The 57,671-nt window shown below is 49.1% G+C and carries 42 protein-coding genes (2 of these 42 only partly in view); 23 read left to right on the top strand and 19 right to left on the bottom strand.

The window, feature by feature from the left end:
- Positions 1 to 798, bottom strand: the 5' portion of a protein-coding gene (locus FIU82_RS18400; protein ID WP_152441894.1) for an anhydro-N-acetylmuramic acid kinase. 405 nt of this gene lie to the left of the window's left edge; the window shows 798 of its 1,203 coding nt (coding positions 1-798); its start codon is at positions 796 to 798; its stop codon lies beyond the left edge, outside the window.
- A gap of 213 nt (positions 799 to 1,011) precedes the next feature.
- Between FIU82_RS18400 and FIU82_RS18395 the strand changes: the two genes are divergently transcribed.
- A complete protein-coding gene (locus tag FIU82_RS18395; protein WP_138509237.1) occupies positions 1,012 to 2,313 on the top strand; it encodes an NAD(P)/FAD-dependent oxidoreductase in 1,302 nt (433 codons plus the stop codon).
- Positions 2,314 to 2,323: 10 nt separating this feature from the next.
- Here FIU82_RS18395 and FIU82_RS18390 read toward each other — a convergent pair whose 3' ends face one another.
- From FIU82_RS18390 to FIU82_RS18370, 5 genes are all read right to left on the bottom strand, one after another.
- Positions 2,324 to 3,082 (bottom strand): ABC transporter substrate-binding protein, encoded by a 759-nt coding sequence (locus FIU82_RS18390; protein ID WP_172972761.1) that lies wholly within the window; start codon positions 3,080 to 3,082, stop codon positions 2,324 to 2,326.
- 101 nt (positions 3,083 to 3,183) lie between these two features.
- Positions 3,184 to 5,799 (bottom strand): glycosyl hydrolase family 18 protein, encoded by a 2,616-nt coding sequence (locus FIU82_RS18385; RefSeq protein ID WP_053909608.1) that lies wholly within the window; start codon positions 5,797 to 5,799, stop codon positions 3,184 to 3,186.
- 112 nt (positions 5,800 to 5,911) lie between these two features.
- Complete coding sequence (locus tag FIU82_RS18380) at positions 5,912 to 7,510, bottom strand: lytic polysaccharide monooxygenase (RefSeq protein ID WP_152441938.1); 1,599 nt, start codon at positions 7,508 to 7,510, stop codon at positions 5,912 to 5,914.
- Positions 7,511 to 7,592: 82 nt separating this feature from the next.
- Positions 7,593 to 10,766: a glycosyl hydrolase family 18 protein gene (locus tag FIU82_RS18375; protein WP_152441892.1), complete on the bottom strand. Its 3,174-nt coding sequence runs from the start codon at positions 10,764 to 10,766 to the stop codon at positions 7,593 to 7,595.
- Positions 10,767 to 11,333: 567 nt separating this feature from the next.
- Positions 11,334 to 12,893 carry a PAS domain-containing methyl-accepting chemotaxis protein gene (locus FIU82_RS18370; protein WP_152441891.1) on the bottom strand — a complete coding sequence of 520 codons (1,560 nt, stop codon included), beginning with the start codon at positions 12,891 to 12,893 and terminating at the stop codon, positions 11,334 to 11,336.
- A gap of 433 nt (positions 12,894 to 13,326) precedes the next feature.
- On the opposite strand from FIU82_RS18370, the gene FIU82_RS18365 reads away from it, so the two are divergent.
- From FIU82_RS18365 to pelG, 7 genes are read left to right on the top strand one after another with little or no spacing between them, the layout of a single operon-like run.
- Complete coding sequence (locus FIU82_RS18365) at positions 13,327 to 16,080, top strand: endo alpha-1,4 polygalactosaminidase (protein WP_172972760.1); 2,754 nt, start codon at positions 13,327 to 13,329, stop codon at positions 16,078 to 16,080.
- Positions 16,081 to 16,082: 2 nt separating this feature from the next.
- A complete protein-coding gene (locus FIU82_RS18360; RefSeq protein WP_152441889.1) occupies positions 16,083 to 19,577 on the top strand; it encodes a tetratricopeptide repeat protein in 3,495 nt (1,164 codons plus the stop codon).
- A 12-nt stretch (positions 19,578 to 19,589) separates the two neighbouring features.
- On the top strand, positions 19,590 to 20,102 hold the full coding sequence (locus FIU82_RS18355) for a hypothetical protein (RefSeq protein ID WP_152441888.1): 513 nt from the start codon (positions 19,590 to 19,592) through the stop codon (positions 20,100 to 20,102).
- A gap of 7 nt (positions 20,103 to 20,109) precedes the next feature.
- Positions 20,110 to 21,477, top strand: coding sequence for a PelD GGDEF domain-containing protein (locus FIU82_RS18350; protein ID WP_022946961.1), 1,368 nt, complete (start codon positions 20,110 to 20,112; stop codon positions 21,475 to 21,477).
- Complete coding sequence (locus tag FIU82_RS18345) at positions 21,440 to 22,420, top strand: hypothetical protein (protein ID WP_138548389.1); 981 nt, start codon at positions 21,440 to 21,442, stop codon at positions 22,418 to 22,420. Before FIU82_RS18350 ends, FIU82_RS18345 begins: the two co-directional genes overlap by 38 nt.
- Positions 22,407 to 23,912: a GT4 family glycosyltransferase PelF gene (pelF, locus tag FIU82_RS18340; protein WP_152441887.1), complete on the top strand. Its 1,506-nt coding sequence runs from the start codon at positions 22,407 to 22,409 to the stop codon at positions 23,910 to 23,912. Before FIU82_RS18345 ends, pelF begins: the two co-directional genes overlap by 14 nt.
- Positions 23,900 to 25,267, top strand: a complete 1,368-nt coding sequence (pelG, locus tag FIU82_RS18335; protein WP_045980605.1) for an exopolysaccharide Pel transporter PelG — start codon at positions 23,900 to 23,902, stop codon at positions 25,265 to 25,267. Before pelF ends, pelG begins: the two co-directional genes overlap by 13 nt.
- 12 nt (positions 25,268 to 25,279) lie before the next feature.
- Here pelG and FIU82_RS18330 read toward each other — a convergent pair whose 3' ends face one another.
- A complete protein-coding gene (locus FIU82_RS18330; protein WP_152441886.1) occupies positions 25,280 to 26,104 on the bottom strand; it encodes an endo alpha-1,4 polygalactosaminidase in 825 nt (274 codons plus the stop codon).
- A gap of 191 nt (positions 26,105 to 26,295) precedes the next feature.
- Between FIU82_RS18330 and glsB the strand changes: the two genes are divergently transcribed.
- A complete protein-coding gene (gene glsB, locus FIU82_RS18325) occupies positions 26,296 to 27,216 on the top strand; it encodes a glutaminase B (protein ID WP_022946966.1) in 921 nt (306 codons plus the stop codon).
- On the opposite strand, the gene FIU82_RS18320 is transcribed toward glsB, so the two are convergent.
- Both FIU82_RS18320 and FIU82_RS18315 read right to left on the bottom strand, forming a co-directional pair.
- Entirely contained in the window at positions 27,213 to 29,147 is a 1,935-nt protein-coding gene (locus FIU82_RS18320; protein WP_152441885.1) for a methyl-accepting chemotaxis protein, read from the bottom strand. The two genes, glsB and FIU82_RS18320, sit on opposite strands and share 4 nt — an antisense overlap.
- 114 nt (positions 29,148 to 29,261) lie before the next feature.
- Positions 29,262 to 31,436, bottom strand: a complete 2,175-nt coding sequence (locus FIU82_RS18315; protein WP_152441884.1) for a bifunctional diguanylate cyclase/phosphodiesterase — start codon at positions 31,434 to 31,436, stop codon at positions 29,262 to 29,264.
- Positions 31,437 to 31,732: 296 nt separating this feature from the next.
- Here FIU82_RS18315 and FIU82_RS18310 point away from each other — a divergent pair, with 296 nt between their 5' ends.
- Entirely contained in the window at positions 31,733 to 31,933 is a 201-nt protein-coding gene (locus FIU82_RS18310) for a hypothetical protein (RefSeq protein ID WP_045980600.1), read from the top strand.
- A gap of 2 nt (positions 31,934 to 31,935) precedes the next feature.
- Here the strand turns inward: FIU82_RS18310 and FIU82_RS18305 are convergent, their stop codons facing one another.
- A complete protein-coding gene (locus tag FIU82_RS18305; protein WP_152441883.1) occupies positions 31,936 to 33,480 on the bottom strand; it encodes a sensor domain-containing diguanylate cyclase in 1,545 nt (514 codons plus the stop codon).
- A 198-nt stretch (positions 33,481 to 33,678) separates the two neighbouring features.
- On the opposite strand from FIU82_RS18305, the gene FIU82_RS18300 reads away from it, so the two are divergent.
- From FIU82_RS18300 to dgt, 4 genes are all read left to right on the top strand, one after another.
- Positions 33,679 to 34,074, top strand: coding sequence for a hypothetical protein (locus tag FIU82_RS18300; RefSeq protein ID WP_026111298.1), 396 nt, complete (start codon positions 33,679 to 33,681; stop codon positions 34,072 to 34,074).
- Between the two features lie 130 nt (positions 34,075 to 34,204).
- On the top strand, positions 34,205 to 36,346 hold the full coding sequence (locus FIU82_RS18690) for a nuclease-related domain-containing protein (protein WP_172972759.1): 2,142 nt from the start codon (positions 34,205 to 34,207) through the stop codon (positions 36,344 to 36,346).
- 195 nt (positions 36,347 to 36,541) lie between these two features.
- Positions 36,542 to 37,054 (top strand): GAF domain-containing protein, encoded by a 513-nt coding sequence (locus tag FIU82_RS18285; RefSeq protein ID WP_022946437.1) that lies wholly within the window; start codon positions 36,542 to 36,544, stop codon positions 37,052 to 37,054.
- 100 nt (positions 37,055 to 37,154) lie between these two features.
- Entirely contained in the window at positions 37,155 to 38,618 is a 1,464-nt protein-coding gene (gene dgt / locus FIU82_RS18280; RefSeq protein ID WP_152441882.1) for a dGTPase, read from the top strand.
- A gap of 47 nt (positions 38,619 to 38,665) precedes the next feature.
- Here dgt and FIU82_RS18275 read toward each other — a convergent pair whose 3' ends face one another.
- A complete protein-coding gene (locus FIU82_RS18275; RefSeq protein WP_152441881.1) occupies positions 38,666 to 40,402 on the bottom strand; it encodes a methyltransferase domain-containing protein in 1,737 nt (578 codons plus the stop codon).
- A gap of 107 nt (positions 40,403 to 40,509) precedes the next feature.
- On the bottom strand, positions 40,510 to 40,872 hold the full coding sequence (locus tag FIU82_RS18270) for a hypothetical protein (protein ID WP_152441880.1): 363 nt from the start codon (positions 40,870 to 40,872) through the stop codon (positions 40,510 to 40,512).
- Positions 40,873 to 41,121: 249 nt separating this feature from the next.
- Here FIU82_RS18270 and FIU82_RS18265 point away from each other — a divergent pair, with 249 nt between their 5' ends.
- The 7 genes from FIU82_RS18265 to FIU82_RS18235 all read left to right on the top strand — a co-directional run bounded on the left by FIU82_RS18265 (position 41,122) and on the right by FIU82_RS18235 (position 48,789).
- Positions 41,122 to 43,071 (top strand): sensor domain-containing diguanylate cyclase, encoded by a 1,950-nt coding sequence (locus tag FIU82_RS18265; protein ID WP_152441879.1) that lies wholly within the window; start codon positions 41,122 to 41,124, stop codon positions 43,069 to 43,071.
- 81 nt (positions 43,072 to 43,152) lie between these two features.
- Positions 43,153 to 43,611: a dihydroneopterin triphosphate diphosphatase gene (gene nudB / locus FIU82_RS18260; protein ID WP_152441878.1), complete on the top strand. Its 459-nt coding sequence runs from the start codon at positions 43,153 to 43,155 to the stop codon at positions 43,609 to 43,611.
- A 69-nt stretch (positions 43,612 to 43,680) separates the two neighbouring features.
- Positions 43,681 to 44,238 carry a hypothetical protein gene (locus FIU82_RS18255; protein WP_022946431.1) on the top strand — a complete coding sequence of 186 codons (558 nt, stop codon included), beginning with the start codon at positions 43,681 to 43,683 and terminating at the stop codon, positions 44,236 to 44,238.
- A 1-nt stretch (position 44,239) separates the two neighbouring features.
- Complete coding sequence (locus FIU82_RS18250) at positions 44,240 to 45,340, top strand: beta-ketoacyl-ACP synthase III (protein ID WP_152441877.1); 1,101 nt, start codon at positions 44,240 to 44,242, stop codon at positions 45,338 to 45,340.
- A 2-nt stretch (positions 45,341 to 45,342) separates the two neighbouring features.
- A complete protein-coding gene (locus FIU82_RS18245; RefSeq protein ID WP_053909584.1) occupies positions 45,343 to 46,023 on the top strand; it encodes an iron-containing redox enzyme family protein in 681 nt (226 codons plus the stop codon).
- On the top strand, positions 46,016 to 46,858 hold the full coding sequence (locus FIU82_RS18240; RefSeq protein WP_152441876.1) for a hypothetical protein: 843 nt from the start codon (positions 46,016 to 46,018) through the stop codon (positions 46,856 to 46,858). The genes FIU82_RS18245 and FIU82_RS18240 overlap by 8 nt, the downstream gene beginning before the upstream one ends.
- 26 nt (positions 46,859 to 46,884) lie before the next feature.
- Complete coding sequence (locus tag FIU82_RS18235; protein ID WP_152441875.1) at positions 46,885 to 48,789, top strand: hypothetical protein; 1,905 nt, start codon at positions 46,885 to 46,887, stop codon at positions 48,787 to 48,789.
- Positions 48,790 to 48,828: 39 nt separating this feature from the next.
- Here the strand turns inward: FIU82_RS18235 and FIU82_RS18230 are convergent, their stop codons facing one another.
- Positions 48,829 to 49,857 carry an NADP-dependent oxidoreductase gene (locus tag FIU82_RS18230; RefSeq protein WP_152441874.1) on the bottom strand — a complete coding sequence of 343 codons (1,029 nt, stop codon included), beginning with the start codon at positions 49,855 to 49,857 and terminating at the stop codon, positions 48,829 to 48,831.
- 150 nt (positions 49,858 to 50,007) lie between these two features.
- On the opposite strand from FIU82_RS18230, the gene FIU82_RS18225 reads away from it, so the two are divergent.
- Complete coding sequence (locus FIU82_RS18225; RefSeq protein WP_152441873.1) at positions 50,008 to 50,367, top strand: MerC domain-containing protein; 360 nt, start codon at positions 50,008 to 50,010, stop codon at positions 50,365 to 50,367.
- A 50-nt stretch (positions 50,368 to 50,417) separates the two neighbouring features.
- Here FIU82_RS18225 and FIU82_RS18220 read toward each other — a convergent pair whose 3' ends face one another.
- Entirely contained in the window at positions 50,418 to 52,679 is a 2,262-nt protein-coding gene (locus tag FIU82_RS18220) for a TonB-dependent receptor (RefSeq protein ID WP_152441872.1), read from the bottom strand.
- 131 nt (positions 52,680 to 52,810) lie between these two features.
- On the opposite strand from FIU82_RS18220, the gene FIU82_RS18215 reads away from it, so the two are divergent.
- On the top strand, positions 52,811 to 53,719 hold the full coding sequence (locus tag FIU82_RS18215) for a histone deacetylase (protein ID WP_152441871.1): 909 nt from the start codon (positions 52,811 to 52,813) through the stop codon (positions 53,717 to 53,719).
- A 56-nt stretch (positions 53,720 to 53,775) separates the two neighbouring features.
- Here the strand turns inward: FIU82_RS18215 and cyoE are convergent, their stop codons facing one another.
- The 5 genes in view from cyoE to cyoA are tightly spaced (at most 16 nt apart) and all read right to left on the bottom strand, a layout consistent with a single transcriptional unit that may run on beyond the window.
- Positions 53,776 to 54,660, bottom strand: coding sequence for a heme o synthase (gene cyoE / locus FIU82_RS18210; RefSeq protein WP_152441870.1), 885 nt, complete (start codon positions 54,658 to 54,660; stop codon positions 53,776 to 53,778).
- A 16-nt stretch (positions 54,661 to 54,676) separates the two neighbouring features.
- Positions 54,677 to 55,033, bottom strand: a complete 357-nt coding sequence (gene cyoD / locus FIU82_RS18205; RefSeq protein ID WP_053909577.1) for a cytochrome o ubiquinol oxidase subunit IV — start codon at positions 55,031 to 55,033, stop codon at positions 54,677 to 54,679.
- Positions 55,030 to 55,659, bottom strand: a complete 630-nt coding sequence (gene cyoC, locus FIU82_RS18200) for a cytochrome o ubiquinol oxidase subunit III (RefSeq protein WP_152441869.1) — start codon at positions 55,657 to 55,659, stop codon at positions 55,030 to 55,032. Before cyoC ends, cyoD begins: the two co-directional genes overlap by 4 nt.
- Positions 55,656 to 57,644, bottom strand: coding sequence for a cytochrome o ubiquinol oxidase subunit I (cyoB, locus tag FIU82_RS18195; protein WP_152441868.1), 1,989 nt, complete (start codon positions 57,642 to 57,644; stop codon positions 55,656 to 55,658). Before cyoB ends, cyoC begins: the two co-directional genes overlap by 4 nt.
- A gap of 2 nt (positions 57,645 to 57,646) precedes the next feature.
- On the bottom strand, positions 57,647 to 57,671 hold the 3' end of the coding sequence (gene cyoA, locus FIU82_RS18190) for a ubiquinol oxidase subunit II (RefSeq protein ID WP_081604430.1). The gene runs 842 nt beyond the window's last position; the window shows 25 of its 867 coding nt (coding positions 843-867); the start codon falls outside the window, past its right edge — the gene reads right to left on this strand; its stop codon occupies positions 57,647 to 57,649.

The raw sequence follows: 57,671 nt of genomic DNA, 5'->3' as shown, positions 1-57,671 counted from the left end.
TTTGGGCATGGCGGCGTGCAAAAAAGGGTGCTTTGAAAGCTTCGCCAGAAGAGGCTCATGCACCTGCCCCTGCCGCGCCAGGGTGCTATTTTCATCGAATTGTCGTGGCGCAAAATAGCGCTGCACATAGGCATCGAGCATGGTATTGCCGGGGCCAAGATCAGCACATAGCGTATCGCTCAGCTCCCCGGCCTTGGGCAGCAAGGTAATATTGGCAATGCCCCCTAAATTTAACAACACCCGATGCTCATCGGTGCTAGCAAAGTATAGGTAATCGCCATACGCGGCCAAAGGCGCACCTTCACCGCCTGCGGCGATATGCTTTTGGCGAAAATCACTGATAGTCAAAATACCGCTGGTGCAGGCAACATGGCAGCCATCGCCAATTTGTAAGGTGGCATTAGGGTAACCATCCAAACCATGTTGAGCTTTAGGGCAGTGATACACGGTTTGCCCGTGACTGGCAATCGCATCGACCTCATCCGCACTGACCTGCCACTGTGCTAAACACTGCTTGACCAACTGGCCATGCAAGCGCCCCACCCACGCATTTAATAAGGTAAGGTGTTGTAAATCGATATCGCGCTTGGCGAACACTTGACGCAGTCGTTGCGAATACTCTTTCGGGTAAGCACAGGTGGTGAAGTGCTCAACCTCAATACGGGTATCACGTCCCGCACCGCTGACCCGGCACAAGGCCACATCCAACCCATCCATTGATGTGCCGCTCATCAGGCCGACAATCGTACGCTGCGGCTTGGCACTGAGCTCATATAGGGCATGAATGTGTGGGTGCATAAGGGTTCCATGGAATAATTTATGGCAACAAAATAGCCTGTTTATTATCATCATTCAATCTTTACGCTGCGGATGACATTGCCGCGCGATAGGCGTAAGCTAGGAGTTGGAAATCCTCAAAAACAAGCAGTTAGCCCCTGGGTTAATGATACCCAAGTGCATTTAAGTGGTACTGGGCGTGCATTTGGGTATGCAATTTTTGAGGAATAAACCATGAACCAAGACTCTGTGGAGCGTATAATTGTTATTGGCGGTGGTGCTGGCGGACTCGAGCTGGCAACCGGTCTAGGAAAGTCTCTAGGCAAAAAAGGCCGCGCTGAAATTGTACTCATTGATAGAAATCGCACCCATATATGGAAGCCGCTGCTGCACGAAGTCGCGACGGGCTCTCTTGACGCCAGTTTAGATGGCGTGGTGTACTCCGCCCATGCCGCCAAGCATCATTTTCAATTCCAGCTTGGCACCTTCTGCGGCCTAGACCGCGATAGTAAACACATTACCTTAGCCCCGCTTCGCGACGAACGCGGCAACGCTATTCTCCCCGAGCGTACTCTCAGCTACGACAAGCTGGTAATTGCCATTGGCAGTGTCAGTAACGATTTCAATACCCCTGGGGCGCAAGAGCATTGCTTCTTTTTAGACTCGGTCAAAGGAGCGGAGCACTTTCAACATACCTTATTGGACAGTTTTACCCGTTTGCAGCAAGGCGAAAGCGATAAAAGTGCGCTTAATGTGGCGATTATCGGCGCTGGCGCAACCGGTGTGGAACTCTCCGCCGAGCTTTACCATGTTACCAATTTGCTCAAAGCCTATGGTCTTAATAAAGTCTCCAAAGAACGTTTAAAAATTCATTTATTGGAAGCAAGCCCACGCATCTTACCGGCTCTGCCAGATAAAATCGCAATCAAAGCCAGCAAAGAGCTGCAAAAAATTGGCGTACAGTTGCACCTTGGACAAATGGTAAAAGGCATCGACGAACACGGTATTGATGTCGGCGATGAACGTTTGGATTGCGATATAAAGGTATGGGCCGCCGGTGTAAAAGCGCCCGACTTCTTACGCGACTTAAATACTTTTGAGCTTAATAAAAACAACCAAATTTTGGTTAATCAGTACTTACAGGTGCGCGGCGATGACACGCTTTTTGTGATTGGCGATAGTTGCGCCTTTGAGCAGCCAGATGGCAGTTTTGTGCCGCCGCGAGCACAGTCTGCGCACCAAATGGCCAGCAATGTACTTGCTAATATTAAACGTCAATATAAAGGTCAGGCGCTGCGTCCTTTTCACTATAAAGACCATGGTTCACTGGTCAATTTAGCGCGCTTTAGCGCGGTCGGGAACCTCATGGGTAATTTAAATAGCAATGTGTTTATCGAAGGTAAACTGGCGAGATGGATGTACATGAGCTTGTATCGCATGCATCAACAAGCAGTGCATGGCACATTAAAGATGATAGCCTTATGGATAAGTGAAAAAATAACGCGGGTGGTACGACCGAAGATGAAGTTGCACTGAAGCATCAAGTTTAGGGGTGCGCGGCACCAAGCTGGTTTTGCAATAACGCCGTGATAGCCTGTTGCTGCGCTTCAATGGCTTGGTTGAGCTCGCGCATAAAGCCTGTGTTACTCAGCTGATGGCTAATCAGAAAATGAATGGGTTGTGCCGAGACTACCTTGGGGTGCAGCACCAGTTGCGCGCCGCCATACTCGCTCAATAAATGCTTGGCGACCTGCTCATCCTCTATGGTGACATCAGCACGGCCCGCTTTAAGCATTAAGTAACGCTTCACCGGCTCACTCACGGTTTGAATTTGCTGTTGATAACGGCTTTGTTGCACCAGCGTTTCCACTTCTTCACCATAATAAGCGCCTGGCGTGTACACCAGCGTTAGGCCACTTTGTAGCATAGCCTGTAAATCGGCCAAAGCAGATGCTTGCACCCGCTCGCTCACAACCAAACGCACGATTTCTTGCCGATAAGGTGCGCTAAATTGGCCGATATCTTGGCGATAAGCGGCGAAACTCACTCCACTGAGCAAGTCAATTCGCCCAGCGCGCAGCTCGTTCATAGACCGCCCGGCACTGGGTAAACGCACGTAGTCAAAACAACGGCCCATACTTTCAAGTAATAAAGTAATGATGGCCATGTCTAAGCCGCTGATATGGTCATTCTCAATCGAAATATAAGGCGGCCACTCGCTGTTTACGCCAACTCGAATAGGGTTTGTGCACTGGCCAAACGCGGTGCTAGAGAAAAGTAAAATAATAAGCAGAAATTTGCCCACGCACATCTCTGTGGAAACAACCTTAAGTATCCTTGAGTATGGTGGCGAACATGAAAAAGGGCAACTTTCGTTGCCCTTGGTCTCTCAAGTAGGAATCTTATTTATAGCTGGTTCCACACAGCGGCAACACCAGGCTCTTCACCTTTTGTCCACCACTTAGCTTCAAAACGTGCGCCGTTATAAGACACAACATCACCGGTGTTGTAGATAGACGAGGCACTCCAAACTAGGTCGCCGTTACCGTCTGTGGGTGCTGATACTGGCTCCCAAGGACCACCCAAGTCAGGTTGGTCGCCTTGAGTCCACCATTTAGCACGGTACTCAACACCGCCATAGATCACGGTATCACCACCGGTATACACAGCTTGTGCATCCCAGGTGTCACCCGGTGTGGTGGCGCCTGAATCGGTCACCGTAACAACAAAGCTCTGGCTGCTGCTGGCTTGGCCATCACTGACTGTCACCGTGACGGTATAGCTAGTATCCGCATCCACAGGGTCCGCGCTCAGTGTCGCACTGGCACCGCTGCCAGAAAGCGTTAACCCGGCTGGTACGTCCCAGCTGTAGGTCAAAGCGTCATTGTCAGCATCGCTGGCAACCACGTTAACGGCTAGGCTTGCGCCCTCTTCCATACTGGCATCAGCGATAGCATCAACCACAGGTGCTGTGTTGCTGCCGCTGCCATCCGCTACAACATTAACACTAACCACTTTACTGACCGTGTCTTTGCCATCAGAAACCGAAACAGTCGCACTGTACTGCGTGTCTTGGCTTACTTGCGGCGCATTGATCACTAAGGTCGCTGAGTTTGCACCGCTCACGCTTAGCGCGCTATCAGCCTGCCAGCTAAAGCTGAGAGGGTCATTATCACCGTCAGTGGCTGAGGCAGTAACTGACACTGAGCCACCGCTTTGCACTGTGACACTGCTGTCTACACTGAGCACAGGGCGTTGGTTGGCCGGCGGTACATCACCTAAACCTTCATGCATAGCATTAAGAATATCGCCATTATCGGCATCAATTTCCCATGCGAACAAACCACCGAGGTTATGCTGTTGCACGTATTGACCTTTGGCCATTACTGTTTGCGGGGTGTCTAAAGTGATCAGCTTACCGCTGCTGCGGTTCCACACATAAGCCGCTTGAGCTTGCGCGTCATAACCCGCTTCAAAACCGTTAATACCTTGGAAGTTAGCACCGAGCATATTGGCTTTTACGCCTTTATAATCAATGACTCCATCTTCCCATACACCTTGTGCTGTGGTGCCTTTAAGCGGTCCATTACCAGATGCGGTCATCGGGTTGCCTGCAGTACTCGCGTTTTCAGGATACACGCCTTCCCAACCACGACCATACATAGCCACACCCGCCACTATTTTTTGCGAGGGCACGTTTTGCGCTAGCAACAGCTGAATGGCGTTATCCATGGTGTAAGCCGGGCCTTTATAAGGCTGGCCGTTTTCATCAGTGCCGGAGCCGTCACATTGACCCGGGCGGAAGTGTTCGCCACAATAAACGGCTGTTTGGTGTCCGGTCACATTGCTCCAAGCCCCATAGAAGTCATAGGTCATGGCAAAGATGTAATCCATGTACTGCGCTGCGGTAGCATAGTCAACATCTTCAATCTTGTCGTAACCAGCACCGATGGCTGAAGTCAGCTCATACTGGCGGCCTGTTTCCGCTTCCAGCTCATCGAGCATGACGCGTAACTCACGCATCAACGCAATGTAAGTAGCGCCATCGGTGGTTGGGTCGCCAAGGTTCGGGTTAGCACCATCGCCCCCTGGGAATTCCCAATCAATATCAACGCCGTCATAGAACTTCCACGTTTTAAGGAACTCTTTCATCGATGCCACAAAGGTATCGCGGTTGGCTTTATCGGTGAAATAGTAGAACGGATCAGAGAGTGTCCATCCCCCCACTGAAGGCACGATTTTCAGATCTGGATAACGCTGCTTCAGCGCCATTAACTGTGCATAAGTACCACGAATAGGGTCATCTGCACTGACACCCGGTAGGGCTTTTTGCACTGCCGCCCACGGATCGTGAATAACCACTTCAAAGTCTTGTGAACCCTGACAAGCGGTATCAAGCGCACGCTTTGGCCCGCCAGTCAGTGAGTCATTCGGGCCACAAATCGGAATAAAGCCGTATAAAATGTGGCTAAGGTTTTGTGCTGGCATGTTAGTGACATCATAGTCACGACCATAAATGCCCCACTCTACAAAGTAGGCCCCTGTAACCATGCCTTGCTTTAAGCCATAGTCTTTGTTGTTAGGATCATAATCCATCGGTAACGGTGCTAGATGCGCGCCATCGGTATCGGCAATGACGATGGGCTTGCCATCACTGCGCGCGCACACGGTGCCTTCACACAATTCAACATACAAGGTATGACGGCCAGCCTTGTCATACGGGAAAGTGATCACGCCACTTTTAGTGCCCGCAGGCAGTGCACCAGAGTTCACAACTTGGTCATCAAAATACACTTTATAGTTGTCACCGCCATCACCACTCCAGGCATTCCACTCGATGTTGATGTTAACTTGGTCTTGGCGACGTACCAAAGATTTATAGCCACCTGTGCCTTCTAAATCTACTTCAACAAAGGAGTACTCTTGTGGCTCCCAGTTTAAGCTCGGTGTCGAAGGCGCGGCAACGGCGACACCCGATGCCATGGCCAGCGTAATCGCTGCGGTTAATTGAGTTAATTTCATATCTTTCTCTTCTTGTTGTCTTATTAAAGGCTAAGCACGACGCATAGGTACTTGCCCGACTAGCGGCGATTTAGGCGCCTCCGTGTGTCCATCATCGCCATTTCTTTACTGCTTAAAGTGCTTGCCAAACGGAGGCCTGACCCGGGGTATCCCCTTGAGTCCACCACTTGGCTTGGTATTGTTGCCCTTGATAGAGCACCGTCGCGCCACTTTCATAAGCGCGCTGACTATCCCATTGTGCGCTGCCAGCATCTTTACTCAGCGTTTGCCATGCCGAGGATTGATCGGGTTGTTCACCTTGATTCCACCACTTCGCCTCATAGTCGCTGGCGTTGTAGCTCACCTTGTCGCCCGCTACATAAGTAGCACTGGCCTGCCACGCAGGGTAACTTGGGTCAGGGTTAGTGCTGGTATCGGTAACGGTGACAACAAAACTTTGGCTGGTACTGAGTTCACCATCTGAGACAGTGACAGTAATGGTGTACGGGGTATCGGTATCGACATTCGCAGCGGTGATCGTTAGGTTGGCACCCTCACTGCTCATAGTCAGTGGTGCTGGCACATCCCAGCTATAGTTCAGAGTACTTTGCTCATCGTCAAAAGCATGCACATGAACGACACTGGATTGTCCTTCAGCCAAGGTAATGTCATCAGGCTTGACCACAGTGGGCGCACTATTGCCTGGTGCCTGTTGCACACTTAAGCTATAGCTGTAGTTGGCATTGGTGGTGTATACCTGATTCACCAGCGGGTCGCCGCTTTGGTAGACCACTTGACCTTGCTGGTCTTGCAAACCAATTTGCATATATTGGCTGTAGTCGAGATTAAGCATAGCCGCGAGGTCTTGCCGCCACCTTGCTTGGTTATCGGCGCTGACGGCAAACATTTGGTTAACTAGCTCTTGACCGCTCTCGTCAAATAGCCGCACCCAAATAGAATCACCCACCGCCGGTGTTTGACCTTGTTGCAAGTAGTAACCAATGCTTTGCCACTGGCTGGGATCACTGGGTCCGCCATCACGCACTATGGTGATGTCACTACAGTTGTAAAACCCCTCTCCAGCTGCGTCATCACGCTGCCAGCGTGTGTACAAGATGGCATCACCTTGGCGCTCAGCGGGAATAGCGACATTCATTTCATAGTAGCGATGCCCCTCAGCGTCCTTTATAAAGTCGATATTGCCCACTTCTTGCACCAGCTCTAGATCGCTCCAGGCAAGTGTTTGCGTGGCGCCATCAAACCCGGGTTTGCTTAGGTAAAACTTCCAAAAGCTGGGGTTATGTGGAGTGGTCGCACGAAAGCGCACCTTAATCTCGCCATTAGCATTGGGGGTCACGTCACTGCGTTGCCAATGCGGTGAAGGTAAATTCATACCGCGCTTGTTGGTGTCTCCAGCGGCGCACAAGGTGCCATCGGGAACGCTGGCCTCAACCGCTGCTTGGTTGTAGTAATCAGCGGTGTTAACGGCAAATTCATGTTCTTGAATAAACTGAAAGTGCCCTGATTCCAAATAGGCTGCGCGACACGCCAAGTTAGGAATGTTGGAACCATCTTCTGGCCACCAATAACCGCCCTGAGCCTGACAAATAGCTTGGCGGGCCTTCGGGCTATCCATATAACCGTGGGCATAAGCTTGGCTGGCGCTGAGCGCAGCACCAACGGCTAGCGCTGACACAGCCAGTGATAATAATTTCGCTTGTGGTGTTCTCATATCAATGTCCTCGTTGACAAAAGAGACCCGAGGCAGCCCTTGCAGGGAGGGCATGGGGCCGCCTCAAGTCTAAGATGGCGAGTTACAGGCTACAGACCTGATCCCAATCGGCGCTGCTACCCGGCTCAGCAGAAGTCCACCACTTCGCCTTATAGACAGCATTACCGTTGACCATTAAGTCGCCACCCGCTGCATGGCTAGGGTTGCCGGCGTAGTCACTTTGTGGCCAGTTAGGATAAACGGGGATATCGGCAATCGCGGTGCCTTCACAAGTACCATCGCCGCTGCCATTGCCACCGCCAGTGTCGCCGCCGCCTGTTCCTGGCTGGGCATCAGGAAGGTGCGGGTATTGCGATTTAAAGGCATAGGTTTTGCCATTTTTCTCGATGGTAAAGTTTGCAGGACCGGTAATAGGCATGTAATACATTACCTGCGCATTCACCGTGTCACCTGGAGCAAAGGCTTTCTCTTGCCCGCCCCATTCGTTGGTCAACGTGATTGAGAAACGGTGGAACTCATTCTCAAAACCACCGATATTGTTACCTGCTGCATTCGAGCCATTGACGTCGACCGCCATGCCCAATTTCTCTTGTGCGTTCCAGTTAGACTTGAAAATGGCAGAGGTCGCCACTGGCACATCGAAAGAAATCTTGGCACCACTTAAATCAATGTTTGAGTTGTTAGTGAAAGCAAAGGTTGGAGCAATCGGGTAGTTGTCATCACCGACCGGGAAGTCCTTGGCTTCAAAGCTCACATCAACCGCTTCTGTTGGCACTACAAAATTAGTATTGCCTTGGTCAATGCTGTACGGCACGCCGCTTTGATTAAACTGATTATAAGCAAGGGTAGTGAGCGTTGAGCCCATGAAGTACTCGCCTTTGGCCTGGTCATAATCATAGTCACCCGCCAATTCCCAGAACATAATGCCACCAATGCCTTGGTCTATAACGTATTGCACTTTAGTGGCCATTGATTCCTCGTCTTCCATAGACAAGAACACATTCTTATCGGCATTCCATAACCATGGCGCAACGGCCACGTTGTCATAATGACGCGTGTAGGTGCCAATCAGCTGATCGTCTGGATCGGTTTGTGGCGTTAGGCCATAGGTTGCGCCATAGCTTGGGTAAATGCCGTTTTCTAAGTTCTTGGCATGCCAAAGAGGGTTAGAGCCTGCTGGCATTTCTTCGCCATTGGCATCTTTATCGTGCCAAAGGTTATCAATGCCAATGGCACCGTTACCGCATTTGTTTTGCTCGCCAACGCCCGTGCCTGCTGGACACTCGCTTTGGTTCGGCAGCGCCGCCTGGCCCCACAATCCATTGGTGCCACCTTGTACGTCTTTAAAACCACGGGTGTAATAAGGAATACCAATATTGATACGCCCTGCCGCTAGCGCGCCACGGAAATAGCGTACCGCCCAATCGGTGTTCAAATAGCCAATGCCTTCGAACTCCTTGGTGCTGTATACATTCCATTGCGCCAACTCCGAGTCTTCACCGGTGTCGTACAATGCCGCATTGTGCCCGACATGAGAGTTCCACGCGCCGTGCAAGTCGTAAGACATAATGTTGACGTAATCGAGGTATTTAGTGACCTGGAAGGTCTCCATACCCCGCAGTAGGTAACCCGATGACGGTGAAGCAATCGTAAGCATATAGTGCTGACCATCTTGTTCACCCGCTTTATCAAGCTCTTCACGTAACACCTTCATCAATTCTTTGTAAGATGCATTGAGACTAGCGCGCAAAGGGTTGGAGATAGCAAAGTCATCTGGGTGACCAGAGTCCTTCATTGACGATGGGTATTCGTAGTCAATATCCACACCATCGAAATCGTAGGTACGAATAAATTCAACCGCACTTTGTGCGAACGCGGCAATACCTGCGTGATTAATTGAGCCATCAGCATTGGTGGTCATAGTGTAGAAGCCACCGCTATTGACGCGATTGCCATTTTCGTCAAAATAACCGCCAGTTTCAGCCCAGCCACCAACAGAGATCAGCGTCTTCACGTCTGGGTATTGTTTCTTGTACTTGTTAAGTAGGTTGAAGTGACCTTTGTACGGCAGGCTTGGGTCCATTTCAGCGCCCGGTTCACCTGGCCATTCCATGTTGGTTGCTGGATTGCCTGGGGCACTGGGGTTACCAATGGACAACTTATTGTTGGCATCAACGTGTGCGAAGGCATAGTTAATATGGGTAATTTTATCCCATGGAATATCGTCAACTAAATAACTAGGTTGCTCATTGGCGCCATTACGCCAACTGGTAAAGTAACCAATGATACGACGTGGGTGATCTGGGCCCATGAGCTCACGGCCGTCTTGATCATAAATAGTACAATACGGCGTGTTCACTCCCGGCGTTTGGTATAAACCTGCTGGGCGACAAGCGTCAACGCCAGTTCCTGGCTCAGACACATCTACCACGTTGATCACTTGAGTGGCCGTCCCCGTGGCCCCTTGATCGTCAGTCACATTGAGTACGAATTCAAATTGCCCCGTTGCTGGAGCCTGCCAAGTGTAAGCTTCACTGGCGTTTGCTGAACTCAGCACTTGGGTGCCATTCTCACTGAATGTCAGCGCGGTGACTTGGCCATCGCTGTCTGTGCCGCTGAGGGTAAAGTTCAAGCTATCTCCCACCATCACTTGCGTGGGCAGATTAGCAATTTGAATGCTTGCGCTTGGCGCTTCATTCACGGGGGTGCCGCCGCTTACGCTAACAGCATTAGCAAGAGCTGTAGATAGCGCGCCCTGATCGTCTGTAGCCACAGCGCTTATGGTCGCGTCGCCGGCTACAGCTTGCCACGTAGTGCTAAAGGGCGCGGTGGCATCAACCGCGATAGATTGATTATTAACGAAGAATTCTACCTGGCTAACTTGACCATCACTATCACTGGCTGACGCCTCGATGATAACGCTGTCATTTTCAGCAAATTGACTGCCTGCAGCGGGGCTCAACGAGGTGACCTCTGGCGCCTGGTTGACAGCGCTGTCACAAACACCCAAAAGAGTCCAGTCTTGCCATTGTCCAGAATTCTCCACAGGATTCGTTTGCGTCCACCAGTTCGCCTCATAGGCACTGTTTTGGGCCTGGACTTGGCTTCCGCCAACGTAAGCGTCACCACTTTGCCACTGGGCTAAATTGCTGCAATCAACAGCAAAAGCACTGGCGCTGCTCATACCTAAGCTGGCAAAACACATCGCCAGGGCGCTGCGTTTAAAGCCGCTTTCGCGCATACTTTGTTTACTCATTTTGTTCTCCACGACGTAAGGTTTGTTGCGTTATTTTTATAACAATATATTTACAATGCTTTTAAAACTTATCACACCTATCCGGCTCTTCAAGCAATAGTCGACCACTTTTTAGACGTTTTAGTTCTAGAAGAACCGTTTGTTTATTCGAATAAATTGCTAAAAACTGGGGTAAGCATGCCACTTTATTCATTCAGTTTTTTGTAAGTTTGTACCTCAAAGCCGCGTGGAGTCTAACAATCACAAAATGAACAAAAGATTAACCTTTGGTAAACAATTAGAGTTATATTGGGTACATATTTATTTCGTCTAGTTTATAACCAAAACAGTTTTTTAATAGCTTTGATGATAGAAAACGCAAAGAGTTATGCTATTTAGAAATATGACATGAACGTCAACGTTAATGCTTCTGCACATGTTGGTGGTTTTTACTTGCCGTTCACAAGCACTGGGAAAAGGGTTGACGGGGGAGTTAAGTGAAGCATGTGCTAGCAGGTTCACCGCCATAAGCGTTACTCAGGCGGTGATAGGCCTAGTCAGCACGCTAACGCGCTGACAGTTTAGGTATTAATCATGTGAGCGAGAGAAGCGCACCACCAGCTCACAGAGTTCATCTGATACAGTTGTTAAGCGCGTAATAGCTTGTTGCGCTTGATCCGAGCTTTGCTGACTATCATCAGCCAGACCGGCAATACTGACCACTTGCTGGTTAATATCTTCAGCCACATGAGCCTGCTCTTCAACAGCCGCAGCCATTTGATTCGCCATGTCGTTAATGTTGGCCACCGCCTGAGCAATACCACTGAGTTTTTCGGTACTTAGTTGCACTTCATCAAGGCCTTGTTGCGACTCTTTACGCCCTTGCTCAGCAATAGTGACCGCCTGCTCACTGCGGCTATTGAGCTCGCTAATGATCCCCTGGATCTCCCCGGTCGACTTCTGTGTGCGTTGTGCAAGCTGTCTGACCTCATCAGCTACCACCGCAAAGCCTCGGCCTTGCTCACCAGCACGTGCCGCTTCAATCGCCGCATTGAGTGCCAATAGGTTGGTTTGCTCAGCAATTTGTTCAATCATTTGCGCCGCTTGCGCAATCAAGGCTGACTGCTCTGAGACCCCTTGTACCGAGTCACCGATTTGTTGCACCGTGTGCCCTAAGGTTTCAATAGATTGACGAGTCTTATCTGCCACTGCGGCACCTTCTGAGGCCAAATCATTGGCCTCGCTGGCTTGCTCAGAGGTCAGCTGTACATTTTGTGATACTTCGCCAATGGTGGCCGTCATTTCGTTCATTGCCGTGGCGACTTGCTCGGTTTGCTGATGCTGAGCGTCTATTTTCTCTCTCGCATCGACCGACATGGAATAGCTGCTGCTGGCATCTGCAGCAACACGGTTCGCGGCATTATCGATACGCGTTAGGATGGTATTTAAATGCGCCCTGTCTGATTTCACCGCTACGCTTAAACGCCCCAAAGGGCCACCATGATCGCAGTAGCTTTGCACCGCAAGTGGGTCGCAGAAGCGATCGCCTATGAGTGTGTCTAAGCGTTTTTTCAAACGCACCCGGGAAAAGGTATTAAATCCGGCAAACACTAATACACTCACTAGGGCCACCGCCTCGGCGGCAACAGTATTGCCACTTAGGAAGATAATAAAAGCGACTGCGAGGGCAAGGCCCAAGGCATAAAATTCAGTATTGTTAGGCAGCGTGAACGTGCTTTTATTGTCTCTGATGCGCGCGTAAAGTGCCTCTGCGCGGGCAACATCCTCACGTCGTGGGCTAGTGCGTACCGATTCATACCCTACCACTTTACCTTGTTCGGTAATGGGCGAAACATGGGCATCAACCCAGTAGTAGTCACCATTCTTACAGCGGTTTTTTACTAGCCCCATCCACGCTTTACCTTGCTTTAGGTAACCCCACATTGTTTTAAACGCCGCAGGTGGCATATCGGGATGGCGGACAATATTGTGAGGTTGGCCAACCAATTCGTCGCGGCTAAAGCCACTGATATCGACAAACGTTTGGTTACAATCGAGGATAGTGCCGTTTAAATCAGTGACGGAAATGAGCTTTTGCTCGGGAGGAAAACGCTTTTCACTAGCGGTGATGGGTTGGTTATTTCTCATTAATGATTCCCTGTTACGACGCCTGTGCCATGCCGCACGCATAAAACTCTATACTAACAAAAACTTATACTTTATAGATAGCATTTGCTTGGCAAAAAGATAACAGCTGCCATACTTACAATGTGAGTGTTGTAAGATGTTGTAATTTATTACATAGTTCAGTCTAGTTAAGCTTTGATCGAAATTGCAAGGAGTTCGCTGGTTACAGAGCCGTTGCCGGTCAATTTGCATTAACAATACATCTTATCGGTGAGTTGTTTACCTTTGTTCACCCTAGGTAAATTATTGCGTAGACGCATTACCCGGGGATGTGACATAATAGCGAAAAACTCACCCTAAAGAATTAGTTTTAGTAGCAGTCTGTAGCAAGCTATTAAAAGGCTAACCCAGCCGCACATCGTCACTTGGTTTAAGTTAATTGGCAGTATTACTATTGACTAAATGTAAATTTGTTTTCACTGTGGTTGTTGCTCTGGTTGTCACTGGTTTAATAGCACAGCCTACAAAAGCAGTTGCACCCACACACTTCGAGCAGTCAATCGCTTTTTATTACGGCGAAGTTGACTCCGTGCGCGAGCTTATCAGCTATCAGCGGGTTGTGGTGTCACCGCAGCAGCTGTCAAAACGCCAGTTACAGCAATTAAAAAATGCCAATACGCAAGTGTATGCTTATCTCAGTGTAGGGGAATACCTAGGCGTAGATACCCGGCTTTTAGACGCCGCAAGCATTGGCCGTAACAGCGCCTGGCAAGCCGAAATTATGGATGCGGCATCCCCTGTGTGGCGTCAACATCTGCAACAGCAAACTGAGCGCTATCAGCGCCAGGGATTCAGCGGTGTTTTTCTCGATACCTTAGATAGTTATCAACTTGCACTGCCTCGCGAACAACATGCCTCGCAACAACAAGCGCTGGTCTCGCTCATTGATAGTATCGCCACATCACTGCCGGTGATGCTCAATCGCGGCTTTGAATTGGTCGACAAGCTGGCCCAGCCGCCGCAAGCGGTGGTCGCCGAATCACTGATGTATGGCTTTGATATAACCAATAATGACTATACTCGCCAAAGCGATAGCGATATCCAGTGGCTTCGCACCAAGCTTGAGCACATTGAGGACTTGGGCATTGAGGCCATTGTGATTGACTACCTGCCAGCGGGTGTAGAAGCCAGAGTCGCGGCAGCAAAAGAAATCGCTGCCTTAGGCTTCACCCCCTATGTCAGCGACGGCTTATTACAGCAGTTTGGGGTTTCTTTGCACTACCCTGTTCGTCGGCGAGTACTGGGGGTCTATGACTCGAGCGTAGTGCTTAAAAAGCAATCTGCGTGTCATAAATATTTAGCCACCTTAATCGAGTATCAAGGCTATGTTCCCCAATGCGTTGATATTCGTGATGGTCGCCTTTCACAACTTGACTTGAATCGGTTTGCCGGCGTCGCGTTTTGGCTCCCCCAAGCCAGTTATCAGCATTTAGATGCTCAACAGCTGCTACTGCGCAGTATTTCTCAGCGGCCAACAGTTATTATCGGTGAGCTTCCCGATGATAAAGCCTTGTTAGCGCGTCTAGGGATACGTGAAAACGGCAGTTACATCGGCGCGCTTGAAAGTAGCGGAGCCAAGCTCACCTACCCCATGCCCCATGCTGCGCCCAAACAATTTCCTCGATATCAGTTAATGGACTCGCGCACACCGGCGCTAGTGAGCATTAATGATAGCCAAGGCAATACGGGCGTGGGCGTAGCGCGTATGCCCTGGGGTGGGCTGTTTCTTGAACCTCTGACGGTCCAAGAGTTAATAGGCGACCGCAACCGTTGGCCACTAGAGCCATTCGCGCACCTAATGCCACTGTTTTCCCTTGCTGCTATTCCGGTGCCCGATGTCACCACCGAATCCGGGCTGCGCATCGTTACCGCGCACATTGATGGCGATGGTTTCCCCTCAGTCGCTTGGCTTCCTGGGCGTCCCTATGCTGGCGCATCAATACTCAATAATGTGCTGAAAAAATCGCCCCTCCCCCATACGGTTTCAGTGGTTGAAGCGGAAGTTGCTCCTCATGGCTTATACCCTGACATTGCCAGTGAACTAGAGGAAATAGCGCGGCAAACCTTCGCGCTTGATAACGTTGAAATTGCTTCGCACACCTTTAGCCACCCTTTCTTTTGGGACGACCGTATTGATGCGAAAGAAAAGCTCTACGGCGATTCCTTACCGGTCCCCAATTACACCCTTGATTATGACCGTGAAGTGTTTGGCAGTGTGCGTTATATCAACGAGCATCTAGCCCCTAAGCATAAGCAAGTAGAGGTGTTCTTGTGGTCTGGCATGGCCGACCCAACCGCTGATGTCATTGCTAAAACCAGGCAACTCGATTTATACAACGTCAATGGCGGCAACACTTATGTACTCAACGACAACTACTCTATTGCCCAAGTATATCCACACCTAAACTGGTATAAAGACGGCATTCAAGTCTACGCTGCGGTGATGAACGAAAACCTCTACACAGAGCTGTGGACTGAAAACTACCGAGGCTTTGCCCGTGCCAGCGAAACCTTTGAATTACTCGGTGCGCCACGACGCTTAAAGCCTGTGAGCATTTATTACCATATGTATTCCGGGGTCTACCCTGCTTCTTTAGGCGCATTAGATCACCTCTATGATTGGGTAGAGAAGCACGAATTAACACCACTGTACTTAAGCGAATACGCCCACCGTGCACGCACGCTTTATGAAACTGGGGTGGCTCGCGCCATTGATGATGATAACTGGCATATTACCAGTACCGGCGTGAAATCGTTGCGTATCGCCAGCAATCAACTGCCAGATGGTGATAGTGAAGGCATCGCAGGGTTCACCCCAGGCCCGGATGGCAACTACATTACCTTAGTACAGCCACGCTCAACTTTATCGCTTAGCCAAGGCGATACGGCGGCGTTTTCTAACCGTGCCTATTTAGCTAAAGCCAACGCGGTGATTGAACACTGGCAGTGGCAAGGAGAGAGGTTACGCTTTACGGTGCTCGCTCATCGTGATTTGCAACTAACGTTAGATAATGTCGCTTCATGCCAAGTAAACAAGCTCAGCGACCCCGCGCTTACGCTTGATAAAGCAGCTAATCAATGGACAATTCGCAGCTCTAAGCGTGGACGCTACCATGTTGAGCTCCATTGCCCGGGGCAGGGTCAATAACGATGAACCCGCCAGCGCGTATTCACACCAAAGGCGACCCTCGCGGCGACAAGCGTATCGTGTTGATGAGTCGTCGTGCGCTGATCACCCTTGCAACGGTAACGTTGGCGCTGTTGTGGATACTGCAACCCAATCGCGCTCTGCTGATTGATATGCTTGAAGACGCGCAAGACCCCACTGTGGCCATCGCCTTCTTGAATGTGCTTAAAAGCAACCAAGTACCGAGTTTAAAACTGGATTTAACCCTCGCAAAGCAGCACTTCAAGCTCGATCAATATCATCAAAGCTTGGCCCAGCTAACACCGCTGACTAAATTTGCCGACTCCGCTTTACTTACGCAAGCGCAAACGCTCTACGCCGACAGCCTACTGCGACTGATACAGCGCCAAGACCCAACGGCGCGCAGACAATTAATCGATTATTTAAACGCCTTAGTGCCAGAGCTCAACTCATCACAACGCCAACACTTTGCCAGCTATGCCTTGCAAATAGGCGAGCCTCGCCTTGCTTATCAGTTGCTAAGTCAGCAACAAGGTGAACATCAGGCTTTATTGTCTTTAGCGTTGCAGGCGGGGCTTAAAGAGCGGGCTATTTTTCACAGCCAAGCCTTGTACGAGCAACAACCCTCAGATGCGCACTTTGAGCAGTTACTTGGGTTATATAGCGCCCAACAACACTGGCAACAAGGTGAGGCGCTTATTCGCCGCCATCAGCATCAGTGTGACAACACCTGTTTGCAGTTGAGTATTAACTTCTTGCGGGCCGCCAACAAGCCAACGTTAGCAGCCCAATTAAGTGCGAGTAAGGCCAAGCAAAGTAGTGATCCCGCTGATTGGCGCCAAGCCAGTGAACGCTTTGCTGAGGTGGGTGATATTGAACAAGCCGCAGTGTGGCTTGCTAAAGTTTTGAGTGTTGCACCTACTTTAGCCGATAAGCGCCAACTTCATGATTACTATCTTTGGCTGGGCGATACCGCCAGTGCGCTGGTACTTGCAAAGCAAATTATTGCCACGCAACCTGACAAAGCCCTTCTGTGGCAAGGCGTCAGTGAAGCTTTAGCGGAGAGTGACCTATTTGCTTTGAGCGACTTTTACTATCAGCTAGCACTCAAAGACGAGCTCGATGATAGCACCCTTAAACAATGGGTCGACTTCAGTGACAAAGCCCTAGGCGCACAAACGACCCTCACGCATTTGCAAACGCTGCATCAGCGCTTTCCAGCTCGAGAGTTTTATTGGTTCCAACTCGCGCGTTTTTATAATTTTGTCGGCGCACCAAAGCAAGCCACGGTCTTGTGGGCAACTTTGCCGCTTGAGCCGACATACGATTACATCAACTTGAATTACTTTGCGCAAAGCTTTGTCGCGATTGGCGAGGTAGATAAGGCGCTGATGCTACTTTATCGATACAGCGATGAAGAAGCCTTAGATGTAGAGCAGCTTACCAACTTACAAGAGCTGGCGACCTATATCGCAAACAGGCCATTGCAACAGCGCTTTCAGCGTGCTCGTGTGTATCGAGGCGATACCAGTTTGGACCCCTACTTACTGATTGCCACCCACAATAAGCTAGACCAACGAAGCTTGGATACCTTGTGGCTTTATTATGCGCAAACAAAAAGCATTGTGGTGCTCAATCATCTCCTAGAATACGGCCTCAGCGAGCAAAATGCAGCACTGATAAAACGTGCCAGCGACGCCTTAACAGCCGATCACAGTGGCGACAAACGCTTATCCGTGCAGCTATTGCGCGTGCGTTTAGCCATGTATAAAAAACACCATACTCGCGCCAAAGAGCTGCTAAGTACATTACTCACCCATTACCCGCGTAACCCGAACGTGCAACAAAGTGCATTGTGGCTGGCGATAGACAGTCAAGACACCCCATGGCTGCGTGAGCTGTACTGGTATTTAGCACCACACAACCAGCAGACTGCGTCTATGTATCAGGCTTTAGCTTATGCGGCGCAACAACTGGGCGAATATACTCATGCTGATAGCTGGTATCGCAAGTTAGATAACGCCGAGTTAAGCACCGCCGCTGATAAATTAGCCTGGGCTTCGCTGTTGCAAAATCAAGGTGCTTTAGCGCAGGCTCAACGCTTGCGCGTGCAAGTGCTCACACAATTAAGTGCTGAGCTTCGCGCCCTCCAGGATGGCGAAATTAGCTACGTATCATTGCTGCGCACCTTAGTATCGCCCGCCTATGCCAGCGCACAGCTCAATTGGCATCTGCACCAAGGCAACGGTGGCGCTGATATCAATGCCTTGTTTAGCGACCCAACGCTTGGAGCCTTGCAAAAGATAGCCTTGTTACAAGCCCATCAAGTCATCGCTTCCGAGCAGTTCAATGACAGCATTTTATTGTCTTTAGCGCTGGCACAGCACAACCACTCGCAAGCACGTGCTTTGGCTTACCAATCAACAACACTGACCGCCACTGAGCGGGCCACAGCACTCTCGCAATTAGGTGATAACTTTGCCGCATGGCAACTGGGCCAACAAGCCCTTAATGGTGGTGTCGCCAAACAAGATTTAGCTCCATTGCAACGCTTTTTAGCAGCCCAACACGACCGCCACGCCCATGGCGTGCGTTTTGAACACAGCCTGCTTGATACGTGGCAGCTAAGCACAGAGCAGCTTAGCTATTATCGTCCTCTGGGCGATGGTCATATGGCGCTCTCTTATCAATATGATAGCGGCGACCCCGCCTCAACCCTAATCGATCATTACCAAGACCAGAGTGTGAATCTAGATTGGCGGATACGCGCTCGACCGCGTTGGCAAGACTTGCACTTTGGTATAGCCATCAGCGAGCGCGATACCAACACGGTATTTGGTCAGCATGCAAGCGCAACGTGGCAATCAGATAGACGTCTAAGCCACACCCTGAGTGTGCGTCACAGCATGCCCTCGCAGCAAAGTGAAAATCTCTACATGTTCGGCAATGAGGATAGGCTCGCCTATCAACTGAGTTGGCAGCCAACGCGCTACGAGCAAGTAAATATAAATATTTCGCGGGCGCTGTTTCATTCCGACTTTGGTGAGCCTATTGGTCAACAATGGCAAAGCAGCGTGCGTCTGAGTGAGCAATTCAACTTTACTCCGAGTTGGCAGGTGTATGCGCAGTATGACCACCAAGAAAACACCTTGGACGAGCGGCCATTACAGCGATTAACAGCACACTTGCAGCGCCCTGAGCCAGTTAAAGCTGTGGATTTTCTAACCCCTAAATACCGACGTTTAGCGTTGGGCCAATCGTTGCTGCGTGGTGAAGTCTCACAACCTGGACGAAACACCCCAGGTATGCGCTACTGGCTTGATACTGCCGTGGGTTATAACTTTATTGAGCAACGCGTCGATTATTCGGCTAACGTAGGGCTGGGTGTGCAAGCATTTGGCAATGATGAATTTTTCATAAAGGGTGTGTGGCAAAGTGCCGACCAAAATGGCCGTGAGAGCTTAACACTCAACGTGGGATACTTTATCGACTTTTGATGTGAGGATAAAATGATGAAAACAATAATGGCATTGGCTTTGGCCTTCATACTCAGTGGTTGCGCAACGCACTATGCCGGTGAAAGCCCGACGCTCAGCGCCAATCAACAGGTATATATTATGCCCTTGGCCAATCAGTCAAATATGCCTATGGCGCAAGCTCAGGCTGAGCAACTGCTGGCATCTGCACTTGCTGAGCAAGGGTTGAAGGTAACACTCTACCCCAAGCAAAAAGTGGGTGATTTACAGGCGAGCCTTGAGCCTGCCCAGCGTAATCAAGAAGCGCAGCGGTGGCTGAGTGAACAACAGCCGGGCTATGTGGTATCTGGTTCAGTACAAGAGTGGCAATATAAGTATGGCTTGGATGGTGAGCCGGCAGTGGGGCTGACACTGACCCTTGCAGATAGCAGTGGCAATGAGCTTTGGCGTGGTTCCACATCAAAAACAGGATGGGGCCGTGAGTCGCTCTCGCAGGTCGCACTTGAGGCCATCGATACCCTGATTGATGAACTAGACTGGGATTAGTCGCGCTATGCCTCACAGTAAACGTCGTGGCCTTAATGCCGTTATCAGGCGCCTGCTTTTTGGCAGTGACCACCAGCCTATCGCCTGGTTTGAACTGGTTTTTATCACCTTTATTGCCCTGAGCATCTGGGTGTATCAAGCCAGCCTCGCTCATGAACACGCCACTGATTACTTCTATTGGCCGATGTTGGGGCCCCTTGTCATCGCCCTGCGCTACGGATTTGGTCGCGGAATGATGAGCTTCGTGCTGTTACTTGTGAGTGTCGGTGTGGTCGATAATTTTATCGCCACAGAAGTATCGATTAGCCTATCTGTGTCTGTGGGCACAGCAGTGGTGACCATGTTGGTGGGCGAATTTCGCGATCACTGGCATGATATCAATCAGCGCTTTGAGCTAAACCACCGCTATATGGAACAAAAGCTAAAAAGCTTTACGCAAAATTACCATTTATTGAAGATATCCCACGACCAGCTTGAGCAGCGCGCGGCTGGCAAACAAATGAGCCTACGCACTGGCATTCAACTACTCCAACAAGCGGCCTCCGGCCATGCGGAAAATCGCCTTGCCAACTTGGCCCAAAAGAGCCTTCAAGTATTTGCTGATGTGATTACCATGTATCAAGCAGGTTTGTACGAAATACGTGACGGCAAGCTGGTGCCCGGCGCACTGGCCACCATTGGCAGTGAACATGCCCTTATCGCTGATGATTTAATGCTGCAAGATGTGTACACCTCTAAGGCTGTACTCTCTCCGGCGAACTTTATCGACAGCGATGAGTATAATCTCAATTATCAGTTGGTGATCCCCCTAGTTGATGTCAGCGGCGAGCTACAAGGGGTGGTGCTTGCAGAGAAGGTCAAGTTTGTGTCCCTCACGCAAAGTAATATTGCCCTGATTGCATTACTGGCCGGTTATATTGCCAACTTTATGTCACACCAGTTGTTCGCACCCATTCTCAAACCCGAACAACGCCAGCTGTTCCGCCAGTATTTGGAAAACCAACTGTGGTATAAGCGCCATTACGGTGCAGATAGCGCCATGGTGGTGTTTTACGACAACAGTGAAGCGCAACACCTCGATTTAGAACATGTTACCGATTTTCGCCGTGGTGCCGATATTTACTGGTCTTGCGAGCGTGAAGATGGCCGCCAAGCATTGTGCGTGCTGTTACCGATGACCACAGTGATGGAAGCTGAGCAATTTGTGCAGCGGATCCGCAGCATCCTCGCCAATAATGCCCCCATTGCCGAAGGCGATTTAGACGTATTTGGTCCGCTGTTGGTATTTGAGCAATACCAGCAAGTAAATACCTTGCTCGAAGACTTAGGAGCGTTCGATGAAGATTTGGCTGATTCTTCAAACGATTCTCTTTGAGTCGGCAAGCCTTTACCTACTCGGCGAGCAAGACCTTAGTCTGCTCGGCTGGTTAAGTTATGCTGCCAGCCATGGCGCCGCTGCGGGAACCTTCACCTTAGTGTGTTGGCTGGCGCTGCCGCGACGCTACAAACAACCCGTTATCGGTGCCATTACCTTTATTTTTGTGATTGCGTTCAGTATGCCCATGGTCGGTATGCTGGGGTTGGCGACGATTTTTATCGTCGCCTTGTATTTCCCGAAGAAAAAGCAGCCGGCACTATGGGAGCGCTCCGAAAGCTTGGAATTACCCCTGCACCCAGAGCAACTTGAACAAAGCCAGTTTGGTGCCGCCGCACTGAAAGATATTTTGTTGTTTAATCCCTCCGATGAGCGTCGCCTGATTGCGGTCAATGCCTGTCGCTTTTTACCAGAGCGCGTGGCGGTGCCGTTGCTTAAGTTAGCGCTGACCGATAAGGTCGATGACGTGCGTTTACTTGCCTATGCCGCCATCGAAAAAATAGAATTTGGTATCAACCGCAACATTGACGCATTGAAAAACAAACTAAGCGAAGGCGCACAAGCCTCGTTGCATTTTCAAATTGCTGAGCTGTATTGGGAGCTATGCTACCTTGGCATCGCTGAAGGGCCACTGCGCAATCACTATTTAGAGCAAGCGAAAAGTTACCTACTGCAAGCCGAAGCCCTCACCCCTTCACCGCGCAGTGAATTACAACTCGGCCGGGTGCTGCTGGAATTACAAGAATATGATTTAGCCACGCAGTATCTAGAAAAAGCGCGTCATCGCGGCCTGTTATTAAAACAAGTGGCGCCCTATCTAGCCGAGGCCGCTTTTGCTCAGGGCGATTACGACCATGCCGCTTTATTAGTCAGTCACCTGCCCACCGAACCCGGTGATGCGCTAAATGAATTAAGGGAGTTTTGGCGTCGTGAAGCGTATTGATGTGTGTTTATTGTTAGAGGGCACGTACCCTTACGTGCGCGGCGGTGTATCAAGCTGGGTGCATCAGCTGATCAGTGGCCTTAGCCACCTTAACTTTTACCTTGTATTTATAGGCGGAAGCCGCTCTTTTTATCAACAGCAGCATTACACCTTGCCTGACAATGTGGTCGGCTTGGAGACCCATTACTTGATGGACAAGGACGGCTTGCTGGCACCGCGCGCTCGACGCGGGAAAAAATCCGCCTTCAGCCTGTGGCAAAATGTCATCTCACGTTTTAAAAACCCAGAGCAAACCTTAGATGGTGAGCATTTACAAGGCTTGTTGGCTAACTTGGGTAAAAAGCATGGCCTAAGTTATGATGACTTTTTATACAGCGAGCGCTCTTGGGATGTGATTGTTGATTTGTATTTCCAACACGCACAAAACCAATCGTTTGTAGATTACTTTTGGACCTTTCGCAACATCTACAGCCCCTTATTCACCTTAGTCAAAGTGGCTGAAAACCTCCCCCCTGCGCGGCTATTTCACAGTATTTCGACTGGCTATGCGGGGTTTCTCGGCGCCTTGGCGAAACAAAAACAGCAGATGCCTTATTTATTAACCGAGCACGGTATTTATACCAAAGAGCGCAAAATCGATCTTACTCAAGCAAGCTGGATCAAAGACCGCCACAGTGCGCTGGACACCAGTATCCATAAAAAAATGGAGCAAACACGGCAAACCTGGATAGATTTTTTTGAGCAATTAGGGCGTACCGCCTACGACCAAGCTGATAGCATTGTCGCTTTGTATGAAGGCAATAGACAGCGGCAAATAAAAGACGGCGCACCGGCCGATAAAACTGGGGTAATTGTCAACGGTATCAGTATGGAGCGCTTCAGTGAGGCCTACGCCAAGCGACCGCAACAGGCGCCTAAAGTCGCGGGGTTAATTGGTCGCGTGGTGCCCATTAAGGATATTAAAACCTTTATTCGTGCTATTCGTGTGGCCCTTAATAGCGAACCAGAACTACAAGGATGGATCATTGGCCCCACCGAGGAAGATCCAAGCTATGTTCGCGAGTGCGAACTGCTGGTTAATAGCTTGGGGCTACAAGACAATGTGCTGTTCTTGGGCATGCAAAATGTTGCCGAAATTCTTCCCAAACTTGGCGTGTGTATGCTCACCTCCATCAGTGAGGCGCAACCCCTGGTGCTACTTGAAGCCATGGCCGCAGGTATCCCTTGTGTGGCCTCAGAAGTTGGCTCATGCCGCGAAATTCTCGAAGGTATGAACGAACACGACCAGCAACTTGGGCGCTGTGGCTATGTAACAAATATAGCCGACCCCAACCAAGCCAGTGAAGCCTTGCTGGCGCTATTGGAAGATGACCAGCGCTGGCGACAAATGGGTGATAACGGCTACCGCCGAGTGCAAGCATATTATCAAGAACATACGATGTATGAGCGCTACCAAACGCTGTATGAGGAGCATTTAACATGGCAGGAATAGGCTTTGAGCTACGCCGAATATTAAAGAAAAACACCCTGCTCTCTTACCTCGAAGCATACGGCTTGGCGGCAGTTGTGGGCTCAGGGCCCTGGGTGCTATCCATTTTAGCGCTAATGATCATCGGTATGATAAGTATCGGTCGAGTGTTCCCTAACACTCTGATCATACAGTACCTAGTGCTAGTCACTTACATGATGGCTGGCTCACTGATCCTCAGTGGTATGTTCCAACTGCTACTAACACGGTTTATCTCCGACCGGCTATTTGAAGGCAAGGACCACAAGGTAACGCCAAATTTATTAGGCTGCATGTTACTTGTTTCGGTGCTTGGCACAGCCATTGGTATTGCGGTACTGGCCAATACATCGTTAGATGCAGCAGTGAAAATGGCGTTGTTATGCGGCTTTGTGGTGCTGTGCAACCTGTGGTTAATCATCGTATTCCTAAGCGGTATGAAGCAGTATTATCGGATTGTAGCTACCTTGGCGATTGGCTATACGCTGATGGTGCTGGCTTCATGGTTACTGCCACCTTACGGTATTTTGGGGCTATTGATGATCTTTGCCGCGTGTCAGGGGCTAATCACCTTTGTTTTGCTCTTTTTTATTTTACGCAATTACAGCGCCGGTTCGCTTATCGCCTTTCAGTTTTTAAACCGCAAGCAAGCTTTTTACTCGCTCGCATTATGTGGGTTGCTTTATAACTTGGGAGTGTGGGTAGATAAATTCGTATTTTGGCTACACCCCGAGGTGTCTTTTGCCGTTATCGATATGTTCCGTGCCTCATATATCTATGATTTGCCAATTTTTATCGCGTACCTCGCCATTATTCCTGGCATGGCGGTGTTTATGCTGCACATGGAGACCGACTTTGCCGCCTCAAACGAGCGGTTTTACCAAACGGTGCGCGAAGGCGGCACTTTGGAGTCGGTGTACTTACTTAAAGACCAAATGGTATTGCACTGCAAAGACAGCTTATATCAAATTTTTAAAGTGCAAGGGATCACCCTCGCGTTGCTGCTGTTGTGGAGTGAAGAAATTCTCACACTGCTGAAAATAGACCTCGCGTATCTACACTTACTGTATGTCGATTTAGTCGGCGTGTCTTTGCAAGTTATTTTGATGGCCATACTCAACGTCATGTTTTATTTAGATAAACGTTATCAGGCCACGGCCTTGGTGACGGTGATGACCCTGGCCAACTTGATGCTCACTGAGCTCTCCATTCAGCTTGGGCCTGAGGTCTATGGCTACGGTTTTGCTTTAGCCATGCTGATCAGCACCGTCTTGGGGTTAGTGATGCTAAATCGTCAGTTTAACCGCCTCGAATATGAGACCTTTATGCTGCAACGCTAATAAGTAAAGCCCTCATTGCTCGCTACAGCTAAAGCGATACGCGTCATTCAATGCCGTGGGCAGCACCAAGGTGGAAAAGCCCAGCGGCTCGGTTTGTGCACAGACTCGTTGCAGCTCACCGCTGCCGACCTCGGCCACCGACAAATATTCCACGTGAAAAACCGCCTTTTCAGCATCAACAAAAGGAGCTAAGCGTGCACACTCATTAAAGCGAAAGCACGATTCATTGACCGCAAAATCAAAGTAAGGCTCCAAGGTTTGCGCCAAGCCAACATTGTTTTTAAGACCCACATACAAGCCGAGCGAGCGCGCATATTCAGCAATAAACTGGCTGTAATTAATGCTGTTCTCACGAGTGAGTGCAAAACCGGTGTTATTAATGTGACCATCAACATTATCCGGCTCCACCGCATCACAGCCTTTGGCAGCGGCCAAATCCATGCGCGCGCGCATGATAGCGCGGACATTGCTACTGCGTGTGTCCAACCAACGCTCATTAGCAAAATTGGCCAAGGTATTACCAAGCTCTGAGTCTAAAAACTCGCCGGCATCCTCACGGTAAGATTCATAACTTCCGGCTGAAAAATAACAGATGACGAAGCGCCCTTGCTGTTGGAGGCTAGCAATGGTTTCGGCAGCGGTATTAAACAAATCAATGTCGTAAGCGAATACATCGTACTCGCTATTGAGCGCCCCCAATAATTGCCATTGCCATGTACTACCTTGCGGTGGATACGGCGGCGGCCCTGCAGGCGCTTGTGAGTCGGAGCTTGACCCACCGCAGCCCACCAACATACCCATACTTAGCAGCAATGCACTGCTTAACCGTCTTATCATTAATGACTCTCTTTTCTCTGCTTAGCAGTCCATTGCGCTGTTATTGTTTATTAATTGTGTGCCTCATGAGTCCATACCCTGAGTCCAAAGCACTTGCTTATCTAAAAGCGGCCATCATTTGGGGCAATGCTGCGCTTTCGTATAGGTGTTATATTCCGTATCATTGGGTTTTAGTCAAGTGAAAGAAGCGGATGAATATTCAACAGGTTATTGACGACATTAACACCGATGTACGTTCACGATTGTCGCAATTCGAGGGCGCGGTGGCCAGTTATATTCCGGCTTTGGCTGAGGTCGATAGTGAGCAGTTTGCGATGGCGGTGCATACCGTCGATGGGCAAACCTTCAGCACCGGCGATGTGGACGTGCCTTTTACCATTCAATCGGTCTCCAAAGTACTCACTCTCACCTTAGCATTGCAACGCTATGGCAATTCGTTGTGGCACCGCGTTGGCAAAGAGCCTTCGGGCACTGCGTTTAACTCGCTTACCCAGCTTGAATTTGAACAAGGCATTCCGCGCAACCCGTTTATTAACGCCGGCGCGATTGTTACCTGCGATGCGCTATACTCCCGCTTAAGCGCGCCCACTCACCACATGTTAGAAACGGTGCGTTGGCTCAGCGGTAATCCTCGAGTGTGTATCAACCAAACAGTATCCCGTTCAGAGTTTCAACACCGCCATCGTAACGCTGCCATGGCGCACTTAATGACCTCGTTTGGCAATTTTGAGAATGATGTGGAAGAAGTGCTCAAGGTTTATTTTGGCTTTTGCGCCATCGAAATGAACTGCCAAGAACTGGCGCGCACCTTTGGCTATCTCGCTAATCGTGGTGTCGACATCGCCTCAGGCGAGCGCATTCTGACCAGCAAACAAAACTCGCAATTGAACTCGCTGCTCTTTACCAGTGGCCTTTATGACGCCGCTGGCGATTTTGCATATCGCGTCGGCATGCCCGGTAAATCCGGAGTAGGCGGTGCCATTGTTGCTGTTGTCCCAGGGCAGTTTGCGGTATCGGTGTGGTCACCCAAACTCAATGCCTTTGGCAACTCCAGCGCGGGTCTTTATGCACTGGAGCAGTTCGCCGATAGACTTTCGCTGCATCTGTTCTAAACCTTAAACTGACTCACTAAATCGCGCAGATGCTGCGCCCGCGCTAATAAACTTTGCGTTGCGCTTTGCTGCTGCTCAGCATAAGAGTGAATGCTGCCGGCACTGTCTGATATTTCATGGGCCGACTGGTTAATGTGCTCAACTACTGTGCCCTGCTCTTCGGTGGCGGCGGCAACCTGATGATTGCCTTGACTGATCTCCTCAAACTTTTGCTGAATCGCGCGCAGCGACGCCACCGCCGTTTGCGTGTGCTCAGTGACTTGGCGGCTACTTTCTGTGCCTCGTGCGATGGCCTCTTGTGATTGCGTCGAGGTACTTTGCAAGCGCGCCACTTGATCACGGATCTCTGAGGTAGACTTTTGCGTACGCTGCGCCAGTGAGCGCACCTCATCCGCAACCACAGCAAAACCGCGCCCTTGCTCACCGGCGCGAGCAGCTTCGATAGCGGCGTTCAGGGCTAATAAATTCGTTTGTTCGGAAATGGCATTAATCACTTCCACCACCGAGTTAATTTCTGCCGCCTGATTAGCAAACTCACCCACGCTGCTATCCACATTATTGAGAATATCGTTGAGTTCTTGCATGGTTTGCGCGGTGAGCGTCATATTGTCGTTGGTGGTGGTCGTTTCACGCACCGCTTCTTCGGTATCACTGGCAGTACGGTGGGCAATATCGGATACCTCGGTAATCGTTTGCCCCATTTCAGTGATCGCTGTCGCGACCTGATCCGTCTGTGAGCGCTGGCTTTCCGTGGCGCTGAAGGTTTTATCGGAAAAATCAGCCAGCTCAGCAATGCCCTCGCGCATCGCTTGTTCGGTGACACTGATTTCATCCACCAGCTCAGCGACTTTGGTAATAATGGCGTTAAAGCCCTTGGCCAGATGCCCCAACTCATTATCAACGCTATCATCAAGGCGCGTACTTAAATCGCCTCCTTGCCCAGACATAGCAAGGAGGTCATCACCCACGGTACGAATGCGGCTGCTTAGCCAATTGGCAAAATACATGGTTAGCACCAAGAACACCACTGCAAGTACCACGCTGGCAAGGACCGAGGTCCAAATAACCGAATTAATTGCGCCGGAGATCTCATGCTCTGGCAGCACCGCGACCAGTTTCAACTCGGTGCCTTCAATGGGCATCACCGCACCATAAACCGCCTCACCATCGATCTCAGTTTCATTGAGTACAAAGCCACTGCCATTGCTAGAGAGAGCCGAGCTCAGTGGTGCTAACTGGTTAACATCGGCCACCGTTTTACCAATAAAGCGGCTGTTTTCATGAGCAATAATACGCTGTGTGTCATCAACCAGGAACAGATACCCTTGCTCGCCGACTTTACGTGAGGTAACCATATTGGCAATTTTCGACACATCATAACCCAGTCCGGCGACTCCTGCGCGCTGGCCATCAATACTCACTAAGGTATTAACGTATAAAGTCAGCTGCCCACCTTGTTCACTGGCATCCAGCGCCAACTGTTGCTGTGCACTGCTGGAAATGAAATCAAAGAACCAGCTATCCCGTGATTCACTGCGCGATACCTGCTTAAACAGCCCACCCTCGGTGTAATAATTCAGGCTTTCTCGGCTTACCCAAAATACCGATGTCGCACCGGATTTTTGCTGTAAGTCGCGAAAGTAATCAAGCACCAGTCTATGCTGAGCACTCCCTTGCTCGCCATCGCGCACCCATTGATGCAACATCGCGTTTTGCGACAGCGTTTTTGAAACCGTAGTGGGGTACATCAGTTCGGCTCTAATTTCATTCGCTACTCGCCCAACAGTATCTGGTAATAACTGCGTTTCAGTTTGCCGATAATAAAGGCTGGAAAACTGCCCAGTATTAATGAGTGCGGTCACTAACGTAACCACAAACAGGGCGACAAACACAAAACCAATGAAAATGGTTTTGAGGGTGAGGTTTTGCATGGTGTAGCTCCTAAAACATCGGTCTTATTCACTATGGCACAAGATTGTTAAATTGCGATTAAAACACTGCTAATCGCTTCATTTTTAACACTTTTTGAACCTATATTGGAAAATTCATTGGGGCCGTTGTGCATCGCCATTATGCTTGGCTAACAGCACCATCGCCTCTTTTAAAGGAACTGCAGGAGAGTAATAATAACCTTGGCTAAAGTGACAACCATACTCACGCAATTGTTGCTGTTGCTGCTGTGTTTCCACGCCTTCGGCAATCACTTCCATATCCAGCTCTGAGGCAATACGAATAACGCTGGCAATCACCACTTGGTGCTTGTGTTCGCTGAGCATTTGCTGAGTAAAGCTCTTATCGATTTTAATATAATCAGCATGTAGGTCGATAAGGTGACTCAATGATGAATACCCTGTACAAAAGTCATCTAAGGCCACCATGACACCTTTGCTGCGTAATTCATTGAGCACCCCTTCGGCTTGCTTTCGGGCATGAATGGCCACCGATTCGGTCACCTCAATGGTCAAACAGCTGGGCTTTAAGTTACAGTCAGCCAAAGTATCGAGCACCGTATCAACGGGATGCAATACATGATTAAATTCTGAGGCTGAACGATTCACTGCCATGCTGATGTCGTTGTAACCTTGACTATGGATCCATGCCAAACCGGCCAGCGCTTTACGCAACACAAACTGGCCCAAAATCGCCACAAGTCCGAACTCCTCAGCGATGGCGATAAACTCATCGGGACGGATCACCCCAAGCTCTTCATCGCGCCAGCGTGCTAGGGCTTCAAACTTAACAATACGCCCGCTTTGGTTATCGATAACCGGTTGGTAAGCCACATCTAGGCCATCAAAGCGCAGTAGCTTATGGAGTTTGTCGCGCAGTTTAAGTTTACGCAGATAAATGGCTTCAATCTCTTGGCTGTGTACGGCAATGCTGTGAGACTGAGCGCGCTTAACACTCAACATGGCATGATTGGCGTTGCGAACGAGCACCGTGGCGCTATCGGTATCGCTATGCATGTGAGCGATGCCAATACTGCAGCTTAGTTCAATGCTTAAATCACCCAAGCGTATGGGCTGGTGGATTCGCTCCAACACTTTCTCGGCGCAGCGGTGCGCGTGCCCAGGTTTGGCATCGGCAATTAAAATAGTGAATTCGTCACCGCCATAACGGCTGATCACATCATGATTACGCACACAATTTTGCAGCCGCAATGCCACCGCAATCAGTACCTTATCACCAATTTCTGGGCCATATAAATCGTTGATATCTTTAAAGCGATCGAGATTTAAAAACAGTACTGACGCGTGCTGCTCCTGAGCGCGAAACAACGAAATGTGTTGCTCCACTTTTTCTAAGAAACTGCGGCGATTTAAAAGCCCAGTTAAGGGTTCTTGACTGGCGTAAAATCGTAGTTGGCGCTCATTTTCTTTCCATTCACTTATATCGCGAAACAAACCAATATAATGGGTAATTTGCCCGTTTGCGTCACGATTTACGGTAATCGACAGCTCTTCTGGGTATATTTCACCACTTTTACGACGGTTGTAAATCTCCCCTCGCCAATGGCCCATCTGCTCGAGCTGCCGCCACATTTCATAGTAGAACTCTGGGCTATGCTGACCTGAGGAAAGCACTGCGGGTGAGCGCCCCTTTAGTTCACTCTCACGATAACCGGTATACAACTCAAAGGTGGGGTTAACTCGCAAGATGCGGTTATTGTTATCGGTGATCATGATGGCTTCTTTGCTTTGCTCAAACACGATGTTACGCAGTGATAACTCGGCTAACAGCTCATCTTTTCGCGCCAAATCAGCATCATGGCGAGCTTGAGCAGCAACGATAAATGCCAAGTCCTTGAACCACTGCTCATCGACTTGGTCAAACGTTCGCTGTTGGTCAAATAGCGCCACCAAAATACCAATGGGTTGGCGTGATACATCGCGTAGCGTCACACCGATGTAGGCTTCAATCCCCAGCTCTGCAAGCATGGTATCGTCGGGAAATAAATCAGCCACATTATCGCCAAAAGCGCACACATCGACGCTCTGTAATGCATCGGCGCACGGAGAGCCAGCCAGAGGATATTGGAAATTTGCGCGTACGGCACCGTCTTGATGGTAGGCCACAGTCTGTACTTCTGTCGCGTTGGCGCATAACTTACCAACAAAGCAATGGGCTGCGCCAAAAGCTTCATCAATCATACTCAGTGCCAGCTCATAGGCTTGCTCGCTGCAGCTACATTGGTAAAGCGCGTTAAAAGACGATGTCATATGATTCTTGTAATTTTGTATACCATTTCATAAGAAGCTTAGCACAGTATCAGGAACAGGCTTTGAGGGAAATTCTGGTTATTGGTTAGCTGGCGAATGTATGATTCAAATCAATAAATTACAAGAGTTTAATTGTTACTTTCCAACAGTTTAACAGCTGTGATCGGCACGCCAGCTAACCGGTGGCGAAACTTTGCTCATCACATCTTGAATTACGTCGTTAAGTTACAAAGTGAAGGATGATCAGCGCCCAGAAGTTGATATACTATCGGCAGTTTCTAAAACGGTAGGTGTGCATGACTAAACAGGCGAATAAACGCAAAAATACTTTACTGAGCATTTGTGTGTTTTGTTGCATTGTGCTGAGCCTAAGCTGGTTGTTTATTAATGACTCGGCGCTACTATTGGTGATCACACTGCTGATGATTTTGCTGTTAGTATGGGGCATTGCGCAGCGCCTATTGTCGCTTTGGGATAAACAGCAACCACGCAAATAACTCTAGCCCAACAACTCCACCTCGCAACGATTGCGGCCTCGTTGTTTCGCCCGATACAGCGCATTATCAGCAGCTTTAAGCACCGCATCCACCGAGCAACCCGGCTGCCATAAACTCACGCCAAGAGACACCGTTACTTGCGGTACTGGTGTAAAATCATGGGCCTGGATAGTCACTCGTAAGCGCTCTGCCAGCTCTAACGCAATGTCTTTACCTATGCCTGGGAGAATAAGTAGGAACTCTTCGCCACCACTGCGACACACGCCATCGTATTCTCGACAACTGCTCTGCAATAGCTGACCTAGCCCTTGTATAACGTCATCACCCACATCGTGGCCATAGTTATCATTGACACGCTTAAAGTGGTCAATATCCAAGGTGATCACCGCAAAGGCTTGTTCATCAGCGACCATAGATTGAATAAACACTTCCATATAACGACGGTTGCCAATGCCGGTGAGCGGATCGGTTAAGCTTGCTTTATTAAGGTCGTTAATACGCTGGTGCTGCTCATTGCTGTAAGTTCTCAGTGCATTGCGTAGCGTTTTCGCTTCAAAAAACCAGGTTGGCACATCATCATATTCTTTACTTGAATCGGCCACGCGTTGCGCAAGCTGTCGCAGCGGAGCACTAATTAAATTCGCTAAATACCAAATCACTAATAAGGTGATCACGGTCACTGGTGCAGCTTTGGCAAGCACATTCATTATGGTGTTGCCGACACTCTCAACGACTTGATTGCGCTCAGTCCCCACTAGCACCACCCAATTCGCTGTGCGCACAGGTGCATAGCCTACCAACATAGCGCCAACACCTTCGCTGCCACTTTGCATTTGCGCGTTGGTAAACGCAGGCCACAACGGCGAAGCGGGCGTTATTTTGGAGCCCACACGCTGGTGTTGAGAATGATAAATAACACTGCCATTTGCGCTGAGCACCATAATATTGGCTTTATCGTTGTGAAAGTGCTGCCCGAGTAGCCGCGAGAGAATATTATCGCCATGCAAATAAATGGTGCCAGCAATGTAGCCTTGATATTGCTCATCGGCGCTAAAAATGGGGTGTGAGGGGCTCACAATTAAATTACTAGCCGGCGATACAAACGGTTGAGGAATAGTAGGTGCTTGTGCGCGCAAAGATTGCTTAGCACTGTCGCTTTCTAACCTCACACCTTTAACACCCAAGGTTAACGGCGCAGTGCTGGTAATAACGCCTTGCTCGTTCACCACCACCACAGAGTTAAAAGACGCGGTTTGCTCTAATAAGCGCAGCGTTTCTTGCTGCTGTGATTTTAGGGTATTGTTATCAGCTAATCGCGCAGCGCTATAGCGCAACTGCATTTGTAAAGAATTGAGGAACTGTTCGGTAATATCAGAGAGCTTACTGGCATAAGCCTGATTGGACGCCAAGGTATGGGCCACCATTTGCTGGCCGTGTACTCGGTAGTTAATAATGAACTGATTACCCAGGGTGACCATCACACACAGCACCGCAAACCCGAGAATAACTTGGCGTAAGTCAATCACACCAAAACGGGAAAACTTCATATACGCAGCCCAACTACAAGCACTACCTACTACTTTATGAGTATAACAATAGCACTAATCATCAAGCTTGTGCTACATCAAATGATCTTCCTACTGCGATGCCCCGTACTGCTCGGTAGAGAACTATGTATCACCTTAGGTGCAATCGTTTAACTACGGTTGTCGAACAACAATGCTATTGCTGACACGGCTGTAACTATGAATCAACCAAGCGCACATTTAGATTTAGCCGAACTCACTGAGCTGGAACTGTTTACCTTATGGCTTTGCCTGCATGCAGACAAAAGCAAGGAACAGGTTTTGGCACAATTACAACCCATGCTTGGCAGCGCTTTTTTATCGCCGCAAACCATGGCGCAGCGTTGGCGTGAGGATGTTTATAGGCAACTTATGCACAAAGGAATGGCCACAGAGCAGCGCCCGGCAAAGCCTGGATTTGCGGATTATCTATTTTGCCTGTTATCAAAAGTGCCCGATGTAGAAACGCATTATGCCAAAGAGCTGGCGCTATTGGAGTCCATTATTCAACACCCAGAGAAGTATCAAAACAATCCAACCATCATTCAGCATTGGTTGGAATCCCCTATTCACTGACCTGAAAAATAGGCGAAAAATTCATCAACCGTTCAGTATAATTGCGAATCGCGCTTTTTGGCTATAGCTAAATGTGGTCACAAGCTTTAGACTACGTGTAGATAACACCTTGTTTACCCATGTTTATAAAATGAGATTCGCGTATTTCGTCTTATTCCTAACCTTGAGCCTTGCGAGCACTCAAAGCAGTGCCCGCGAGTATAACAGTGCTATGTGTATTCTTTTGAAGCAGCAAATGGCGCAGTTTGATCACTCTCGCACGCACCCAAGTTATCGCAGTGCCAAACGAGATTACGATGCCAATTGTAAGAATATAGAAAAGCGCACACCGCAAGCGAAAGCGACCTCAAAGCCCGAAAATGACCAATCTCAGCCTCAGGAAGTAGCCAGTAAACCTAAGAAGGTGCTAAAAGAGCAAAGACCTGAGGCCGAACCAACAGTAACCACCTCTGAGCCGCAGCTTACTATTGTCGAGCAGCGTGCCGCCGAAGAGGCTGCAAAACAAGCGAAGGCAGAGAAAACAAAAGCCACCGCGCCAAAATCAGCTCCGGTGACAGCGAAAAAGGTGGCTCCTGCTCCTGTACAAAGCCAACCTTCAGAGCCAAGTTCACCTTTCGTTGGCTTGATTTTCCCTGCATTAATAGCCTTGGTGCTTATTGCCATGCTAATTACGTTGCTGATTTTTATTCGCAGCAACCGCAGCAGCCAAGGTAAAGCTGTTAAGCCGAAAAAGACAGCGGCTATCAAAGCTATTCCTGTGCCGAAGTTGCCTAAAAAACAGGTTAATTACAAAAAGATGTGGCAAAAGGTCACCGGTAAACAGCCTGACACGCTCGACCCACAAGTTTATAAACGCTTTTCTTCGGTCCCTGTACTGGTGGGTCCAAAAGCCAAATCATCAGCCATCGAGCAGTTGTACATTAGCCCGTACGGCGTGTTTATCGTGGCGCGACCAAACCAAGAAGGCGATATTTTTGGCGGCGAGCACGCTCAAGAATGGACCGCCCGAAACGGCGATGAAGAAATCAAGTTTGATAACCCCATCACCGAGCTCAAGGCCCAGGCTGGCGCGCTTGCCAAAGTACTGGACATACAAGAGCAACAGGTTAACTTACTGGTACTGTTTAGTAACAACGCTTTATTCAAATCTGATTTGCCTCCGTTGGTGATGCAGCGTGAAGACTTGGTTGACTACATTCTTAGCTACAGTGTTGAAAGCTTCGACGCCCAACAATGTTCTAACTTAGTCGACAAGGTGAAGCAATTGCTTGCTCAGGGAAGCAACGCCGCGCTGGGCGCGTCTTCAACCAAGCCGTTAATCGAGACGCCCGTGCAGCCACCAAAATCAGAGCCGCGCACTGAGCCTACGCCTCAACCAAGCGCTGCACAAGAAGAGACACCTCGCCCAGAGGTGCCAGCAGAGAACGTTGCGCCGATGCCCAAACCTGCTGCAGAGCCTCGCTCCAGCGATCCGGAAGGAGCAAGCAAGAGCGCGGAAATTCACCCGTTCAAACGCAAAGACGACGCACCCAACTCGGACGATACAGCGCACTCTAGTAAAGATTCAGCACCCGCGCCGACTCCCAAACCGACACCTGCAACGGAGCAACAAGAGCAAACTCCTCTGCCCAGCAGTGACAACAGTAGCAAAGACTGGTCGAATATGAGTGATGAGGAGTTTATGGCATTTTTAGAAGCCGCCAATAAACGTGCAGGTGGCGAGTCCGACCCAAGCTCCGATGAGCAAGCATCATCCACTTCTGCCACAGAGCCGCCTGCATCAAACTCGCCGCAAAGCCAAGGAGATGACCCGTTTGACGACTTTGACCCGTCACAACCCTTGTTAGAGACCTCTGAGCCTGAGCCTGAGCCTGAGCCTGAGCCTGAGCCTGAGCCTGAGCCTGAGCCTGAGCCTGAGCCATCAATTATTGAGCCCCAAAGCACAGCAACACAAGCGCAAACATCATCAAGCGATGAAGAGTTGGCGCTAGATATTGACGATGGTAACAGTCAAAGCCTTGATGACGCGCTTGCGGAGTTAGAATCTGCGCTTTCAGAACAAGACCAGCAAAGTGAAGAAGCTCGCACTGATGACTTAGAGCCGGAACAAACCAGCGCTGAAGACAAAGACAAAGACAAAGACAAAGACAAAGACAAAGACAAAAAGTCGAACCCTTTTGCTAATCTTTCGCTAGACCCTGACTTTAAGCCAAGCGAAGAAAAAGTAGATATTGGCGCCGGCCCGCTCGATGACGAGAAACCAAAACGTTAGTGCCTGCGTATTATTTACTGGTGCGCGTGGTATTGAGCGAACGTGCAAAAATAGTCAAGCTACAACGCCGTGTGGTGCCTATAATAAATAATTGTCAGTGGCTCACACTGGCGCAGTAAAGTTCCAGTTACGCATCCAGCGTGCGGAGCAAGATTGGGCATAGTCACAACGTTTTTATTGTGAAGAGAGTGGCAAATGGTTGATTTATTTCAACTTAACTTGGCTTTAACTAACCCAGGTTTAAGCCACATAGAAAAGCTGCAAAAGATAGTTCACACTGCAGCAGAGCATGTTCCCCAAGCCGATGTCGTAAGCCTTTGGGTGGCCAATGAAAACACCTCAAGTATTGTGTGCATCGCTAAATTTGATAAACACACCGGCGCCTATTCTGACGGCGGGGTTATTGGCCAAGATACAGCCCAAGCTTATTTTTCTGCGCTTTTCAGCCATGATTTTCTTGCCATTGAAGATGTGCGTCATCACCCGTTTACCAAACATATGGTCGCAGGCTACTTTGAGCCATGTGGCTTTTACTCTTTGCTTGATTACGTGCTGCACGATAACTTCGAGCCAAGAGGGGTGCTTTGCTGTGAAAGCCGCACGCAAGTGCCGCAATGGCAGGACCAAGAAAAAGCAGCATTGAAGCGCATTGCCAATATGAGTTCGCTGTTTTTCGATTTGCCCACGTACCAACGTGCCGTGGGCTAGTTTATTTACTGATAAGTGTTATCACTCACACCGAAATAACACATTGATTTGTGAACTAAAGCTGCTAATTTAGACGCAGGTCAATTATCTAGGAGTGATGATGGCGCACATCGATTTTACTACAAAAATAAACACCGCACGCCAAGTGAACCCACTGAAAACTTTGCATACCAGCTTAGAGAGCGATCGCGGCCGCATCATCAATTCCTCCGGCATACGTCGATTGCAGCAAAAGACTCAGGTATTTCCATTAGAGCGCAATGCCGCCGTACGCTCACGCCTCACCCACTCTCTTGAGGTACAGCAAAACGGCCGCTTTATTGTGCAAAAACTGTTTTCTAAGCTCAATGCACAAGAACGTGCACACTATGGCTTCACCGACATGGAGCGGCCCTTTGAGACCTTAGTGGAAATGGCGTGTTTGATGCACGATATAGGTAATCCGGCCTTTGGCCATTTTGGTGAGGCCGCCATCAACCACTGGTTTAGCCGCTACCTGCAGCAACGCTTTGGCCCGTTGCCGACGCTTGCGCAAACACACCCGCTAAAGCACCAGCTAATGCTTGATTTACAAAGCTTCGAAGGCAACGCGCAAGCGATCCGCGCTGTTCACTCGCTGTTAGCGCTGAACTTAAGTTACAGCCAAATAGCGGCCATTCTTAAATACACTCGCCCCGGCACTATGGCGAAAGACGCGCGTCCTGAAGATAAAAGCTACCTCATGAAAAAAGTCGGCTTTTACCACAGCGAGGCCGCGTTCATCGCTCAATTGGGTGATGCCTTAGAAATGGATAATGGCTGTCGTCACCCCGCCAGCTACATTATGGAAGCCGCCGACGACATCGCTTATTGCTTAGCCGATATGGAAGACGCGGTAGAAAAAGGCATACTCTCGGTGGAGAAATTGGTGCACTACTTAGATGACGCTTATCGCCAGAGACTGGCCGCACTGGATACCGCAGAGCAAAGTTACAGCGACCTGGTGGCCAAAGCCTGCGAGTTTGCCCGGCAAAAAGCAGGTGAGGCCGAGTTTAACTACAACAACACCTTTTTCATTTATCTGCGTGTAAAACTCCTACACCCGTTGGTCGAGCATGCGGCAACGCGCTTTAAAGACAACATAGAGCAGGTTTACGCCGGCACCCTCAACGCCTCATTAATCGAAGATGGCAGCCACCATCAAGCCATTACCGATGCTTTGAAAACAGTCGCTCGTGAACGCGTATTTTGTCATCCCGAAGTTGAAAAGCTCGAGCTACAAGGCTATAAAATCATCTCCGGTTTGCTCGATGAGTACCAAGTGCTACTTGATTTAGAGTATGAGCAATTCACCCAAGTGCTGAGCCACCACAAAGACTTTTTAATTGCCACACGCATGGTGAAGAAACTCTCGGGGAAATACCTCAACGTTTATGAAAAAGCCGTTGCTGCGCTGAATAAACACGCCGAACACTTTCACCTGTACGAGTTTTACCACCGCTGTCGACTCATTCAAGACCACATCAGCGGCATGACCGACCAATTCGCCTACGACGAGTACCGTACCTTAAAGGTGGTGGAATAAGTGATGATGATAAAGCTTCGAGCTTTATAAAATCTGAAAGTAAGGCATCACCATTCTTGAAGCTGTTGCATTTCTCGTAAACGATCACGCTGCAACACTAAGGCGTCGAAAAGATCATCGACTGAGGTATTATTAATATCTAAATTCGGTAGAGCCAGGTTAGCCTCTGCAAAAAACCGTTGCTTTTGTCGGTTCGCTGCATCGCCAGTATTAAGCCAAGCACTACGCCACCAGTGCTTTATTAAACCTTCTTGAGCTTCTAGGCGCTGCACACTTGGCAAGCGGTCACGCTTTTCGTTGTTGGCTTGAGCTGATGCGGGAAGCAAATTCCACAGGTCATTATTGGGCCATCGCGCAAAGGGCATGCAATGATCAATGTCATACTCTCGTTGCAGCTTACGGGTTGTCCAGACACAAGATAAGCTCTCACCTGCATGGCGCAGTTGGTCAAAGCGCTGGCGTACCTCGGTTGTCGTTCTTTTCGGTTCCAACCAACTCAATGCTTCCATAAAGATATGACGCTTAGTGGGGCACTGGTACTGGTTGTTGCCCTGATAGGATTGCATGGTTTTAGCCCATTCATTGACTAAAACAGGCTCAATCCAACAGGCATAGCGATTAAGCGCTGTCCAGGTGTGCTCAGGCAAAGAGAACTCGCCCCATTTGCATAACGTTTGAAAATCAAGAAATAGTAAATCAGTAGCTCGCACTACCGAACTGCTGAGTTCAAACACGCATTGCTGCGTATTAGGGAAAGTAATGTAACGACAGGGCATATCACGAATGTTACTCACCGCATGCGACAACGTGCGACACACAGATTTTGCCTCTTCTCCTTTAAAACCGTTCCCGACTTTCAGATCTGAGGCGGTGAGGTGGCCTAATTTGTGCCAACCATTTTTCTTCATAAAACCCATATTAGGGCTTTTATTGGGCGTTTGATAAAGGCTGTAGTGATCAATTAAGGTTTTATATTGATGGCACCAATAAAGAGCAACTAAGCCAGCTGGCAATATCACGCGATTATCCTCGCGCCGTATTACAGCACCGGGGTGGCCATCGGCAATACGCAGTAGCACTCGCATTAAGGCCAGCTTATGTGTCGCTGACTTACCATCATTTAACGCCACATGGCGGATCAGCGGAAATGCACCGGAACCATCATCTGGTAAACGAAAAACCAGCGTTTGCCAGCTTACTTGTTCACGTTTTAGCTTATCGCCCTCACGTTCAGTACATAGAGTGCAACTAAGGCCCAAATTGCGAGCCATCGCTTTAAGCGAGTCAGCGCAAACTTGATACATAGCTCGCTCGCTACGCTCATGCTCACCTTGACCATAACGCAGGGAAATAACAATTTGTCCGCCTGGCTTAAGTAAGTTGGTCAGTTTACGCAACGAGCGTTCGCGTTGAGACTCCGGAATGTGCATCCAAACAGCGCTAAGTAAAATAAGATCGAAACTGATTTCTAATCTTGTCACGGCGTGAAGTGCTGGTAATGAGTCCGTGAGCCAGGTCACAGATAAGCCTTGCGTATGCTGCTCACCGAGCTGAGCTAACAGTTCCGCTGGCTCCACAGCATAGACTTGAGTTTGGTTACCTTGTTCAGCAAAATAGCGCGCGTCACGACCTGCTCCAGCACCAATATCAAGGATCCGAGCGCGAGCCTTGCTCAGTACCGGCACAATATATGGCATACACTGCTCATGTACCTGCTCAAAGTCAGTGCTTAGATACTGTTCAGCTAAGCGCTCAGCATGGGTGTTGTAAAAGTCGCTACTCACAAAAAGCTTTGTTATTTATAAAGTTAGTTAAAAGCTATCATATAACAAACAAAAAGTAATGAAGTGCTTTGCACATAAAAAACGCCTCACTGAGGCGTTTTTTAAAATTAATGTCTCCGACTGATAATCTCGACTATTTCTAGGCTGTTCTCTAATAGCCGGAACACATCGCCGTGCATATCCACAATTACGTGGCCATGGCGATCTCGCCTCAGAACTTTGCCATGACGGTATACGTCATAATCAATATGTCGGCCTATACGCCAGTAGTCATCGTCGTATCTATGGCTGTAATGATCACAGTGATGATGGCGCTCATAGCGCTCTTTGTGTTTGTGCTTATGTTTTTTGCCGTGGTGCATTTTCTTCGCATGGCCCGGGGGCGTGAAGTGTTCAGGCTTAGCCATTGCCTCACTCATAGGAAGGGCACCGGCCAGTAACGTAGTTAAGTATAAAGCTGTCAGTCGCATAACAACCTCCTTAATTGGTCTGTTGACCATTTCGCAATAACTTTACTGTAAATGTGCGCCAATGAACCCAAGCTAAACGTATTGGGGGCAAAAATATTGCGGTTTTCTCATTTTTTAATCTAGTAACGCACTAAAAATAAATAGCTTTTAATAATTAGCCTATACTTTTGTATGAGCTATCGAAATAAATACACTCTAAAGTATCGGTACCTTAAATAGGTCATTGTTTTGGCTAAGGAAGGAGGCACTTTGCAGACACAGTCGCACACATCACTGCTTATTTTCGACTCGCAAGGAGTTTGCAGCGCTGCGCACCCCGCTCAGCTTGAGCGCTATGTAGGTCTGCATTTTGATGATTTTTCATTTTTTAACAAACAAGATGTGTGTGTGTTCACCACGTTTTGCAAGCAAGCCCCTTACATTACCCTGCAAGTTGAGCTTGAACAACGTACTTTTATGGCTACAGCGCAGTGGTGTCAGGGTAATCAGAGTAATTTAGTGGTCTCATTAAGCGAACATTTTGAGGGTTACCGACAGCGCTCCAATGCTGAGCGTTTGGAGGCCTTAATCGAGGGCACTCAAGCCGGTACGTGGGAGTGGAATATGCAAACCGGCGAGGTTGTGTTAAATGAGCGCTGGGCCAATATTATTGGTTATACGTTGGATGAGCTTTCACCTATTTCAATTGATACTTGGCTGCTCTACGCCCATCCTGAGGACTTACACGCATCAGATGCTGCCTTTGACCGCCATTTCAGCGGTGAAGACCCTGTTTATCAATGTGATGTGCGCATGAAGCACAAGCAGGGTCATTGGGTTTGGGTTCGAGATTGCGGCAAAGTGGTGACCCGCACCGCAGATGACAAACCCGAGTGGATCTCTGGCACTCATATCGATATAACCCAACGTGTGCATGACTTGGAGCAGCTCACGCAAGTAAGAAACGAGCTTAAAACCATCATCGACAGTGTCCCTGCTGCTATTTACAAAGCCCCCTTTGATGAGCCTTGTTGTTTTAGTTTTATTTCTTCGCAGATAAGCCACATTACCGGTTATAACCGCATAAAGTTCGTACAAAGCCCCCACTGGTGGCGCGAACATATTCACCCTGAGGATTTAGATGCACAGGACACACAAACCCGCTACTGGCGCAAAGAAGGGGCACAAGGGGTGTTTAAATCCGACTTTCGGTTTCGCCATAAGGACGGCCACTATATTTGGCTTACTGAGTACAGCCAACGCATGCAAACCACGGCGAATAATGGCCAAGATTACTTAGTGGGCTCGCTCACCGATAAAAGCGAGAATGTCAGCCTCTCGAATCGACTGGATGCGTTTGCACAAGTGCTTCCGGGAATGATTTATCAATTTGCGCTAACGGCTGAGCGCTCTTGGCACTTCCCTTACATAAGCGAGGGATGTACGCGCATCTTTGAAGTCGCACCCGAAGCAGTGCAACAGGACCCCGCCTCGTTGCTTACCAAAATCGCCCACGACGATCGTCAGCGGGTAGTGCGTTCTATTTTAAATTCCGCGCAAAGCCTGGATGACTGGGAGTGCGAGTTTAAAGTGGAACTTGAAGACAATGAAGAGAAATGGTTATTCGCTCATGCTATTCCCAAGCGCCAGCTCGATGGCACAGTGTTATGGTCTGGCATGGTGATTGATATTACCGATCGTAAAAGCTTGGAGCTCACCTTACTGCGCGAGTCAACAACCGACCCTCTCACCGGACTGTATAATCGCCGTCATTTCAATGAACAATTGCAGCAGCAACTAGCTCGCGCAGAGCGAGATGGTACCCATGTGTCGCTAATGATCATCGACTTTGATTTATTCAAACAGATTAATGACCGATATGGCCATCATGCCGGTGACATAGTGCTCAAAGAAGCCACCATGCAGATCAGCGCCATTTTACGTAAGTACGATATTTTTGCTCGCATTGGCGGTGAAGAATTCAGTGTTATTTTACCCAATACATCCTTGGCACAAGCACGCCATGTGGCAGAAAAAGTACGCCGCCAGGTGGAGCATTGTCACATTCAAGCGCACGAACACAGCATTTCGGTAACCACCACGATAGGTGTTGCCTCTACTGAGCAAACCACCGCCCACCCCGGCGCACTTTTAAAGCAAGCAGACAATTGTTTGTATCAGGGCAAGCATCAGGGTCGTAATTGCGTAGTGAGCGACTAGGCGTTGGCCTACGTATCAGCACCATAGACAATACTTAAATCTTAATGCACCCTGTGCTTTTAATTGCAGTTATCAACGAATATGAGCCTACGCCAACCTTACTCTGTACTCGTGGTTATCTACACCCTCGAGGGCGAATTTCTGTTACTACAACGCGCTGATGACCCTGACTTTTGGCAATCGGTTACCGGCGGTATTGATGAGGGTGAGCTCCCCTGTGCTACCGCAGCTCGCGAAGTGTTCGAAGAAACCGGCATTGATATTAGCCAACAGCAACTCAGGCTGGTGGATGAACAGCGCTGCCACCGTTATGCTATCCGCGAGCAATGGCGCTATCGCTATCAACCGGGGGCAACAGTGAATACCGAGTATGTATTCTTATTGTGCTTGCCCAAGCGTTATCCAATCCAACTAGCCGCCGACGAGCACCTTAGTTACCTGTGGCTTGATGCCAATCAAGCCAGCGCCAAAGCCTGGTCTGACAGTAACGCGCAAGAAATCCGTACACTCGCGTCGAAGCTTGCACATAACAGCCGTTAAACACGAATATTTGTTCCGCCTTTAGCTGCTGTGGTAATCTTTGCTTCCTAACATGGAAGTGTGAACGCTATGGATACTGCACAGATACTGATCAACCTCTTACTCTTCGTTTTTTTGCCGCTATGGGGCATTGCCGGCTTCATTGACTGGTGTTGTCACCGCGCAACCGATATCGAACACACCTCTGGGTTAAAAGAGTCATTAATGCACTCGGTGATGGGCATCCAAGTGGGTATCCCTATCCTGATGTGTTTGCTATATCGCGTAAATGTTTTGGTGCTGCTGATATGCTTTGCCGCTTGGCTGCTACATGAGGTGGTGGCCCATTGGGATGTCTCGTACGCGACGGGTAAGCGCCACATCAGCATATGGGAGATGCACGCACACAGTTACCTGGCGACCTTGCCGCTTTATATGTTGGCGCTCATCGCAGTAGTTAATTGGCCGGTGGTGGTCGATTTAGTCACCCTCAATTGGCAAGGCCAAATGCAGCTTACCCCAATGGAATACCCCCACGGTGGCTCTTGGTTCTTACCCGCTTACTTAACCTTTATGGCGGTGCTGTGTGTGTTCCCTTATTTAGAAGAAAATATTCGCTGCTTGCGCAGCAGTTTGAAAGGACTTTAACGTGAGCGTATATATCACCAGCACGGGTTACCACTTGCCGGGCCCGGCCATTAATAATGAGCAAATTGAGCCGCTTCTGGGCTATGTGCACGGCAAAACAAGCCGCCTAAAAAAGCGCATTTTACAATCCAATGGTATTAAAACACGCCATTACGCCATTGATAGCGATCACAACACCACTATTTCTAACGCCGAAATGGCCGCTAAAGCGGGTGCCGACTGCCTTGCGCAAAGCTATCTTGATAAACATCAGCTTGGCTTATTGTGCGCTGCCACCAGCCAAGGTGATTTGGTGCTGCCCGGGTTTGCCTCTATGGTGCAAGCCGAGCTGGCACTCAGTGATGTAGAAATCCACTCCAGTCACGGCATTTGCTCGAGCAGCTTAATGGCATTAAAGAATGCCTATTTACAACTATTGGCTGGCGAGCACGAATCGGCCATGGTGGTCGCCAGTGAACTCACCTCGCGGCTGTTCAAAGCCAGCCGTTATGAGGCCGCAGACGCGCAGCTAGATTTTAACGCCGAGTTTTTACGCTGGATGCTCTCCGATGGCGCGGGCGCCCTCATGCTCGAGCGCCAACCTCGTGGCACTTGTTTTAAAATAGAGTGGATCCGCAGTTTTTCGCACGCCGATGCCTATCCTGTGTGTATGTCGGTGGGTACGGCGGATAAAAGCACTAAGCCATGGCAGGATTACCCCAGCTATCGCGATGCCGAGGCCGCAGGGGCTATTTTATTACGCCAAGATGTGCGCTTACTCGATAACATCGTCAAACTGGGCGTGGATGGCTTTTTACGGCTATTAGAACAAGGCCGTGTCCAGGTCGACGAGATAGACCATTTGCTGTGTCACTACTCATCCGACTATTTTCGCCAGCCCATCTTCGACATGCTTAAGCGCGCTGGCTGTCATATTCCCGAGCATAAGTGGTACACCAACTTGTATGAACGCGGCAACACCGGCTGCGCCTCTATTTTTATTATGCTTGATGAATTTCGTCGCACTCAGCAGTATGACGTAGGCGATACCATTATCTGTATGGTGCCGGAAAGCGGCCGCTTTAATAACGCCTACATGAAATTAACCGTGGTACAGGAGTAAACATGGAACACTATGTATTAAGTGAGCACGGCCAGCAGTGCCTGCAAGGGCTAATGCGCATTTGGTTCGACTTTGAGCGCCAACTTGGGCGTGTCGACATTATTGCGCGCCTACAGCGTGGTCAGTTTACTGTGCACGACTACCAAAAATTACTCCTTAATCTGCGCCAGCAGGTGGTTGAGGGAGCCCGTTGGATCACCCGCACCGCTTCAAGCTTTGATAGAGACTATGCCGATGTACGCGCTGTGGTCATTGGTCATGCCCAAGAAGAGCACCGCGATTACGAGGTGTTAGAGCAAGATTACCTTGCCACCGGCGGCCAACTTGACGATATTCTCAGCGCCCCTCGCAACGCCGGTAGCGAGGCCTTGCATGCGTTTTTAATGTATCGCGGCTCGCAGCCCAACCCGGTGGATATGATAGGCGCGATGTGGATCATTGAAGGCCTAGGCCACAAGATGGCCAGCGACTGGGCAAAGCAAATAGAGCAATGTGTCGCGTTAGAGGGTGAATACACTCGCTTTATGCGCTACCACGGCGAAAACGACGATGCCCACTTAGAAAAGCTTTATCAATTAATCGACCGGGTGTGTCAAAACGAGTCTCAAGTGCAAGCTATTTTACGCACCGCCAAGGTTGTCGCTCGCCTTTACGCCCTGCAATTGGAGGAAGTCGATGGCTAATATTAGCGCCAATAAAAACGACTCAGCGCTGTTGCAAGCGCTGGCCGTTGATAATTCCATCCCCATTGAGCAAGCGGCTGTGAATTTATGGCTTAAAGACTTAAACAACCCGCTGCGCTGGTTAGTGCGCCCGCTTTTTCAAGGGCTATTCGCTATTTTGCTGCATTTAGTGTGGTTATTTAAACGCCTACCGCTGCCTCAATTTAGTGCCCATGGACTACTACAAAAGCTGATTTGCTGGTTTTGTCGCCACTTTGTGAGTGTGGAGGCTAATTTGTTGATTTTGCGCCACTACGCCACCGAGTCCAACATCTTGAATTTTATCATCGCCAATAGTGACAAAGCCGGTGTTGAGCCAGTGCCGCTGTACCCAAAAACCATTGATGATATGCGCCATGCCAGCTTTGTTGAACATGATCAGTGCTTGTTTAAAGCCTTTGCTCAACTCGGCCACTGGCAACCGCTATCACAGCCTAAAACTGAGCTTGATTGGCACCATTGGCAAGCGGTTAATATGGCTGATTTTCAGGTGGAAAAGCGTTGGAGCCAGTTTTTAGACTTTGAAAGTGCTCATGCACTGTTTATGTGCCTGTTTTGTTTGCTGCTCAAACGCGACGAATACCGCGACGCCATTAATGGCTTTAACCTAGATCAATCTATGGCGATTCGCATTGGCCAAATGATTGGCGAACCCAATCTCACAGAAATGGCTTACAACAAACATCCTTTGTATTTAGTTGGGCCATGGAACCTCAGCCAACGCTTTTTAATGCATGGCTTTTTTACCGAGTATATGTACGCACGCTTGGAACAGCTGCGCGACTCATCTTGCTAATATCAACAAGGATTTACATAATAAACATGAAACATTCGCTTCTTTGTAGTGCTATTGCACTGTCTCTTTTTGGCTGTGGTGGCAGCTCTTCTGATTCAGAAAGTGCCCCTTCACAACCACAAAACACAGCCCCATCGCTCAGTGGTGTTGCCAACAACACGGTTAAAGCTTTGCAAAGCACCACGGTCACTTTAGAGATGAGCGACAACGAAAGTGATGCGCTCACCTTTACCATTGAAGACAAACCACAATGGGTCACTGTGGACCTTAGCGAGAATACCGCCACGTTAACGTTGGCACCGGATTTTTTTGATATTGGCAGTCACGAATTAGCACTGAGCGTTTCCGACGGTGAGCTTAGCCAAGCCTATTCTTTGACCGTGGAAGTAGATGACAACCCCGAGCAATGGCGTGATGACATCAGTCTAAGTCGCGCTGAACTGCGTGGTGCTTGGTCAAACAGCGCTAATGATTTTAATATTGTATTTAATGGTTATGATGCCGGCGCGCTCATTATTGATGACACCATGAAGCAGTTTGACTATGAGTTAAACAATAGTGCGACCGCTGTGAATTTAGCTGTTGACCCTGCTTTGTGTGGTCCATACTGCGAGCGAGAGCAACAAGCTGCAACGTTGCGCGCCGTCGCTGAGTCTGACTCGCAACTGCGTATCCATGTTGAGGGGCTAGAGCAAAACTACACTGTTAATATGGCCAAACGCTCGGCTCCTACAATTGAAGATGCCTACTTTACAACAGCAATAGACCCTAGACTCACATTTTTAGGGCTGTTCACCGCTAACGCTGAAACTCGTTTAGAAGCGAAAGTTTCGTTACCTGATCGCTCTTTTTATTACGCTAGCCTAGTTGGAAAACTCGATGGTGAGCACTTCACTGTGAATGAAACCGAGATTAGTTTTTCTAAAGACTTTGAAAACGCCAGTGCACCTCGTTGGGAAGAAGTGACGATAGGTCGCAACATCGATTACATCGAGCCACTTTACGTTGATGATAACTTTGTCGTGTATGATGCACTGCACAGTGGCGAAGTATTGTCTTCATTAAATGGCTACGAAGTAGATGACTATATTGGCTTAGCCCCTTTATTAGCTGACTATGCTTCTTTAAGCGCCACCTATCGCCTGCACAAAGTAGCCCCCCCCTCTTTAGAATTCGGACAAAAATATGTTGGTCGATTAGCATCAGTTCACGATGATCTTGCCAGTGAAACACAATTTAAAGGAGTGGTTGAGGTCATCTTTGATTCTGCCAGCGAGCTGACTATTCCTTTAACGGTTCCACATACTGAGGGGTCATTAGAGCTAAAACTTCCTTATGAGATCAAAGCGGATCACTTGCTTGTAGGTAACCCTGGCAATGAATATAAAGTTGGCTTCTTCCAACACAAAGATGACGATATTTTTGTGTCGCCAGATGTAAGCCATGTATATACAACAAAAAGACCTATGAGCCTGTTTATGAAGGCCGAAGAGCAGCCGCCGCTTTCAGTGCAAAGCTTTGCCGGTTTGTATGAGCACCTAGATTGGGTAAATGAAAATGACGATATCTATTACTCAGTTTTTCACGACAATGGCACATTGGGATTCAATTTACGTGCCGATGGCCCTCTCGATGAAGTTGAATTGAGTGAGAAGACAACACACTTTTGGGGAGTTTACGATAACCGCGTCGTTTTTATAAAGTATGATAATTGTCCTCAAGCGACTGACTTTACTACATGTTTTGGCATCGTACAAAATGCCTTAAACAATAATGAATTAACTCTTATACAAAGTTTTGCACCTCTGGCAACAGAGGATGAGAGTATCATTTTTAATTATTCATCATACTATGGTGGCTGGGCGAATAGTGAATTTGACTCAGTTTCCAATACCGCTGTAACTTCACTTCGACAACTAAAAAAGCATTAACTTTTTAACGCCGAGGCAAGCGCCTCGGCTCGCTTTCCGTTATTCAGGATTGTTTATTTTGACGACCATTTTGCCAAAGTTACGCCCTGCCAGAACATCATTGAGGCCTTCAGGTGCATTTTCTAACCCTTCAATTAGGTGTTCCTTGTACTTAATTTTTCCCTCTTGCACCCATTTTTGCATGTCGGTGGCAAACTCTTCATAGCGATGAGCGTAATCATCAAAAATGATAAACCCTTTCATGGTCATACGTTTAGTAAGGATTTTCCCCATCAGCAATGATAAGCGGTCAGGCCCCGGCGGTAGTTCGGTGGCATTGTATTGCGACACAAGGCCACACACCGGAATACGAGCACCGGTATTTAATAACGGCAATACGGCGTCAAACACTTTGCCACCGACATTTTCGTAATACACATCAATACCGCTGTCGCAAACCTTGGCTAATTGCTCAGCGAAGTCATCGGCCTTATGGTCGATGCAGGCGTCAAAGCCGAGTTCATCTTTAACATAACTGCATTTTTGCGCGCCACCGGCGATACCAATGACATTTGCCCCTTTTAGCTTGGCGATTTGCCCGACATTAGCACCTACCGCGCCACTGGCCGCAGCAACCACAACGGTTTCCCCCGCTTGTGGCTTGCCAATATCAAGTAGCCCCATGTAAGCGGTAAATCCTGGCATGCCCAAAACACCTAAAGCATAAGATGGGTTTTGTGGCTGGGAGCCTAGGTTAATAACGCCTTCACCATTGCTGATGGCGTAATCTTGCCAGCCATTCATTGATAGTACCCAGTCCCCTGCTTTAAATCCTTCACTATGAGATTCAACAACCTGGGAGACCGTACCACCGACCATCACCTCATCGATAGCCACAGGATCGGCATAAGACTCGGCGTCGCTCATGCGCCCGCGCATATAGGGATCAAGAGATAAATAAATCGTGCGCAGCAGCATTTCCCCTTGCTTCGCTTTCGGGGCGTCCACCTCTTGCAGGCGGAAGTTATCTGCTACGGGCTCACCTTCAGGGCGAGAGTTCAATACGATCTGGCGGTTTGATAATGACATAGTCACTCCTTTTTGAATAGCCGTTCAAATTTAAATTGGGACACGACGATGAATTTCAATAGCTGAGCGTCGATTTATTTTGAAGATGCGAAGATATCAATACAGCAAAAAAATGTTATAATATAACACTTAAAACTTAAGGGAGGACCTATGAAAGATAAATTAGCTATTTTTTTCAGTGCTTTTTGCCTAGTCCATTGCATTGTATTGCCCGCAGGCTTTTTGCTATCGACATCTATTTTAGGGCAGTTTTTGTTCTCAGAGCGCATTCATCAAGGACTTTTCCTCGTTATTGCAGCCTTGGCGTTATGGGCTCTTCCTCAGGGGTTGCGTCAACATCATCAACCACTGCCGTTACTGATCGCGTTGATTGGCTTGTCGCTGCTTGGCACCGCGTTACTTGTGCCAAGCTTAGAGGTGCTTTTCTCCGTTGTCGGCAGTTTATTGCTGATGGCTGCGCATCTACGCAATTTTTGGTTGTTAAAAAAAGCCAAGCCACTGTGTGTATAGTGCTTATCTGACAGTAAGTACGAGGGGCTTAAACGCCCCCCGGCGATGAGTTAGAAGCGCGCTCGCAATCCAAGGGCTATGCTGCGACCTGGCAATGGAGCAATAAAGCGTAAGTAACTTTGGTGCGCACGGGCATCTTCATCAGTGATGTTATCGATATTGACAAATAATTCCCCGCTATCTCCTAACCAAGGTTGCACAACACTGGCATCAAAACCTAACAAGGCATAGCTTGATGAAGGCCTTTCATGCTTACCGACATTTTGTTGATTGTCATGATGTGTGTAATTTACAGTGAATCGCAAGCCATCATATTGCCAACCTAGCTTTAGGCCCGTTCTATTCGCTGGAGTTTTAGGTATGCTGTCTCCTTCCATAGTGCGCCGCCAATATTCAGCTTCTTGTGCTTTATCTGGGTTTAGGAAGTTATCTAGTTCAAAAGGATCGTAGCTGCCATCAAACTGATAGCGAGGCGTATTTTTTACACTGTCTGTGAAAGCAGATAGCGTTATTACGCCCCAGTCTGTAAAGGTATATGAATAATCTAAAGTAATTTCATAGCCTTGATTATCGGTATCAGCCTGACGCCACTCTTGAACATATACACCCCCTCTGTTTACGCCTATATTTCCTAGATAAGTGAAGTCGGTGTATTCATTATCAAACCATGTCGCCGCCAATTGTAGGTCACCCAAGGTAACGCGCGTCCCCCATTCTAACGCTCGGTTTTGTTCGACATTTAAATGCGTATTGCCTTGCTCTTCAATTAATAAAGCCAAATGGGGGTTACTTGCGTAGAGCTCATTAATTGCAGGTGCACGCTGCGCATCAGTGTAGCTAGCATGTAGGGACCAGATAGGCACGGGATGATAATTCATGCTTACACTGTAGTTTTGCAAGTGAAACTCACGTTCCTGCACGTTTGCTCCTTGGCCACGTCCGGGCACATAACTCCCTTCAAGATTCGGCTTATATTGAATATGGTCATACCTTGCGCCAAACTGAAGCTGCAATGCTTGCAAGTGCAGGTTTTGAAGTAAATACAGCGCCTCTCGTTTGCCCTCGATCTCAGGTAAATAGTTATCGCTCCCCTCGCCTCGGTGTTCACTGCGCTCTATCTGTAACCCTATCGAGGCCGGCGCTTGGTCGTGCCATGTAAAGCCAATTCGTGGGTTGAGTTGCAAAGCATCTACTTCGAACAGGTTAACGGAGGTGCCAGCTAACGTCTCGTCATCTCTTTGTTGAGAATAAAAGCCATTAATTTCAAGGTAGTCTAGGTAGCTTTGGGTATTGAAGTGTTGACTGTAGTGGCCATCAATTCGATGAAAAGAAGAGTAAATGCGAATATCCGCTGCTTGACCTACTTTTGGGGCCGTTGCGGACCCTAGATGCATAAACCCAGGGATCCCTCGGTTAGCTTTACCAAAGCTGTATGCAAACCCGAGCTCTTGATGCTCTGAAAGTAGCTGGCTTCCGCCAATTGAGCCAGAGGTTTGATAGCTACTAGAGTTGCTAACTTTCCCTTGGTCATTGAGGCCATAGTGACTAATTACCTGCTCATCAATGGGGGTAATATCAACCCATTTTTCACCGTTAAACTGCCACTGCGGCGACGCTAATTTAACCTGACAGTGGTCGGCTAGGCGCACATCGGTCACTAACTCTGACCAGCTTGCACACACCGGTGCCTTGGCGCTGTCTGGCACTTTGTAATCACCTCGTTGACGCACAAGGATATTGGCATTGAAGGCGAATCCTTGTTGCTGCCCTTGAGTTTGCGCTAGCAATGAGCTGGCACTATTGTAGCCACTTTGCAACTCGACTTTTTCTTGCGCTTGCCAAGCGCTTAGTTGTTTAGGAATACGGCTATCATCAACATCGACAACGCCTGCCATCGCCTCACCGCCAAAAGGGATCACCGCAGTGGCGCCTTTAATCACACGGATGTTGTCGGCAAAGAAAGGCTCTATCGGCACGAGTTGATCCGCACTGATAGAAGACATATCACGCACAGCCATCGCATTGGTCGCTAAGACCACACGTTGAGCGCCGAACCCCCTGAGTTGTGGACGACTAGCAGAGGGGCCAAAGTGGCTTGCGCTCACCCCTGGCAGTGTATCAAGAGTGTCGCCGAGTGTAGGCGCTTTTAACTCGTTTAATTGGGCACCATTGAGTTCAATATTTGCGCCAATCAATTCGCTGCTTGCAGAAGGAAGTTGATGCTGTCCGCTGACTTCGATGTGCTCAATGGCACCACTAACATTGTGGCTGCTGGCTAACGCTAAGGAGATAAGAGAAAGTGAAAGATTCATGATTTACTATAAAAGTTATGATACAACATAACATTATCACCACGATGATAGTTCCTTTTCAAGGAAATTAGACAAACTCTAGGTTCTTTCGTTACGCTTAACTTCTCGTTATCGCTAAGTCTGTTTGCTGTATGGCCTTGAATCCGCATTTACCTTTGGTTTATCACCCCAATTACTCATTTAGCTTTGACCCCAATCATCGCTTTGTGATGAGCAAGTTTGCGCGCCTGTACCATCATGTAAAAGGCCTAGGCTTGGTCGGTGATAACCTTGAGCAACCGCCGCTCGGAACCCCGGATGATCTCAGCTTAATTCACTGCGATAACTATGTGCATGACCTATGGCATAACCGCTTAGATGCCAAAGCGATGCGCCGTATTGGCCTACCTTGGTCACACAACTTAATGGCGCGTACCTTCACCGCGCCTTTGGGGACGCTGAAAACAGCCCGCCTTGCCCTTAATCATGGGGTGGCTTGCCATTTGGCAGGCGGCACTCACCATGCTCATTATGACTTTGGATCTGGCTATTGCATGGTTAATGATTTAGCGTTCACGGCGCAAACGCTGATTAATAGTGGCGAAGTAACCAATGTGTTGGTTTTTGACCTTGATGTACACCAAGGCGATGGCACAGCGGCGCTGCTGCAACATCAACCCTATGCTTTTACCTGCTCCATTCACTGTGAAAAGAACTTCCCGTTTCGCAAATCTGCCAGTGATTTGGACGTCGGTCTTGCTAATCACATAAGCGATGACGAATACCTCGGCGTGGTCGATGACACCCTAATGCACTTGCTCGACAGCCTGAATCCCGACTTAGTCTTGTATGACGCTGGCGTTGATATCTGGCAGCAAGACGGCCTAGGCAAGCTGGATGTCAGCTGGCAGGGGATCGCACAACGTGATCGCTTAGTGCTCAAACGCTGTGCACAGCACAATACCCCAGTGGCTACGGTGATTGGCGGCGGCTACGATAAAGACCATGAACGCTTGGCTGCACGCCATGCCATTGTGGTTGAGCAGGCGGCACAACTATAAGAAAAAAGGCCCTTACGGGCCTTTGGTTAACTTTGGGAAAATGCTGCTAAAAGGTGCTAATTAAGCACCAGCAACTGTGGATTGGCAGCGTGATAGTCCACAGCCATGGTGATGCTCAACACGGTGATATTAACAATGGAAAAGGCAAACACTTGGCGTGCCCAGCCATGCATATCAATATCGCGGCGATAGCCACGTAGGGCCATCAGCAACCACCAAAAACTAGTCGTGCATGCCACCGCCATAAAGGCGAGCCCGGTGTAGCCACCGAGCGGCAATAGCATGACCACCAAGGCATACAAAGCAATGTAGAAAACAATATGCCGCTGCGCCCGGGCTAAGCCCTTTGCCACCGGGAGCACCGGAATATTGGCGTCGCGGTAATCCTGATAACGGAAAATCGCAATGGCATAGGAATGCGGCATCTGCCATAGGCAAAACATCAGCAGCAAAATGGCTGCCCCAGCATCAAATTGGCCGCTGACGGCGCCATACCCCACCACCGGAGGCACTGCCCCAGAGAGGCTGCCAACCAGGGTGCCATACACGGAGTGACGTTTCATATACAAGCTGTATATGCCTACATAGATGATGTAGCCAAAGGCAGCAAAGCCCACCGCCAAGGTATTGGTGTAGTAGATTAATGCGCCAAACCCACATACCGCCAATACCAGGGCGTGGAGCAGTGCCGCCGACGCCGATATTTCTCCAGTGACGGTGACGCGGCCTTGGGTGCGCGCCATTTTGGCATCAATGTCACGGTCAATAACATTGTTTACAACGCACCCCGAGGCCACCACCAACGAGAGCCCCGTTAGCGTAGCCAGCATCAGTGGCCAGTCTATCTCGCCGCGTGCGGCCAGCAAGAAGCCCCCCGCCACAGAGATAAGATTGCCGATGATGATCCCCGGTTTAGTCACCGAAAAATAACGACGAAACATAAGCACGACCTCAACGTTAATACATCATCATGGCGTTGGACTCATAAATGATCCACACCGATAAGCCAACCACCATAACGATGATAAGGGCACTAAAAATAAAGGAGATACTATTCGCTTTGCCTTCTTCACTAACAAAGTTAAGGTGCAAAAAGTATTTTAAATGCACGCAAATTTGCACTATGGCTGCCACCACCACAGTGGCCAAGGTACTGGTTGTCGACAACACTCCACTGCTCACCGCCCAAAACGGTGCGCCGGTGAGCACTACTGAGAGTACAAAACCAATGACATAATCCTTAGCGTGGTTAACTAGGCCTTGCTCTGCGACTGCCTCGAGCTTATCCATCGCGTGAGTTTCACTGTGACTCATGACATCACCCCCATTAGATACACCACGGTAAATACACAAATCCAGACAATATCCAAAAAGTGCCAAAATAAGCTTAAACAGCTTAATCGCGTTACCGTTTGCCCCTTAAGCCCACGGCGCAGCACCTCAATCATCATCACGCTCATCCAAATCAACCCCGCACTCACATGCAAGCCATGCAGCCCCACCAAAGAGAAAAACGAAGTTAAAAACGCACTTTGTTGTGGGCCATTGCCAGCGGCAATTAAGTGATGAAACTCATACACTTCCATAGCAATAAACACCGCCCCTAGGGCAAAGGTAACCGCCAGCCAGCTCAATGTAGCCGCCTGTTTTTGCGCCTTAGCGGTTATCATGGCAAAACCAAAGGTAATACTGCTGAGCAACAAGGCCGCCGTTTCTAAGGCAACAAAGTCAAGCTCAAAGATATCTTTGCCGGAAACCCCGCCGGCGGTGTTCATGTACAGCACCGCATAGGTGGCAAAAAATGACGCGAATAACAGGCAGTCGGTCATCAGGTATAACCAAAAACCAAACACGGTATTGCTTGATGTATCGTGGTGTGCACAATCGGGGTGATGCGCCTTACCTAAGGTGTGAATAGCGGTTGATGTAGTGGCACTCATGAGCGACCCTCCGCAGTTGCATGGTGGATATGGGCTGACTCGATGGCTTCAATTTCGGCCACCGGCACATAGTAATCAACGTCATTGCTGTAACAACGCTTAATAAACACGGTTATAGCGGCGCCAAGGCCGGCAATGGCAAGCCACCAAATATGCCAAATCATGGCGAAGCAAAATGCCGTAAGCGCGGCGCTCATAAGCACGCCAGCTGAGGTGTTTTTCGGCATGTGGATGGGCGCATAGTGTTGCCCTTGCTGGTAAGCCTGCCCCTGCTCTTTGGTATCGGTCCAAGCGTCAATATCACGTACCACCGGGGTGTTCGCGAAGTTGTAGTACTGGGGCGGTGATGCCGTAGACCACTCTAAGGTATGGCCATTCCAAGGATCGCCGGTGGTATCTTGCAATTGCGCACGGTTTTTATAACTCACCACCAGTTGGATCACCTGAAATAGGATGCCAAACATAATGATCACAGCACCGACAAAGGCAATGTACAGCCAGATGTTCCAATCTGGGTTGTTGGTGTGGTTTAGGCGTCGCGTCATACCTAAAAAGCCCAGTACATACAGCGGCATGAAGGCAACAAAGAAGCCCACCAGCCAGCACCAGAATGACGCCTTACCCCAACGTTCATCCAGCTTGTAGCCCATGGCTTTAGGGAACCAATAGGCAAAGCCGGCAAGGTAGCCAAACACCGCGCCACCAATAATGGTGTTGTGAAAGTGCGCAATCAGAAACAAGCTGTTATGAAGCACGTAGTCTGCGCCGGGAATGGCGAGCAACACGCCGGTCATACCGCCCACGGTAAAGGTGATCATAAAGCCAATGGTCCACAGCACCGGCACGGTGATGCGCAGACGCCCTCGGTACATGGTAAATAGCCAGTTAAACAACTTCACCCCAGTAGGCACCGCAATGACCATGGTCATCACCCCGAAGAAGGCGTTTACATTGGCACTGGAGCCCATAGTGAAAAAGTGATGCAGCCAGACGATAAAGCCCAAAATAGAAATCGCACCACTGGCATAAACCATGGACTTGTAGCCAAACAAACGCTTGCCAGTGAAAGTCGAGATCACTTCAGAAAAAATGCCAAACGCTGGCAAAATCAGAATATAAACCTCTGGGTGGCCCCATGCCCAAAATAAGTTGATATACATCATCGCATTACCACCTGCTTCATTGGTGAAGAAGTGGAAATCCATGTATCTATCTAGGGTGAGCATGGCCAGCACCGCTGTTAAAATGGGGAACGATGCGGCAATAAGAATGTTCGCCCAGGTACATGCCCAAGTAAAAATAGGCATTTTCATCAAGCTCATGCCCGGCGCGCGCATTTTAAATACCGTCACCAGGAAGTTTACCGCCGTTAGCAAAGTACCCAAGCCTGATATCTGCAATGCCCAAATATAATAATCGACTCCCACACCGGGGCTGAAGGACAACTCTGATAGCGGCGGATAGGCGACCCACCCAGTCTTAGCAAATTCGCCAAGCCCTAAGGATAAATTAATCAGTATTGCGCCGCCCGCCGTAAGCCAGAAGCTCAGGTTGTTTAAAAATGGGAAGGCCACATCGCGAGCACCGATTTGCAGTGGCACCACAATGTTCATCAACCCAATCATAAACGGCATCGCCATAAAGATAATCATGATCACGCCGTGTGCGGTAAAGATTTGGTCGTAGTGCTCAGGGGGCAAGTACCCGGCCGCCCCGCCGGTCGCCATGGCCAGCTGAGTACGCATCATAATAGCGTCAGCAAAACCACGGAATAACATGATTAGGGCAAGGGTTATGTACATCATGCCCAATCGTTTATGGTCAATGGAGGTGATCCAATCTCGCCATAGCACGCCCCATTTTTGATATCTTGTCATCGCCGCTGCAAGCAGCAGCCCCAGTACAGCCACAACCGCCAAAGTCACCATAATAATGGGCTCGTGGTATGGAATGGCCTCAATTGATAGTTTTCCAAATAGATTCATTTTCACTCCTCGACGCGATGTTGGTTA

Origin of the sequence: Pseudoalteromonas sp. THAF3, assembly GCF_009363775.1 — a bacterium.
In the GTDB taxonomy this organism is placed as follows: Bacteria; Pseudomonadota; Gammaproteobacteria; order Enterobacterales; family Alteromonadaceae; genus Pseudoalteromonas; species Pseudoalteromonas ruthenica.
The sequence above is the reverse complement of the archived record's forward strand: the minus strand, read 5'-3'. Positions and strand labels throughout refer to the sequence as shown.

Bases quoted from the DNA above. Each gene is read 5' to 3' on its own strand.
- FIU82_RS18395 (WP_138509237.1), top strand. From the start codon at position 1,012: ATGAACCAAGACTCTGTGGAGCGTATAATTGTTATTGGCGGTGGTGCT.
- FIU82_RS18385 (WP_053909608.1), bottom strand. From the start codon at position 5,799: ATGAAATTAACTCAATTAACCGCAGCGATTACGCTGGCCATGGCATCG.
- FIU82_RS18380 (WP_152441938.1), bottom strand. From the start codon at position 7,510: ATGAGAACACCACAAGCGAAATTATTATCACTGGCTGTGTCAGCGCTA.
- FIU82_RS18375 (WP_152441892.1), bottom strand. From the start codon at position 10,766: ATGAGTAAACAAAGTATGCGCGAAAGCGGCTTTAAACGCAGCGCCCTG.
- FIU82_RS18370 (WP_152441891.1), bottom strand. From the start codon at position 12,893: ATGAGAAATAACCAACCCATCACCGCTAGTGAAAAGCGTTTTCCTCCC.
- FIU82_RS18360 (WP_152441889.1), top strand. From the start codon at position 16,083: ATGAACCCGCCAGCGCGTATTCACACCAAAGGCGACCCTCGCGGCGAC.
- FIU82_RS18355 (WP_152441888.1), top strand. From the start codon at position 19,590: ATGATGAAAACAATAATGGCATTGGCTTTGGCCTTCATACTCAGTGGT.
- FIU82_RS18350 (WP_022946961.1), top strand. From the start codon at position 20,110: ATGCCTCACAGTAAACGTCGTGGCCTTAATGCCGTTATCAGGCGCCTG.
- FIU82_RS18345 (WP_138548389.1), top strand. From the start codon at position 21,440: ATGAAGATTTGGCTGATTCTTCAAACGATTCTCTTTGAGTCGGCAAGC.
- pelG (WP_045980605.1), top strand. From the start codon at position 23,900: ATGGCAGGAATAGGCTTTGAGCTACGCCGAATATTAAAGAAAAACACC.
- FIU82_RS18330 (WP_152441886.1), bottom strand. From the start codon at position 26,104: ATGATAAGACGGTTAAGCAGTGCATTGCTGCTAAGTATGGGTATGTTG.
- glsB (WP_022946966.1), top strand. From the start codon at position 26,296: ATGAATATTCAACAGGTTATTGACGACATTAACACCGATGTACGTTCA.
- FIU82_RS18320 (WP_152441885.1), bottom strand. From the start codon at position 29,147: ATGCAAAACCTCACCCTCAAAACCATTTTCATTGGTTTTGTGTTTGTC.
- FIU82_RS18315 (WP_152441884.1), bottom strand. From the start codon at position 31,436: ATGACATCGTCTTTTAACGCGCTTTACCAATGTAGCTGCAGCGAGCAA.
- FIU82_RS18310 (WP_045980600.1), top strand. From the start codon at position 31,733: ATGACTAAACAGGCGAATAAACGCAAAAATACTTTACTGAGCATTTGT.
- FIU82_RS18305 (WP_152441883.1), bottom strand. From the start codon at position 33,480: ATGAAGTTTTCCCGTTTTGGTGTGATTGACTTACGCCAAGTTATTCTC.
- FIU82_RS18300 (WP_026111298.1), top strand. From the start codon at position 33,679: ATGAATCAACCAAGCGCACATTTAGATTTAGCCGAACTCACTGAGCTG.
- FIU82_RS18690 (WP_172972759.1), top strand. From the start codon at position 34,205: ATGAGATTCGCGTATTTCGTCTTATTCCTAACCTTGAGCCTTGCGAGC.
- FIU82_RS18285 (WP_022946437.1), top strand. From the start codon at position 36,542: ATGGTTGATTTATTTCAACTTAACTTGGCTTTAACTAACCCAGGTTTA.
- dgt (WP_152441882.1), top strand. From the start codon at position 37,155: ATGGCGCACATCGATTTTACTACAAAAATAAACACCGCACGCCAAGTG.
- FIU82_RS18270 (WP_152441880.1), bottom strand. From the start codon at position 40,872: ATGCGACTGACAGCTTTATACTTAACTACGTTACTGGCCGGTGCCCTT.
- nudB (WP_152441878.1), top strand. From the start codon at position 43,153: ATGAGCCTACGCCAACCTTACTCTGTACTCGTGGTTATCTACACCCTC.
- FIU82_RS18255 (WP_022946431.1), top strand. From the start codon at position 43,681: ATGGATACTGCACAGATACTGATCAACCTCTTACTCTTCGTTTTTTTG.
- FIU82_RS18245 (WP_053909584.1), top strand. From the start codon at position 45,343: ATGGAACACTATGTATTAAGTGAGCACGGCCAGCAGTGCCTGCAAGGG.
- FIU82_RS18240 (WP_152441876.1), top strand. From the start codon at position 46,016: ATGGCTAATATTAGCGCCAATAAAAACGACTCAGCGCTGTTGCAAGCG.
- FIU82_RS18235 (WP_152441875.1), top strand. From the start codon at position 46,885: ATGAAACATTCGCTTCTTTGTAGTGCTATTGCACTGTCTCTTTTTGGC.
- FIU82_RS18230 (WP_152441874.1), bottom strand. From the start codon at position 49,857: ATGTCATTATCAAACCGCCAGATCGTATTGAACTCTCGCCCTGAAGGT.
- FIU82_RS18225 (WP_152441873.1), top strand. From the start codon at position 50,008: ATGAAAGATAAATTAGCTATTTTTTTCAGTGCTTTTTGCCTAGTCCAT.
- FIU82_RS18220 (WP_152441872.1), bottom strand. From the start codon at position 52,679: ATGAATCTTTCACTTTCTCTTATCTCCTTAGCGTTAGCCAGCAGCCAC.
- FIU82_RS18215 (WP_152441871.1), top strand. From the start codon at position 52,811: ATGGCCTTGAATCCGCATTTACCTTTGGTTTATCACCCCAATTACTCA.
- cyoE (WP_152441870.1), bottom strand. From the start codon at position 54,660: ATGTTTCGTCGTTATTTTTCGGTGACTAAACCGGGGATCATCATCGGC.
- cyoD (WP_053909577.1), bottom strand. From the start codon at position 55,033: ATGAGTCACAGTGAAACTCACGCGATGGATAAGCTCGAGGCAGTCGCA.
- cyoC (WP_152441869.1), bottom strand. From the start codon at position 55,659: ATGAGTGCCACTACATCAACCGCTATTCACACCTTAGGTAAGGCGCAT.
- cyoB (WP_152441868.1), bottom strand. From the start codon at position 57,644: ATGAATCTATTTGGAAAACTATCAATTGAGGCCATTCCATACCACGAG.